The sequence below is a fragment of the Streptomyces sp. NPDC002773 genome, from assembly GCF_040295605.1.
Taxonomy (GTDB): Bacteria; Actinomycetota; Actinomycetes; order Streptomycetales; family Streptomycetaceae; genus Streptomyces.
In genome coordinates, this window is the sequence record NZ_JBEOVO010000020.1 from 56868 (window position 1) to 112791 (window position 55924).

Annotated in this window: 57 protein-coding genes (2 of these 57 only partly in view); 17 read left to right on the forward strand and 40 right to left on the reverse strand. The window is 71.3% G+C overall.

Going from position 1 to position 55924, the window contains the following annotated elements; translation table 11 throughout:
* Positions 1-667, forward strand: partial view of a pyridoxal phosphate-dependent decarboxylase family protein gene (locus tag ABT034_RS23205; RefSeq protein WP_351218148.1) — the end only. The gene continues 680 nt to the left of window position 1, outside the view; the window shows 667 of its 1347 coding nt (coding positions 681-1347); the start codon falls outside the window, past its left edge; the stop codon is at positions 665-667.
* A gap of 31 nt (positions 668-698) precedes the next feature.
* On the opposite strand, the gene ABT034_RS23210 is transcribed toward ABT034_RS23205, so the two are convergent.
* From ABT034_RS23210 to ABT034_RS23305, 20 genes are all read right to left on the reverse strand, one after another.
* Positions 699-1268 (reverse strand): adenine phosphoribosyltransferase, encoded by a 570-nt coding sequence (locus tag ABT034_RS23210; protein ID WP_351218150.1) that lies wholly within the window; start codon positions 1266-1268, stop codon positions 699-701.
* Between the two features lie 56 nt (positions 1269-1324).
* Positions 1325-2359, reverse strand: a complete 1035-nt coding sequence (locus ABT034_RS23215) for a leucine-rich repeat domain-containing protein (RefSeq protein WP_502973026.1) — start codon at positions 2357-2359, stop codon at positions 1325-1327.
* Complete coding sequence (locus tag ABT034_RS23220; protein ID WP_351218154.1) at positions 2325-3689, reverse strand: MFS transporter; 1365 nt, start codon at positions 3687-3689, stop codon at positions 2325-2327. Before ABT034_RS23220 ends, ABT034_RS23215 begins: the two co-directional genes overlap by 35 nt.
* Before the next feature lie 77 nt (positions 3690-3766).
* Positions 3767-4597: a hypothetical protein gene (locus ABT034_RS23225; RefSeq protein ID WP_351218156.1), complete on the reverse strand. Its 831-nt coding sequence runs from the start codon at positions 4595-4597 to the stop codon at positions 3767-3769.
* A 36-nt stretch (positions 4598-4633) separates the two neighbouring features.
* Positions 4634-5398 carry a hypothetical protein gene (locus tag ABT034_RS23230; RefSeq protein ID WP_351218158.1) on the reverse strand — a complete coding sequence of 255 codons (765 nt, stop codon included), beginning with the start codon at positions 5396-5398 and terminating at the stop codon, positions 4634-4636.
* Positions 5399-5456: 58 nt separating this feature from the next.
* Positions 5457-6230, reverse strand: coding sequence for an SDR family NAD(P)-dependent oxidoreductase (locus tag ABT034_RS23235; RefSeq protein WP_351218160.1), 774 nt, complete (start codon positions 6228-6230; stop codon positions 5457-5459).
* A 1-nt stretch (position 6231) separates the two neighbouring features.
* Entirely contained in the window at positions 6232-6810 is a 579-nt protein-coding gene (locus tag ABT034_RS23240) for a cupin domain-containing protein (protein ID WP_351218162.1), read from the reverse strand.
* 37 nt (positions 6811-6847) lie between these two features.
* Positions 6848-7450, reverse strand: a complete 603-nt coding sequence (locus ABT034_RS23245) for a histidine phosphatase family protein (protein WP_351218164.1) — start codon at positions 7448-7450, stop codon at positions 6848-6850.
* A gap of 41 nt (positions 7451-7491) precedes the next feature.
* On the reverse strand, positions 7492-8319 hold the full coding sequence (locus ABT034_RS23250; RefSeq protein ID WP_351218166.1) for a hypothetical protein: 828 nt from the start codon (positions 8317-8319) through the stop codon (positions 7492-7494).
* 74 nt (positions 8320-8393) lie between these two features.
* Positions 8394-9233: an S-methyl-5'-thioadenosine phosphorylase gene (locus ABT034_RS23255; protein ID WP_351218168.1), complete on the reverse strand. Its 840-nt coding sequence runs from the start codon at positions 9231-9233 to the stop codon at positions 8394-8396.
* Positions 9234-9251: 18 nt separating this feature from the next.
* Positions 9252-10622 carry a cation:proton antiporter gene (locus ABT034_RS23260; RefSeq protein WP_351218170.1) on the reverse strand — a complete coding sequence of 457 codons (1371 nt, stop codon included), beginning with the start codon at positions 10620-10622 and terminating at the stop codon, positions 9252-9254.
* The gene (locus ABT034_RS23265; RefSeq protein WP_351218172.1) at positions 10612-11580 is read right to left on the reverse strand and encodes a Gfo/Idh/MocA family protein; all 969 of its coding nucleotides are present in this window, start codon (positions 11578-11580) and stop codon (positions 10612-10614) included. Before ABT034_RS23265 ends, ABT034_RS23260 begins: the two co-directional genes overlap by 11 nt.
* Positions 11571-12425, reverse strand: a complete 855-nt coding sequence (locus ABT034_RS23270) for an HAD family hydrolase (RefSeq protein WP_351218174.1) — start codon at positions 12423-12425, stop codon at positions 11571-11573. The genes ABT034_RS23265 and ABT034_RS23270 overlap by 10 nt, the downstream gene beginning before the upstream one ends.
* Positions 12426-12433: 8 nt before the next feature.
* Positions 12434-13648: an MFS transporter gene (locus ABT034_RS23275; protein ID WP_351218296.1), complete on the reverse strand. Its 1215-nt coding sequence runs from the start codon at positions 13646-13648 to the stop codon at positions 12434-12436.
* 2 nt (positions 13649-13650) lie between these two features.
* Positions 13651-14067, reverse strand: coding sequence for a hypothetical protein (locus tag ABT034_RS23280; RefSeq protein WP_351218176.1), 417 nt, complete (start codon positions 14065-14067; stop codon positions 13651-13653).
* Complete coding sequence (locus tag ABT034_RS23285; RefSeq protein WP_351218178.1) at positions 14064-15227, reverse strand: Rossmann-fold NAD(P)-binding domain-containing protein; 1164 nt, start codon at positions 15225-15227, stop codon at positions 14064-14066. The genes ABT034_RS23280 and ABT034_RS23285 overlap by 4 nt, the downstream gene beginning before the upstream one ends.
* Positions 15228-15358: 131 nt before the next feature.
* Positions 15359-16069: an SDR family oxidoreductase gene (locus ABT034_RS23290; protein ID WP_351218180.1), complete on the reverse strand. Its 711-nt coding sequence runs from the start codon at positions 16067-16069 to the stop codon at positions 15359-15361.
* Positions 16056-16814 carry a phosphoribosylaminoimidazolesuccinocarboxamide synthase gene (locus ABT034_RS23295; protein ID WP_351218182.1) on the reverse strand — a complete coding sequence of 253 codons (759 nt, stop codon included), beginning with the start codon at positions 16812-16814 and terminating at the stop codon, positions 16056-16058. The genes ABT034_RS23290 and ABT034_RS23295 overlap by 14 nt, the downstream gene beginning before the upstream one ends.
* 74 nt (positions 16815-16888) lie before the next feature.
* Positions 16889-17494, reverse strand: coding sequence for an NUDIX domain-containing protein (locus ABT034_RS23300; protein WP_351218184.1), 606 nt, complete (start codon positions 17492-17494; stop codon positions 16889-16891).
* The gene (locus tag ABT034_RS23305) at positions 17487-18155 is read right to left on the reverse strand and encodes a hypothetical protein (RefSeq protein ID WP_351218186.1); all 669 of its coding nucleotides are present in this window, start codon (positions 18153-18155) and stop codon (positions 17487-17489) included. Before ABT034_RS23305 ends, ABT034_RS23300 begins: the two co-directional genes overlap by 8 nt.
* A 456-nt stretch (positions 18156-18611) precedes the next feature.
* On the opposite strand from ABT034_RS23305, the gene ABT034_RS23310 reads away from it, so the two are divergent.
* Positions 18612-19076, forward strand: coding sequence for a CYTH domain-containing protein (locus tag ABT034_RS23310; RefSeq protein WP_351218188.1), 465 nt, complete (start codon positions 18612-18614; stop codon positions 19074-19076).
* A complete protein-coding gene (locus ABT034_RS23315; RefSeq protein WP_351218190.1) occupies positions 19073-19954 on the forward strand; it encodes an NAD(P)-dependent oxidoreductase in 882 nt (293 codons plus the stop codon). Before ABT034_RS23310 ends, ABT034_RS23315 begins: the two co-directional genes overlap by 4 nt.
* Before the next feature lie 8 nt (positions 19955-19962).
* Here the strand turns inward: ABT034_RS23315 and ABT034_RS23320 are convergent, their stop codons facing one another.
* Positions 19963-20685: a helix-turn-helix transcriptional regulator gene (locus ABT034_RS23320; protein ID WP_351218192.1), complete on the reverse strand. Its 723-nt coding sequence runs from the start codon at positions 20683-20685 to the stop codon at positions 19963-19965.
* 128 nt (positions 20686-20813) lie between these two features.
* Between ABT034_RS23320 and ABT034_RS23325 the strand changes: the two genes are divergently transcribed.
* Positions 20814-21335, forward strand: a complete 522-nt coding sequence (locus ABT034_RS23325) for a nucleoside-diphosphate kinase (protein ID WP_351218194.1) — start codon at positions 20814-20816, stop codon at positions 21333-21335.
* A gap of 148 nt (positions 21336-21483) precedes the next feature.
* Here the strand turns inward: ABT034_RS23325 and ABT034_RS23330 are convergent, their stop codons facing one another.
* The 5 genes from ABT034_RS23330 to ABT034_RS23350 all read right to left on the reverse strand — a co-directional run bounded on the left by ABT034_RS23330 (position 21484) and on the right by ABT034_RS23350 (position 24928).
* On the reverse strand, positions 21484-21837 hold the full coding sequence (locus ABT034_RS23330; RefSeq protein ID WP_351218196.1) for a VOC family protein: 354 nt from the start codon (positions 21835-21837) through the stop codon (positions 21484-21486).
* 122 nt (positions 21838-21959) lie between these two features.
* Entirely contained in the window at positions 21960-22601 is a 642-nt protein-coding gene (locus ABT034_RS23335) for a hypothetical protein (RefSeq protein ID WP_351218198.1), read from the reverse strand.
* Positions 22598-23593 (reverse strand): hypothetical protein, encoded by a 996-nt coding sequence (locus ABT034_RS23340; RefSeq protein WP_351218200.1) that lies wholly within the window; start codon positions 23591-23593, stop codon positions 22598-22600. The genes ABT034_RS23335 and ABT034_RS23340 overlap by 4 nt, the downstream gene beginning before the upstream one ends.
* The gene (locus ABT034_RS23345; RefSeq protein WP_351218202.1) at positions 23590-24309 is read right to left on the reverse strand and encodes a DUF4386 domain-containing protein; all 720 of its coding nucleotides are present in this window, start codon (positions 24307-24309) and stop codon (positions 23590-23592) included. The genes ABT034_RS23340 and ABT034_RS23345 overlap by 4 nt, the downstream gene beginning before the upstream one ends.
* A gap of 181 nt (positions 24310-24490) precedes the next feature.
* Positions 24491-24928 carry a DUF4345 domain-containing protein gene (locus ABT034_RS23350; protein WP_351218204.1) on the reverse strand — a complete coding sequence of 146 codons (438 nt, stop codon included), beginning with the start codon at positions 24926-24928 and terminating at the stop codon, positions 24491-24493.
* An 87-nt stretch (positions 24929-25015) separates the two neighbouring features.
* On the opposite strand from ABT034_RS23350, the gene ABT034_RS23355 reads away from it, so the two are divergent.
* The 6 genes from ABT034_RS23355 (at position 25016) to ABT034_RS23385 (ending at position 35372) form a co-directional block, all read left to right on the forward strand.
* Positions 25016-25636, forward strand: a complete 621-nt coding sequence (locus ABT034_RS23355; protein WP_351218206.1) for a TetR/AcrR family transcriptional regulator — start codon at positions 25016-25018, stop codon at positions 25634-25636.
* Between the two features lie 93 nt (positions 25637-25729).
* Complete coding sequence (locus tag ABT034_RS23360) at positions 25730-26968, forward strand: sensor histidine kinase (protein WP_351218208.1); 1239 nt, start codon at positions 25730-25732, stop codon at positions 26966-26968.
* Positions 26965-27630, forward strand: a complete 666-nt coding sequence (locus tag ABT034_RS23365) for a response regulator (protein WP_351218210.1) — start codon at positions 26965-26967, stop codon at positions 27628-27630. The genes ABT034_RS23360 and ABT034_RS23365 overlap by 4 nt, the downstream gene beginning before the upstream one ends.
* Before the next feature lie 641 nt (positions 27631-28271).
* A complete protein-coding gene (locus ABT034_RS23375; protein WP_351218212.1) occupies positions 28272-29717 on the forward strand; it encodes an MFS transporter in 1446 nt (481 codons plus the stop codon).
* A 184-nt stretch (positions 29718-29901) separates the two neighbouring features.
* Positions 29902-31392, forward strand: coding sequence for an MFS transporter (locus ABT034_RS23380; RefSeq protein WP_351218214.1), 1491 nt, complete (start codon positions 29902-29904; stop codon positions 31390-31392).
* A 359-nt stretch (positions 31393-31751) separates the two neighbouring features.
* On the forward strand, positions 31752-35372 hold the full coding sequence (locus ABT034_RS23385; protein ID WP_351218216.1) for a S8 family serine peptidase: 3621 nt from the start codon (positions 31752-31754) through the stop codon (positions 35370-35372).
* A 100-nt stretch (positions 35373-35472) separates the two neighbouring features.
* Here the strand turns inward: ABT034_RS23385 and ABT034_RS23390 are convergent, their stop codons facing one another.
* Positions 35473-36213: a class I SAM-dependent methyltransferase gene (locus ABT034_RS23390; RefSeq protein ID WP_351218218.1), complete on the reverse strand. Its 741-nt coding sequence runs from the start codon at positions 36211-36213 to the stop codon at positions 35473-35475.
* Positions 36214-36332: 119 nt separating this feature from the next.
* Here ABT034_RS23390 and ABT034_RS23395 point away from each other — a divergent pair, with 119 nt between their 5' ends.
* Entirely contained in the window at positions 36333-36719 is a 387-nt protein-coding gene (locus tag ABT034_RS23395; protein WP_351218220.1) for a VOC family protein, read from the forward strand.
* 24 nt (positions 36720-36743) lie between these two features.
* Entirely contained in the window at positions 36744-37154 is a 411-nt protein-coding gene (locus ABT034_RS23400) for a hypothetical protein (protein WP_351218222.1), read from the forward strand.
* 53 nt (positions 37155-37207) lie between these two features.
* Here the strand turns inward: ABT034_RS23400 and rpsR are convergent, their stop codons facing one another.
* The 3 genes from rpsR to ABT034_RS23415 are packed head-to-tail and all read right to left on the reverse strand — an operon-like array spanning position 37208 to position 38902.
* Positions 37208-37444 carry a 30S ribosomal protein S18 gene (gene rpsR / locus ABT034_RS23405; RefSeq protein ID WP_351218224.1) on the reverse strand — a complete coding sequence of 79 codons (237 nt, stop codon included), beginning with the start codon at positions 37442-37444 and terminating at the stop codon, positions 37208-37210.
* A gap of 49 nt (positions 37445-37493) precedes the next feature.
* The gene (locus ABT034_RS23410; RefSeq protein ID WP_351218226.1) at positions 37494-38657 is read right to left on the reverse strand and encodes a CobW family GTP-binding protein; all 1164 of its coding nucleotides are present in this window, start codon (positions 38655-38657) and stop codon (positions 37494-37496) included.
* Positions 38657-38902, reverse strand: a complete 246-nt coding sequence (locus ABT034_RS23415; protein ID WP_351218228.1) for a type B 50S ribosomal protein L31 — start codon at positions 38900-38902, stop codon at positions 38657-38659. Before ABT034_RS23415 ends, ABT034_RS23410 begins: the two co-directional genes overlap by 1 nt.
* A 130-nt stretch (positions 38903-39032) precedes the next feature.
* On the opposite strand from ABT034_RS23415, the gene rpmF reads away from it, so the two are divergent.
* Both rpmF and ABT034_RS23425 read left to right on the forward strand, forming a co-directional pair.
* Positions 39033-39203, forward strand: a complete 171-nt coding sequence (gene rpmF / locus ABT034_RS23420) for a 50S ribosomal protein L32 (RefSeq protein ID WP_351218230.1) — start codon at positions 39033-39035, stop codon at positions 39201-39203.
* A 6-nt stretch (positions 39204-39209) separates the two neighbouring features.
* A complete protein-coding gene (locus ABT034_RS23425; protein WP_351218232.1) occupies positions 39210-40400 on the forward strand; it encodes a GTP-binding protein in 1191 nt (396 codons plus the stop codon).
* A gap of 82 nt (positions 40401-40482) precedes the next feature.
* Here ABT034_RS23425 and ABT034_RS23430 read toward each other — a convergent pair whose 3' ends face one another.
* The 10 genes from ABT034_RS23430 to ABT034_RS23475 are packed head-to-tail and all read right to left on the reverse strand — an operon-like array spanning position 40483 to position 51915.
* Positions 40483-42009 (reverse strand): ABC transporter ATP-binding protein, encoded by a 1527-nt coding sequence (locus ABT034_RS23430; protein ID WP_351218234.1) that lies wholly within the window; start codon positions 42007-42009, stop codon positions 40483-40485.
* A complete protein-coding gene (locus tag ABT034_RS23435; protein ID WP_351218236.1) occupies positions 42006-42896 on the reverse strand; it encodes an ABC transporter permease in 891 nt (296 codons plus the stop codon). Before ABT034_RS23435 ends, ABT034_RS23430 begins: the two co-directional genes overlap by 4 nt.
* Positions 42893-43858: an ABC transporter permease gene (locus tag ABT034_RS23440; protein WP_502973031.1), complete on the reverse strand. Its 966-nt coding sequence runs from the start codon at positions 43856-43858 to the stop codon at positions 42893-42895. The genes ABT034_RS23435 and ABT034_RS23440 overlap by 4 nt, the downstream gene beginning before the upstream one ends.
* The gene (locus tag ABT034_RS23445; protein ID WP_351218240.1) at positions 43846-45435 is read right to left on the reverse strand and encodes an ABC transporter substrate-binding protein; all 1590 of its coding nucleotides are present in this window, start codon (positions 45433-45435) and stop codon (positions 43846-43848) included. Before ABT034_RS23445 ends, ABT034_RS23440 begins: the two co-directional genes overlap by 13 nt.
* Positions 45432-46262: a class I SAM-dependent methyltransferase gene (locus tag ABT034_RS23450; protein WP_351218242.1), complete on the reverse strand. Its 831-nt coding sequence runs from the start codon at positions 46260-46262 to the stop codon at positions 45432-45434. The genes ABT034_RS23445 and ABT034_RS23450 overlap by 4 nt, the downstream gene beginning before the upstream one ends.
* Positions 46259-47536, reverse strand: a complete 1278-nt coding sequence (locus ABT034_RS23455; protein WP_351218244.1) for an MFS transporter — start codon at positions 47534-47536, stop codon at positions 46259-46261. The genes ABT034_RS23450 and ABT034_RS23455 overlap by 4 nt, the downstream gene beginning before the upstream one ends.
* The gene (locus ABT034_RS23460) at positions 47533-48642 is read right to left on the reverse strand and encodes an enolase C-terminal domain-like protein (RefSeq protein ID WP_351218246.1); all 1110 of its coding nucleotides are present in this window, start codon (positions 48640-48642) and stop codon (positions 47533-47535) included. Before ABT034_RS23460 ends, ABT034_RS23455 begins: the two co-directional genes overlap by 4 nt.
* Positions 48639-49769, reverse strand: coding sequence for a PLP-dependent cysteine synthase family protein (locus tag ABT034_RS23465; RefSeq protein ID WP_351218248.1), 1131 nt, complete (start codon positions 49767-49769; stop codon positions 48639-48641). Before ABT034_RS23465 ends, ABT034_RS23460 begins: the two co-directional genes overlap by 4 nt.
* Entirely contained in the window at positions 49766-50647 is an 882-nt protein-coding gene (locus ABT034_RS23470; RefSeq protein ID WP_351218250.1) for a Rossmann-like domain-containing protein, read from the reverse strand. Before ABT034_RS23470 ends, ABT034_RS23465 begins: the two co-directional genes overlap by 4 nt.
* Complete coding sequence (locus ABT034_RS23475; protein WP_351218252.1) at positions 50644-51915, reverse strand: ATP-grasp domain-containing protein; 1272 nt, start codon at positions 51913-51915, stop codon at positions 50644-50646. The genes ABT034_RS23470 and ABT034_RS23475 overlap by 4 nt, the downstream gene beginning before the upstream one ends.
* 123 nt (positions 51916-52038) lie before the next feature.
* Here ABT034_RS23475 and ABT034_RS23480 point away from each other — a divergent pair, with 123 nt between their 5' ends.
* From ABT034_RS23480 to helR, 3 genes are all read left to right on the forward strand, one after another.
* Positions 52039-52626 (forward strand): GNAT family N-acetyltransferase, encoded by a 588-nt coding sequence (locus ABT034_RS23480; protein WP_351218254.1) that lies wholly within the window; start codon positions 52039-52041, stop codon positions 52624-52626.
* 145 nt (positions 52627-52771) lie between these two features.
* Positions 52772-53971 carry a serine hydrolase domain-containing protein gene (locus ABT034_RS23485; RefSeq protein ID WP_351218256.1) on the forward strand — a complete coding sequence of 400 codons (1200 nt, stop codon included), beginning with the start codon at positions 52772-52774 and terminating at the stop codon, positions 53969-53971.
* A gap of 171 nt (positions 53972-54142) precedes the next feature.
* Positions 54143-55924, forward strand: the 5' portion of a protein-coding gene (helR, locus tag ABT034_RS23490; RefSeq protein WP_351218258.1) for an RNA polymerase recycling motor ATPase HelR. Its footprint extends 387 nt past the window's final position; 1782 of the gene's 2169 nt are visible here — the first part of the coding sequence; its start codon is at positions 54143-54145; its stop codon lies off the right edge, out of view.

Consider the following 55924-nt stretch of genomic DNA (forward strand, 5'->3'; position numbering starts at 1 on the left):
CGGAATCATCGACGACCTGGCCGGTACGGCCTCCGTGGCGCGGGACTTCGACCTGTGGCTCCACGTCGACGGCGCGTACGGCGGCGCCGGCCTCCTGGCGCCGAGCGTCCGGGACCGCTACCGGGGCATCGAGCACGCCGACTCCCTCGTCATCGACCCCCACAAATGGCTCTTCGCCCCCTTCGACTGCGCCGCCCTCCTCTACCGCGACCCGCGCCTGGCCAGGGCGGCCCACACCCAGGACGCCTCCTACCTCGACGCCCTGCACACCGACGACGACAACCAGTGGAACCCGAGCGACTACGCCCACCACCTCAGCCGCCGCGCCCGCGGCCTCCCCCTGTGGTTCTCCCTCGCCGTCCACGGAACCCGCGCCTACGGCGAGGCCATCGAACAGGCCATCACCCTGGCCCGCGACACCGCCACGCTCATCCGGAACACCCCCTACCTCGAACTCGTCAGGGAACCCGAGCTGTCCGCCGTGCTGTTCCGCCGGATCAACTGGACCGCCGAGGACTACACGGAATGGTCCGCCCGCCTCCTCGCCGGCGGGACCGCCTTCGTCGCACCCACCGGCTGGGAGGACGAGACCGTCGCCCGCTTCGCCTTCCTGCACCCGGAGACGACTCCGGAGCTGGTCGAGGAGATCGTGAGAACCATGGCCTGAGACCGCCCGACGACGCTGCCCGCCACCCAGCTCAGACCGCGACAACCGCTTCGAGCGGCGTTTCGTCGAGCAGCGGCTGGAGGCTTTTGCGGCCTTCCAGGAAGCCCAGTTCCATCAGGACGCCGACGGCGACGACTTCCGCGCCGGCGTCGCGGATCAGTCGGATCGATGCCGCCAAGGTACCGCCCGTGGCCAGAACGTCGTCGATGACGAGGACCCGGCTGCCGGGTGCGAAGGCGTCACACTGCACCTCGACCACGGCGTTGCCGTATTCCAGTTCGTACGACTGCGCCAACGTCGGTCCCGGAAGTTTTCCCGCCTTGCGTACCGGAACGAATCCCACTCCGGCCCTCAGGGCGACCGGTGCGGCCAGGATGAATCCCCGGGCTTCCAGACCAGCCACCACGGTGGCCCCGTGGAGTACGGCGAGATCCGCGAGCTTGTCGACAAGGCGCGAGAAGGTTTCGGCATTGGCTAGCAGCGGGGTAATGTCCTTGAACGTCACGCCCTGTCGGGGGAAGTCGGGAACATCGCGTATGAGGCCGAGAAGTTGTTCTCGCAGGGAGAGCGTCTCTTCAGCCGTCGTGCCGGGCGATTCCACGAACGGATTCCTTTCTTGCCGGGATGCGATAACAGCGAACTCGGTAGACACGCCGGTCACGTCAGGACCGCGCATCCCCTCTGCTCGAGGGTGGAGATCCATTCGGGCAGTGGATCGATGAGGTTCCACCGCAGATCGAGCTTCTCCAGGCTGGGCAGGTCGGCCAAAGCGGCCGGAAGTTCTTCCAGACCGTTGTTCCGCAGATCCAGGTGGGTCAGCCGGTCGAGGTTCCCGATCGAATCCGGCAGCCTGCGTACCTCGTTGTTCCGCAGATCGAGGATCCGCAGTCGGGACAGCCGGCCGATCGACTCGGGCAGCGCCGTCACCCGGTTGTCCATCAGGCGCAGCTCGCGCAGATCACCGATGTCGCCCACCTCGTCCGGGAGGCTGGTCAGTTCGTTGCCCATGAGGTGCGCCTCCCTCAGGTCGCGGAGACCGCCGATCGACCGGGGCAGCTCGGCCAAACGGTTGTTGTAGAGGCGCAGTTCGCGCAGGGAGACGAGGTCTCCGAACCGTTCCGGGAGCGAGGTCAGGAGGTTGTCGGTGATGTTCAGGTAGCGAAGACGGGTCAGACGGCACAGCGAGTCCGGGACCGACGCGAGTCTGTTGTTGCTCAGGTAGAGGTACTGCGTGAGGCCTGCCAGGTCGCCCAGGGACTGGGGGAGCTCGGTCAGTTCGTTGTGGCCCAGGTCGAGTGTGTGCAGGTGGCGCAGTTCGCCGAGCTCGGGAGGGACCGCTGAGAGACGGTTGTCGGCGAGGTTGAGAACGCGCATCTCGCGGAGCTTCCCGAGCTCGGAGGGCACATCCGAGAGGGCGTTCTTGTACAGGCTCAGCACCTCGAGCCCCGTGCAGGCGAGGACGGCGTCCGGGAATCTGCTGAACCTGTTCCCGTCCAGACGCAGCTCGGCGAGCCGGTGGAGGCTCCCCAGATCCGCGGGCAGCTCGTCGAAGTGATTGAAGGAGAGGTCGAGCCTTGAGAGGCTTTCCATGTCCGTCAGCACTTCGGGAATCGAATTGATCTTTTTCCCGCACAGGGAAAGAGATAAGACATCACTGTCATGGGCCACGAAGACCACCCTTCGGATGGGCATTCGAAGTTCCGATCCGGGGCAGGAGTGCGTAACCAGCCGCAGCCGCGAATGCCGCCAGGCAACCGAGTAGAAGGAAACCCTTCACGAATTGCTGATCCGGCAACGACGAACGCAGAACGAGAACAAGGATTGCAAGGCCGACGCTGCCACCGAAATACTGTACCATCGTGATCAAACCCGATCCCACGCCCTGTTGTTGCTCGGGAATCGATCCGGTGCCCAGCGCGAAGGTCGCGGTGTACGCGATTCCCTGTCCCATACCGCTCACGAGCAGGGCCGGCAGGATCGCCCACGCGTAGGGGATGTCCGCGGGCGCCGCCATCAGTACGAACAGCCCCACCCCTCCCCCGGCGAACCCGACGGCAAGGGTGTGCCGCTCGCCCAGGCGTTTGATCAGGCGCCCCGTGACCGCACTGCCGACGGGAGCCGCGACAGCCAGCGGAACGAAGGCCAGGCCCGCGGCGAACGGCGTGTAGCTCTTGTCCTCCTGAAGCAACAAGGTCAGCAGGTAGAACTCCGCCCCGAAGCTCCCCATGAACAGGGCCGCCAGGAGGGCGGCGGTCGAGAAACGGCGGTTGCGGAGCAGGTTCGGCGGGATCAGCTTCACGTCGGCGCGCCGTTCGCGGTGCACCAGGAACGCGATGCACACCCCTGCGAGCAGGAGCGGCACGACGAAGCCGGCATCCAGTGGGCCGCCCTCGGAGGCACGGGTCATGCCGGTGGCGAGGAACAGGACACCGAGCGTCACCAGGACCGCCCCGGCCCAGCCGACCGGTCCCCGCGCCACCGCCGCGGCGCGGTCGCCCCGGAGGGCGAAGTGGGCCAGCACCAGCGCGAACAGGGCCAGGGGGACGACGGCCCAGAACACCCAGCGCCAGGAGGCGGCATCGGTGACGACTCCCCCGCCGAGGACTCCCACCGTGAGTCCCGAGGCCCCGGTGGTGCTCCAGACCGTGAGTGCTCGCGTCCGCCCCCGCCCTGGTGGGAAGGTGCTGGTCAGCAGGGCCAGGGTCGACGGGGCGAGCGCCGCCGCCCCCAGGCCTTGCACTCCTCGCGCCGCGAGAAGCTGGGCGGCGTTGCCGGCCAGTCCTGCCCCGAGCGAAGACACCGCGATCACCCACAGCGCGCCGATCAGCATGCGCCGCGCTCCGAACAGGTCCACGAGACGGCCGCACACGAGGAGGAACCCCGCGAAGGGGACCGCGTAGGCACTGACGACCCAGGCCAACGTGGCGGAACCGAAGCCGAGTTCCTCGTCTATGGAGGGCAGCGCCACGTACACGACGGAGTAGTCCAGGGCGATGAGCAGCTGCGCGGTTCCCAGGACCACGAGAGCACCCGCCCCAGCGGACGCCGTGGCGCCCGCCGGGGCCGATGGTGGTCCCAGGTGCTCGGTTCTGCTCACCATCAGCCCTTCGGGATGCCCAACGTGTCCGCGCCACGCTGGTACTTGGATTCCAGGACGGACTCGATGCCGAAGCGCTCCCGGAGCGAAGCGGTCAGCGTCTCGATGAGCTGGATGAGTCGCGGATCACGCGCGACCTCGTCCTCGAGGTGCGGGTAGACCGGCAGTTCGATCTCACTGTACGTCTTTCGCACCCGCTGGTCCTCGGGCAGTCGCAGGTCGTAGACCGTGACCCTGTCCATCGAGCAGCGCAGGGCGTCCCGCTTGTCCAGCCAGACGAAGAAGGGGTGGCGGTACTGCTCCAGACCGATGGCCGGGGCCAGGTCGTCACCCGTCACGCCGAACTTCTCGCGCAGATGGACACCGGGGTGCTCGATGTCCGTGCGGGCGAGCAGCCGCTTGACGGCCGCCACGGCCTCCGGGGACGAGGGGGCCCGCTGGATGTTGGCCTTGTCCTCGCCCTCGAAGACGTACCGGTGGTCCCGCCGTACGGCGTTCTCGTCCTCGGACAGCTTGAACGCGCAGAAGGCATGGGTCTTGATGTTGCACGTGGTGCGCAGGACGGCGCCGGCCTTCAGCAGGCGGTAGTCCTCGGTGTCGTAGTAGATGCCGGTGTTGAGCCTGGGCTCGGTGCGGGCGTAGCTCTTCTCCGCGATCTCCGCACCCGGTACCAGGTCACCGATCCGGACGTGCATGTCGTCGAGCCAGGCGTAGTAGTCCTCGTCGGAGGTGTCGTCCGAGAAGGCGAGCTTGACACCCAGTTGGTTGAAGACCGCGAAGTCTCCGGTCCGGCTGTAGATGGGCTCTTCCGTGGGGATCTGGGGCGTGGGCATGGGACTCCTGCCGGTAGGGGGGAACAGGGGGATGGCTCAGCAGTGGTCGAGGACGATGCGGAGCTTGTCGGCCAGCTCCTCGGTGGAGAACATCTGGTTCTCCGTGGGGTCGTACTTGACGGAGTTGCTGAAGACGCTCGCGTAGTTCTTCTGCCTGGGTCCGCGCAGCACCAGGGTGCAGGTCAGGTCCTCGCGCGGCATGATCACCCGGTGGATCTGGTCGAACGTGAGGTCGTAGGACGTGCCGGCCTCGACGCGGGGACGATCCGTGGCGAGGAGCGGCGAGTCGCCCACGTTGACGTAGAAGTTCCCCACGGTGGCGACGCTGTTGAGCTTCTCGGGGATGTACTGGTACTCCCCGAAGAGGGTTCCGGTCGCGTCCCGTACGAAGTTCTGCGAGGTCAGGGTGCCGGCGACGACATGGGACCAGAAGCTGAAGCGGTGGTCGTGGATCTGTTCGTCCTCAGCCTCGGCGTCGGAGTAGGGCGGGTTCCACAGATGGAGGGTCAGCCGGTAGCCGAGCTGGGTGCCGGAGTCCACCAGGACGATCTTGTCGAAGTGGTTGGTGTGCGGGTACGAGCGCTGCGCGATGGAGGTGAGCAGCTTCTCGTCGGCGAGTACTTCGCCCAGCAGGGCGGAGATGTTCTCGCGCGAACCCAGGGCGTGGACGAGTTCGAGGTTGGAGCGCACGGTGGTCTCGCTGCGGTCGACCGGCAGGGACGCGAGCTGTCGGCAGACCTCTTCGTAGGTGGGCGGCGGCCCCGTCCGTACCGAGGATCCGGGCATGCTGAGCGTGGTCATGTGATGCGGCTCCTTGCTGCTAGTTACGGGAAAGCCGGTGGCGGCAGGGTGCTTCCGGCTACCAGGTGGGCGCGGAGGAGACTCCGCCGTCCACGACGAGGTCGTGGCCGGTGATCCAGGACGCGAGCGGGGAGGCGAGGAAGACACAGGCGTCGGCGACGTCCTGCGCCGTGCCGAGCCGTCCCAGCGGTGCGGCGCTCTTCCACCGCTGGACCCCTTCGGGCCATTCCTCCTGGAGCCCCGGCCGGTCGATCAGTCCGGGTGAGACGGTGTTCACGCGGATCCCCAGGCGCCCGTACTCGAGCGCCGCGGAACGGGCGTGCATGATGAGGGCGGCCTTGGAGGCGCAGTAGTGCGCGTGGCCGAGGGCCGGTTGGCGTCCCTCGATGGAGGCGATGTGGGTGATGGTGCCGCCTCCGCGGGCGGCCAGAGCGGGAACCGCCGCCTGGGTGCAGGTGAAGGCGCCCGCGAGATTGGTGTCCAACACCCGCCGCCACTCGGCGGTGGTCATCTCGGCCAGTTCCCGCACCGGCTGGACGCCGGCGCAGTTGACGAGTCCGGTGAGGCCTCCGGACCACGCGGCGCCGTCCGTCATCAGACGGTGACAGGCGGCTTCGTCGGTGAGGTCCGCGGACAGGGCGAGGGCCCGGCCACCCTGGGCCGTCAGCTCGGCGGCGAGCTGTTCGGCCCGGTCCTTTCCGTCGTGTCCGTGGACGACCACGGCCGCGCCGGTCTGTGCGAAGCGCCGGGCGATGGCGCTGCCGATGCCGCCGCTGGCGCCGGTGACGAGGACGGTGTGCCCCGTCAGGTCGGGCAGGCCCGAGCCGTCCACCTCAGGTCGCCGGGGACGTTGTCGCGGACGTGGGGGCGGGCCGGTCGATCCCGCCTTCGGTCCCGGCCGGGTGGCGCAGGGGGACTCCGGGTCGGCAGAGCGCCTCGATGAGACCGGCCGCCTCGGGGTAGCGGGCGCTGAGTTCCCGGGTGTCGCCGCCCTCGTAGTCCTCGGAGCTGAACCCGGGTGCCATGGTGCAGCCGAAGAGCGCCCACTGGCCTCCGGACACGACCCGTCCGCCCATCCACGTACCGGCGGGGACCGTGTACTGGACGTGCTGGCCCCCCAGTACGTCCGGACCGAGCACGACGACGCGGCTGCCGCCGTCCGGTTCGAGCAGCACCAGTTCGACCGGGTCGCCCAGGTAGAAGTGCCAGACCTCGTCGGTGGGGAGCCGGTGCATCGCCGAGAACTGGTTGTCCTCGGGCGAGAGGAGAACGATGATCGACGAGCCGGTGGGACGTCCGTCGGGACGCGGCGGACCTGCCCAGGTGCGGGTGAACAGGCCCCCCTCCAGCGGCATGGGCCGAAGGCCGTAGAGGGCGGTGAGGTCCTCGACCGTGGGCCGGGGTGCGTGCATGGCTTCCTTTCCGGGTGCCGGACGGCGGGTGCGGGCGTCAGGTGGTGCGGAGCTCGGGCGGCAGATGGTCCCAGAGGTTCACGTGCACCACCCTCCATCGGCCGTTGGTCCACTCGATCGCGTTGATGCCGCAGTTGTAGAGCTTGAGGCAGAAGGCGTCGGACTCCGCGATCGTGCGGATGACCGTCTTGATCAGCCCGCCGTGGGTCACCGCGAGCACCGGCTGCCCCGTCTCCTCGGCCCGTCGGGTCAGTTCTCCCAGAGCGGTCCGAGCCTGGGCACGGAAGTCGAGGTAGCGCTCGGAGAGCGGGTCCTCGGGCCACGGGGCGAACGGCGCTTGGGCCTTGGGGAGTTCGGACACGACGTGGAACGTGGCCTCCGTCAGCGACGGCTGCGTGTCCACGGGCAGGCCGAGGGCCTCGCCGAGGTACCCGGCCGTCTCACGGGCCCGCTGCAGCGGGCTGGTCACCACGCTGCCGACCGTCAGCCGGGTGGTGCCGTCGAGGACGGCTCCTGAGGTGAACCACTTCCCCAGGTGCTTGGCCTGGTCGTGCCCGAGCGGGCTGAGACGGGTGTCCCAGTCCTGGTTGGGGCTGACCTGCCACTGCGACTGGCCGTGGCGTACGAGATAGATCTTCACGGGCTGTCCTCCACGGCCGGCTTCCACTCTTCCTTCCGGATTCAGCGGCCGCCCATGCCCAGGGCCGTCGCCGAACGCTGGTACTTGATGTCAGAGGTGACCTTGGTGTCGAATCGCGCGCACAGGTCCTCCGAGAGCACGTTGAACAGCTCGACCACGCGGGGGTCCTGGGCGATCTCCGGCTCGATGCGCGGGTAGATGGCCAGTTCGACCTCCGAGACGGGCTTCTCCTCCCGCTCGGCCTCGGGCAGCCGCAGGTTGGACACGGTGGCCCGGTCGATGCTGCAGCGCAGCGCGTCCCGCTTGTCCAGCCAGACGAAGAAGGTGTAGCGCAGATCGTCGAGCTTGACCGTCGGGATCAGCTCGGTGCGCGGGATCCCGTACGTCTCCTCGAGGTGCCGGCCCGGGTGCTGGATGTCCGTACGGGCGAGGAGCCGCTGGACGACCGCGACCGCTTCCGGGGAGTCCGGGGCGGCCTGGATGGTCGCCTTCTCCTCGCCGTCGAAGACGTAGCGGTGGTCACGGCGTACGTGGTTCTCGTCCTGGGCCGCCTTGAAGGCGCAGAAGGCGTGCGTGATCTTGTTGCAGGAGGTGCGCAGCAGCGCACCGGTGTGCAGGATCCGGTAGTCCTCGGTGTCGTAGTAGATCGCCGTGTTCAGGGGAGGCGCCTGGCGGGCGTTCTCCTTCTCCACGATCTGTGCGCCCGGGACGCGGTCGCCGATGGTGGCGATCATGTCGTCGAGCCACTTGTAGTAGTCCTCGTTGCTGACCGTGTCCATCTCGATCTTCAGGGCGAGCTGGTTGAAGACCACGGAGTCGCCGCTGCGGCTGTAGACGGTCTCGTTCTGGGGCATCTTGGGGCTGATCATGCGGATGTGTGTCCTTTCGGCAGGGTGGCCGGCCGCGGCCGGGGGTTCGGTGGTCAGGGCGTGGAAGCGGGGTGTCAGGGCAGTTCGATCCCGGTGTCGACGCCGTCGAGGACGCGGCTGCACAGGCAGTCCCGCTCGACGGGCAGCGCCTTGAGGGCGTTGGCGAGGACGGGGCGCAGACGGTCGATGTTCTGGCCGAACACCTTGAGGACGTCCTCGTGGGTGACGCCCTCGCCGACTTCGACGCCCGCGTCATGGTCGGTGACGAGCGCGACGGACGTGTAGCAGAGGCCGATCTCCCTCGCGAGCGCCGCCTCCGGGAACCCGGTCATGCCGACGACCGACCATCCCTGGGCGGAGTACCAGCGGGACTCGGCGCGGGTCGAGAACCGGGGCCCCTGGATGACGACCAGGGTTCCACCGTCCTGAGCCCCCTCCCAGCCCGCCTCGCCGGCGGCGCCCAGCACGGCGGCGCGGCCCGTGGGGCAGTACGGGTCGGCCGTGGGGGTGTGCACGACCAGCGGGATCTGTCCGTCCGGGCGCTGGTGCCCGTCGAAGAAGGTCTGGTCACGGCCGTAGGTCCGGTCCACGAACTGGTCCGGCACGACGAGCGTGCCGGGGCCCAGCTCCCGGCGGAGACTGCCGACCGCGCAGGGGGCGATGATCTGGCGGACGCCGACCGATCGCAGGGCCCACAGGTTGGCGCGGTAGTTGATCCCGTGCGGCGGCGTCGAGTGCTGTCGGCCGTGGCGCGGCAGGAATGCCACCTTCCGTCCGGCGAGCTCTCCGACCATGAGGGAGTCGCTGGGCTCTCCGTACGGGGTGTCGACGGTCACCTCGGTGATGTCGTCGAGGAAGGAGTAGAAGCCGGATCCGCCGATCACACCGATCTCGACGTCGGACAGCTGGGTCATGTGGTGCCTTTCTCGTGGCTACTGGCTCGTGCTGCGAGCGGTCGCGTGGGGTGATTCGTGAGGCTCGTGTTCGTGCTCGTCCACCGGCTGCCCGGGGGCGGGGGGCATGAGCGGCTTGCCGTGCGCGACGATCCGGCCCAGCCAGTAGCCGGCCATCTGCGAGGAGATGATCGACAGCAGGACCAGTGAGGTGAAGAAGCTCTCGTTGATGACGTGGGCGCCGAAGGCGACCGACGCGAGCACGATGCCGGGACCGCCGCGTGCGTTCATCGCGACGGCGAGATTGGTCGCCGCCGGGTGGGACTCCCCCGCCGCCCGGGCTCCGAGCCATACGCTGAAGGACTTGACCAGGCAGGCGAGTACGAAGAACCAGAGGAAGAACAGCGGGTCGAAGTGCCGGACCAGGTCGAGCTTGACGCCGACGATGGCGAAGTAGATGGGGACGAACAGGCCCATCGAGACGTGGCGCAGTGTCTCCTGGGACGCTACGACCTTGTCCCCCGTGGCGCCTGCGGTGCACATGCCGGCGACCAGGGCACCGAAGATCGGATCGATGCCGAGGCCGGTGCAGGCGGCGCACAGCAGGAACACCACGACCAGCCGGAACGCCAGCGGGCTGCGCTGCTCCAGGACGTTGATCCGGGACCTCGTCAGTCCGCTGAAGGACCGCGGGCCGAGCCACAGCAGCAGACCGAGGAAGATCAGCGGTACGGCGGTGAAGTAGACGACGGCCAGCGGCAGGGAGTCCACGGCGAGCAGCGCCCACAGTCCGAAGCCGTCGCCGTCGTCGGCCTGGGCCACGCCCAGGACGATGGCCAGGATGACGTAGAGGAGGACGTCCTCGATCACGGCCACGGCGAGTACGATCCGCGCGAACAGCGACTGGAGGATGCCCAGGTCCATCATGATGCGGGAGATGACGGGCACGCTGGTGACCGCCACGGCCATGCCGAAGATGAGGGCGAGGGTCGTGGGCGAGCCGTTCGGGCCGATGAGCTCGTCCGTGTCCGCGGCGGAGGCGATGGCCAGGCCGAATCCGAAGGGCAGGACGAGTCCGGAGACGGTGACGAACCCGATGGTGCGCTGCCCCTTGTTGTGGCGGCGCGCCCGCAGTTCGGTGCCTGTCAGGTAGACGAGCAGCAGCAGACCGATCTGGTAGAAGGCACCCAGCACGTGTCCGGTGGCCCCGTCGGTCGGGAGCAGCCAGCGCTGGGCGTCCGGGGCGAGCTCGCCCAGGACGGTCGGGCCGAGCAGGAGCCCTCCCAGGATCTCCCCGATGACCTGGGGCTGGCGCATGCGTGCGAACAGGTATCCACCCAGGTGCGCCGCGACGAGGAGGACGCTGAGCGCGAGCAGGACGTGGGCGACCTCGGCGGTCTCAAGAGACACGGCCTTCCCACCTTTCCGTTCCGCCGGCTTTCAGCGCCGCGTCCACCAGCGCCAGGGCGGCGAGTCCGTCGTCGAAGCCGGGCTCCGGGCGAATGCCGGTGTCCAGATGATCGACGAGGCGGCGGTACGGGTTCATGGAGTGCGCCCCGAAGAGCTGCTGCGCGTCGCGCGCCCCCGTGGAGAGGGTGAACAGTCCGGATCCGTCCGCGGTGTCCACCCTGACGCGGATGACGCCGAGGGATCCGTGAGCGGTGACGAAGAGTTGCGGCCGGGTCCCGCCCGTCCGCGACACCATGACCCGGGCCCGGGTCGGATGGCCGATGGTGCGCAGTTCGGCCTGGGCGAAGTCGTCGACGGCTCCGGGCTCCGCGTCATGGCCGGGCATCCAGGCGGACGACACCTCCCAGAGGCCCGTCCTGGTCAGCCATGGCACCAGGTCGAAGGCGTGCGTGCCCAGTTCGGTGAGGACGTCGTCGCCGGCGGACCGCGTGTGGACGTCGTCGTGGAGATCGATGTCGAGGGCGAGGAGCCGGCCGATGGCGCCGTCGGCGAGGGCCTGCCTGGTGTGCCGCAGGGCGGGGTTCTCCCGCAGGTGGAAGGACACGACGGTACGGGCGTCCCGGGCGTACGCCAGTTCGGCCAGTTCCAGTGCGGATTGCCGGCTGGCGGCCAGCGGAGCTTCGCACATGACGAGGAGTCCTCGGTCCAGCGCCTCGGACACGAGTTCGTGGCGGCTGTGCGTCGGGGTGGTGATGGCCACGGCGTCGATCCGGCCGTGGCGTATCAGGGACAGGGCGTCCGTCGTCACTTCGGCGTGCGGGTGGTACGTACGGACCACTTCGGTGGCCGCCTCGGTGTCCTGGGAGCAGGCCACCGCCGTGACGGAGAACTCGGGGCACTGGGCGATCCACCGCGCGTGAACACTGCCCCGCTTGGTACCGACAATTGCTATTTCCACGGGGTTTCCTCTTCTCGGCGTGCCAGCGGCCGGGGGGCGCCTGTGCGCGTCGGTAGGACGGGGTTCCGCTGTTCCAGCAGGCGCTCCAGCCAACGGGCGACACCGTCCTCGTCGTTGGAGAAGGTCGTCTCGTTCGCCGCGGCACGTACGTCCGGATGGGCGTTGGACATGGCCACGGACCAGCCCGCCCAATGGAGCATGGGCAGGTCGTTCGGCATGTCGCCGAAAGCGACGACCTGTTCGGCGGACATGCCCAGCTGGGTGGACAGCAGGTCCAGGGTCATGGCTTTGGTGACGCCGCTGCGGGTGATCTCGCAGAAGGCAGGAGTGGACACCGTCACCGTGCACCGGCCGTGCAGGGCGTCGGCCGCGGCCAGGTAGTAGTCGTAGGCCGATCCTCCGGTCTGGACGATGAGCTTCCCCAGGCCGCGCTCGTCGAGTTCCTCCTCCAGCGACCGGACGCGGCGGGCTTCCTTGCTGAGAGCGGGATCGAGGTCGAATCCGTCTTCCAGGAGCAGGTCCGGCCACCGCTCGCAGCCCAGCAGCACACCGGGGAACCGGTGCCGGAGCGCCGCGATCACCTCGGCGGCGGCGGCCTGCGGCATGGGGTGGTAGTTCACGACGGTTTCGCTGGCGTAGTCGTAGGAGATGGCCCCGTTGCTGCACACCGCGATGGCCATGTGTCCGAGGGCGTTCGCGATGGGCCGTACGTCACGGACGGGTCGTGCGCTGGCCATCACGAAGGTGTGGCCCGCCTTCTGCACCGCCTGTACCGCGGCCCGGGTGCGCACGGAGATCCCGCCTGTGGAGTCGAGCAGCGTGCCGTCGAGGTCGGACACGATCATCAGGGGCTTCACAGTGATGTCGTCTCCCTGCTCTGGGGCACACGGCCGAGGGGGCCTCCCGCGCCGCGCCGGAACAGCACGGCCGTCGCGTACGCCAGGGATCCGGCCGCGCCGATGGCCAGGAAGGAGGCCCAGATCCCGATGTGCTGTTCCGCCGCACCGGCGGCCGAGGTTCCCAGGGCGTTGCCCGTGAGGACGGCGGTCACCATCCAGGCGAACGCCTCGGTGGCGGTGCCCGGGGGCGCGACCTCACCGATGATCGAGAACCCGCACGTCAGCACCGGGGCCAGGAAGAGGCCGGCACAGAAGACGAGCACGCCGACGATGACCGGATGCGGGACCAGGAACAGCGGCAGGTAGGACAGGAACATGCCGAGCAGCAGGAGAGTCAGCTGGCGTGACGAGTCGGCCCGCCACTGGCGTGCTCCGTAGTAGAGGCCGCCGATGAGTGCGCCGGCCGCGTTGACGCCCAGCAGGATGCCGGACAGGCCTTCGCTGCCGACGTGCTCCTGGTAGGCGACGGTCGCGATGTTGAGCGCTCCCAGGCTCACGCCGACGAACGCGAGGCTCACCAGCAGTTGCCGCAGCCGGGCGGAGCGCAGGGGGCCGGCCCAGTCCGGTGTGCGGGGTTCGGCCCTCCAGCGCCGCACGGGCGGGGGAACGATGTAGGCGAGGGTGCCGGCGATCATCGCGACGGTGGTGACGACGAGCGCGACGGACGGATCGGCGACGGAGGTCAGCAGGACCACCAGGAGGGGCCCGGTGACGAAGACGACTTCCTGCAGCGAGGCGTCGAGCGCGTAGGCGGCGCCGATGGCCCGCTGGTCCTTGAGGACACTGGGCCACATCGTTCGCAGGCAGGGTTCCAGAGGGGGTGAGAACAGTCCGGCGACGACGACGGCTGCCGCGGCGGTGCTCACGCTGCTGTCGCCGAACCGCACCAACGCCAGGAAGCCCGCACCCGAGACGAGCGCGCTGACGGACAGGACGCCGACCTGACCGAAGCGGTCCACACCCCGGCCCAGGAGCGGGCCGCCCGCGGCCATGGACAGGCCGTAGAGCGCGGTGACGGTTCCGACCGTGCCGAAGCCCAGGCCCTGGGAGCGCAGGAACAGCGCGATGGCCAAGGGGGCCATGCCGTTGGGGAGACGGCCGAGGAGGTTGGAGGCGAACAGGTACTTGGCGTGCTGTGAGCCGAGGCAGTCCCGGTAGGCGGACAACATGGTCAACGACGGTCTCCGGGCCTAGGTGCGGTCTTGGGATGCAGGGTGAGGTCGACCTCGACGACGTCGGGGCCGGCGAAGGCGATGCGGACGTGCGCCGCCCCGCTGAGTCGCTGCGCGGGGACACCGTCCGCCAGATGGAGCCACAGCCAGGCGGCGTCGGCGTCGAGGGCGATGCCGTTCTTCGGCGGCTTCCTGACCGAGACGGCGTACGAGGACAGGGCGTCGGCCACTCGCTCCGGTAGCGCCATGATGTCCACGTCGATGACGCTGCCGTGTACGTCGAGGACCACGGTGGCGGGTACGGCGACCTCTTCGTGGCACGGAAGGTGCGCGCCGGATCCGTAGTCGACCAGCAGGTGGTGTCGTGCCGCGTCCCAGTCGGTCCTGGGGCCGGTGGTATGGCCTGAGTCGGTCATGCCGGCCGCCCGTACGTGTCGCACCAGATCCAGGCGATCTCCTCGCACTGTCCCGGGGAGAGCTGGTGGACGCCCGACGCGTGCGGTCGGCGGGCCAGTTCCCGGATGCACAGGTACAGCTCGCAGCAGAGGAGGTCGTGCAGTCGGCCCACGATCCGCTCGTCGACATGGCTCGGGGCGAGCCCGGTCATCAGGTACAGCGGTTTGTCCTCGAACCGGCAGACGGTCGTGCCTTCGTACTGCTCCACGTGCGTGAGCGCCCCCAAGCCGCTGCCCGGGCCCCGGTCCGGCGGATGGAAACCTTCGGTGAGCACCACCGTCTCGGGCTTGAGCAGGCCCAGGGTCGCCGGGTCCGTCGGCAGGTCCCCGGACAGGTCGATCACCACGTCCGCTCCACCGAGCAGAGTGGTGCGGTCCGCGACCCGGTAGCCGGCCAGAACGGCGGCACACGCGGATATGGGGTCCGGATCGCACACACCCACGTCGGCGCCGAGCACGCGCAGGGCGGCTGCCACGGCGGTGTGACGCTCACCGAATCCCAGGACCGCCACCGCGCAGTCGGACAGCGAGCGGGACAGGTCCCGGCGGAGGCGGGCCTCCAAGGTCTGCGCGATGGCGTATCCCGCGGGAGTGTGGACCAGGGAGTCCAACGCGCTGCCGGTGGTGGTGAAGACCGGCAGGCGCGGCTCGACCGGCTTCACAGCCGGTCGGCCGACGCCGCACTGCGCGCTCCACACCGCGCCGCGTGCTCCCTGCTCGGCGAGCAGTCCGGAGCCGTCCTCGGTGAGGAGGTGGCCCGGCCCCTGGATCACGACGGGCGCCGCGGCCCGGCGCGTCAGCCTGCCCGTGTACTCGGCGGCGGTGCGCACCAGGTCCCGGGGGTGGTCGGGCGTGAGCACCAGGACATTCCCCAGGTACGCCGTGGAGGCCGTCGACCAGCCGTGATCGGAGGTGGTGATCACGGCGCTGACGTCGAGGACGTCGGCGAGCACCCGGAGGTAGGCCGCCGTGCCGGGGCCCACCTCGCCCGTGACGACCAGACACGCCTCGTCGGCCGGGAACGCCTCGACGACCTTGCTCAGGGCGGGGAGCCGCGGCTGGCGCGTGGCCGCACCGGGAATCGCGGAGGAGCGGGTGCCGGTCGGGTGTGCCCGGGCCATCTGCGAAGGCTCCCCGGAGGTGGCGGGTCGTCCCAGGTAGAGGGCTATGTGAGAGGCCGGACTTTGAATCACTGTGGTGTCCTTCGTCCTGCGTCCGGTTTCCCGGTGCATGGTTCGCCGTGGCGCGGAACTCACACGTGCTGGAGGCGGTCTATGCCGGAGATCTCGGGATCCCGCAGCTGTGCCGGGCGGATCTCGATGTCGCCGATGACCAGATCGGAAGGCTGGTCCTGCACGAGGGCGCCGACACAGCGGGCGACCGACTCGGTGGCCATCTTGTACGGCGAGTCGTCGCCGTCCTCGTTGGCGATGGCACCGGGGCTGACCAGCGTGGCCCGTACCCCGTGGGCCCGTTCCTCCAGCAGCAGCGTCTCCGTCAGGGCCTTGAGGGCTCCCTTGGTGGCGCTGTAGGAGGCACCGCCCTCGAAGAAGTGGGTGCCGGCGTGGCTCCCGACGATCACGTAGCTTCCCCGTGCGGCACGGACCGCCGGGAGCGAGGCCCGTACGATGCGGAAGACCGAGGTGAGGTTGACCGCCACGGCCCGGTCCCAGTCCGCCGGATCCATCTCGGCGAGGGGAGCGAACGTGCGGTCCACCGCGTTGGTCACGCAGACGTCGAGCCGTCCGAAGCGGGTGAGCACCTGGCTGACCGCCGTGTCCACGGCGGCCGGCTCGGTGAGGTCGCACGGGACCTCGTACAGCCAGTCCTCGCCGAGGAGGGTGCGGTTGAGACCGGCCACCCGGTAGCCGCGGTGGTGCAGTTCCCGGGCGATGGCCAGTCCCGTGCCCCGGTTCGCCCCGCTGATCAGGGCGACCGGGGCGGCGGGGTCAGCCGACCTCATGGAGCAGCCTCTTCCACGCGGTGACCAGTTCCTGCGGAGAGGCGCCGTGGCGGAAGAGGTCCTTGTCCAGGGAGGAGCCGTCGGGGTGGCGCAGCCGCATGCAGTCGGGCGACACCTCGGAGATCAGCACCGGCTCGCCCTGCGGGTCGAGCCCGAGGATGAGGCAGAAGTCCCAGACCTCGAGTGGGGCGAGCCAGGTGACCAGGGTGTCGTTGACCGCGAGGGCCATCCGTCGGAACTCGTCGACGGGGAGGTCCAGGGCGCGCAGGTAGTCCTCGCCGATCGGCTGGTCCTCGGGGTCGATCCGGTAGTCGAACTTCACCACCGGCTTCGGAAGTACGGAGTTGGCCGTGAAGAGCCCGGGGTACTTGACCAGAGTGGATCCGATCGCCCGGTTCTTGACGATCACCTCGAAGGGCGGGGCCTCGTGGAACTCGGACAGGTAGACCGTCGGGGCCAGCCTGCGGACGAAGCCGGTCCGGATGCCGTCCTTGGCCAGCCGCGCGGCGGCGCGCTCGTAGAAGTCGAGGCGCAGCGGGCCGGTGTCCTCGATGAGTTCGTCGCGGCTGTAGGTGAAGCTGCGGAGGCTGGGGATCATTTCCACCACGCACAGACCGCCGGGGAGCAGCCACATGCGCTTGCTGCGCCCTTCGATGTCCGGGGTGCCCGCGTCGCGGACCGCGAGCAGCTTCTCGTCGTCCAGGGCGAGGGTCGCGACACGGTCTGCCGACGATGAGTCTTCCACTGACAACGCCTTTCGTGATGAGGGGTCCCGGGGGGGGCGCCCGGGGTTCGTCCGGTCGCCCCCTGCCCGGGGAGTCATGGGGTACAGAGCCCTAGGTTCTGGGCGTGCAGGAGGAGCAGCAGGGTTTTGGCATCGGCGGCCTCCTCGCGCTGGACCTGCTCAAGTGCCTCGCGCAGGGGAAGTTCGAGGACCTCGATGTCCTCCCCTTCGCCGGGTACACCGCCACCCGGGCCCGAGCGGACCCCCGGGTCGTACACGCCGGTGAAGAGGTGGGTCCGCTCGGAGCTCAGCTGCGGGGACAGGTAGGTCGTGAACGCCTTGCGCAGCTCGGCGACCCGGAATCCGGTCTCCTCCTCGGCCTCGCGCCGAACCGCTTCCTCCGCGCCGGCCTCGTCGAGCAGTCCTCCCGGTGCTTCGATCAGCTGGCCGTGCGGATCTCCCTGGAGGAAGACCGGAAGGCGGAACTGACGGGTGAGGACCACGGTGCCGACGACCGGTGAGTACAGGAGGACCGCTGCCCGGTCGCCGCGGCGAAGGTCCGCCCGGGAGAGGCGCTGCGTCGTGCCGTCGGTCCGGGTGACGTCGAGGCTGTACCGGCGCAGCGTGTACCAGCCTTCGCTCAACGTCTCGGTGGCGTGCAGCCGGGCCGACGGCCGGCGGGACGATCCGCTCTCAGGCACCGTTGACGTTCGCCAGGATGCCGTTCAGCTTCCCGGTGAGCTCTTCCCGGGTGAACATCACGTTGCCGGACGTGGTGTCGGTGCTGGGGTAGGCGGTGTTGTAGACGTTGGAGAAGTTGCGCTCCCGCGGGCCGCGCAGCACCAGCGTGCAGGTCATCGACTCCAGCGGGAGCACGACACGGTGGATGCGGTGGTACTTGAGGTGATAAGCGTTGCCCTGCTCCTCGATGCTGTCCCCCGTCACCTCCAGTTCCGTCTCACCGATGAACTCGTAGAAGTTCGAGGTGGTGGAGACGCCCTGCTTCTCCGGGCTGTACCGGTACTGCTGGAATCCGACGCGCGGATGGGCGGAGGGTGCGTCGGCGTCCTCGGGCCGGGAGAAGTTCTGCGACACCAGGCGTCCGGTGAGGATGGTGGACCAGAAGCTGAACCGGTGGTCGTGGATCAGCTCGTCGTTGAGCTCCTTCTCGGTGTACGGCGGGCACCACGCGTGCAGTGTCAGCCGGTAGCCGAGCTGGGCTCCCGTGTCGACCAGGACGATCTTGTCGAAGTGGTTGACATGGCGGTACGAACGGCCGGCGATTTCGTCCAGGAGGGTTTCGTCCTCAAGGAAACGAGCGAGAAGACCGGATATGCAAGGACCTTCCCCCAGACGCCTCACCAGGTTCAGGTTGTATTCACTCTGACGTTCGTTCACATCGTGCGGAAGACCGTTGATCAGGGTTAACAGGTCTTTGGGTCCAATGCCCGTCAGGCTGTCGCTCGTCGCTGCAAGAGCAGTCACAAATTCCCCCAGGTTTCTGTTCTCTTCGACTCGTTGGCATCTTGCGTGAAGCTTCACCCACAGCCAGGTGGTGTCGCCTTCCCTGTCTAATCGAGCTCCCTCGAACGGAGCAAGTACCCTAAAGTGCGCCCGATGAGAGGTAGCCGATCGAGCACCTCCGTAGGGGCGCACCGAAGTTCACCTTTCTTGGCACGTTGCCCCACGGAAGGGTTGACCAGGGAAGAACCGTCGATGACCACCCGTTCGCGGCGCCGCAACGCGTCCTGCACGTGAACGCGGAACAGGCGGGCCGGCAGTGGTCCGAACGGACTGACGACACAGGGAGCGCACATCGTGGCTACCGAGATCGAGCGAAAATTCGTCGTGGAGAACCTCGGTGAAGTTCTGCGGATTCCGGCAATGCCGGTGCACCAGGGGTACCTGGCACGCAACTCCGACGAGGAGGTGCGGATCCGCCGGCTGGGTGACGAGTACACCGTCACGACGAAGAAGGGTGCGGGACTTCAGAGGTTGGAGTTCGAGACCCCGATCAGCGCCGCGCAATTCGATGCGCTCTGGCCCGCGACGGAAGGAAGTCGCATCGCCAAGTCCCGCCGCGAGGTGAAGCTTCCGGAAGGCCGGATCGCCTACGTCGATGTCTTCGAAGGGCACCTCGAAGGACTCGCCACCGTGGAGGTGGAGTTCGACGACACCGACACCGCCCTGGCCTTCGTGCCACCGGACTGGTTCGGGCACGAGGTCACCGAGGACAGGCGGTACTCGAACAAGGTGCTCAGCTCGGAAGGGAAGCCGGAATGACCTGCGTCGCGGTACTGGGCCTCGGCAGCATCGGCCGGGCCGTCGTCGCGCGGTTGCTGCTCGCAGGGCACGAGGTGCTGGTGTGGAACCGCGACCCCTCGGCCTGTGAGCGTCTGCCGGACGGGAAGGCCGTCGTGGTCCGGACCCCGGCCGAGGCGGCTCGCCGGGCCGAGGCCGCGGTTCTGGTGGTCACCGACGAGGTCGCCGTGAAGGAGGTCGTCTCGGGGCCGGACGGTGTCGCGGCCGGCGCCGAGTCCTCACCCGTGACCCTGATCCAGATGTCCACGGTGGCACCCCACACCCTGGACTGGGTCGCCGGTGCCCTGCCGGACGGCTCCGCCGTGCTGGACGCCCCCGTCATGGCGGGTCCCGGAAAGCTCGCCGCCGGCAAGGGAACGGTGTACGTCGGCGGGTCCGACGAGCTGGTCCGGCAGTGGACGCCTCTCCTGCGGGACATCGGACACGTCTCGCATGTCGGCGAGCTGGGGGCGGCCTCCGCGGCGAAGCTCGTCGCCAACTCGGCGCTCTTCGGCATCGTGGCCCTCCTCGGGGAATCCATCGCCCTCGCCGAGGGCCTCGGCCTGGACCGACGTACGGCGTTCGACGTGCTCGCGTCCACACCGCTCGCCGCCCAGGCCGAGCGCCGGCGCGCCTCGCTGGAGACGGACGAGTTCCCCACCCGGTTCTCGCTGAGGCTCGCCGCCAAGGACGCCGGGCTCATCCGCGAGGCCGCTGCGGATCACGACGTCGACCTGCGCCTGGGCGCCGCCACGCGTTCCTGGATCACCGAGGCCCAGGCCGCGGGCCACTCGGAGGAGGACTACACGGTCATCCTCCGCGCGGCGACCGCGAAGGAACACCCACCGGAGAGTTCCTGAGTGTGATGTCAGGGCCGATAGACGGGGAGCAGGCCGAGCTGGGTGACCTTCAGGGCGACCTCGGTGCGGTTCGTGCTGTCGAGCTTGATCAGCAGATTCGAGACGTGCCGCTTGACTCCGTGGATGGAGATGCCGAGCGCCCGCGCTATCTGCTGATTGCTCTGCCCCTGCGCCAGCAGCGACAGCACCGCACGCTCCCGATGGGTCACCCTGTCCAGGCCCCGCTCCACCACCGTGCCCGGGGCATGCGGCGACGGCTCCCCCGTGTCCGGATACATGCTCACGGCGGTCAGCTGGTCGAAGACCCGCTGGAGCACCTGGGAGTCGATGCGCTGTTCCTGAAGCCAGGCATCCGGCCCTCGCACTCCCTCGGCCGGCTGCCCGAACGACGGCCGTCGGGCATGCGGGCTGGTGATCACCAGCTGGGCGCCGGCCTGCCCCACGCACGAAGCCACGGAGGTCGTGTACGACTGCGACGGCACCACGCAGATGTCGAACTGCTCCTCCTGGAGCAGTCTGTGGAACACCTCCACGGTCCGGCAGAGCCGGTAGCGGCGTACAGGGGAGAGGTGGTCCAGGAGGACGGGAAGCCCGTGGAAGGACACCTCGTCGTGCGCGAGCCACAGGACGCTCCCTCCCGCGCGCTCCTCCCCCGCCCCGTCCTCCGCCTTCCCCGATTTCCCTAACGCGCCATCGGATGCAAGAACGGCTGCCGCCCCGTAGACGCTCACAGTTCCCCCTGTCAGCTCGCCCCGCTGGTGTGCGGGAAGTTTTTCACCGGTGCAATCAGCGTACGGCCGTACAGGGGAGTTGCCCCCGACCGTTCAAGCCAAGATCCCACCCGAACCAGGAGCCCCACGTGATCCACATTCCGACCGAGGAGGCCGCTGCCCCGGTGGAGCGAACTCTCGTGCTCATGAAGCCGGACGCCCTGCTGCGTGGCCTCGTTGGCCGCGTGTTGTCACGTTTCGAGGAGGCCGCCCTCAAGATCGTGGGGGTGAAGATGCGGACGATGGACGACGCGTTCATCCGGAAGCACTACTTCGACCTGGAGGAAAGGCGCGGTTCGGTCGTCTACGCTCGGTCCGCCGCTTTCATGAAGCAAAGTCCGATAATCGCTCTGGTGTTGGAGGGCTACGGCGCCGTGGGCACTGTCCGAAAATTGATCGGCTCCGCCTGCCCCGACGAGTCGGCGCCGGGCACCATACGTGGCGACTTCTCCCACTTCAGCAGCGAAGCAAGCGACGCCACCAGTAAGGGCATGGCCAACATCGTCCACGCGTCGGCGAACCGGCAGGAAGCCGAGTACGAAGTAGAGCTGTGGTTCCCACAGGAGGAACTCCACACGTACCGGTCCCTCGCGGAGCTGCTGACGTACTGAGCCCTGCTCGACTTGACCTTGGGGCGGTGGCGTTGGCCGGGGTGGAACGCGTGCACGGGATCGTTGAAGGACCCGTCCGGGTACCGCTTCGGGGCCGGCGCGGCCGTCCTCGTCCTTCACCTGGCATCAACGTGAGGTGGGAAAACGGTCAGTAGTACTGGACCAGGCAGAATTCGTTCTCCTCGGGGTCGGCCATCACGACGACCACGCCTTCGTCGTAGTCGTGCCGTTCGCCGGTGAACCGACCGCCGAGGGCGATGACCTGGGCGATGCCCTGGTCGATGTCGTCGACCCTGACGTCCAGGTGCAGGCGTGCCTTGCCGTGCTTCGGCTCGGTCACGGGCTGGAAGTTGAGGCGAGGCTGCGGGTCTCCGGCATGCTTGAGGTAGACCCAGCCGGGCCGAGAAGGTACTCGCGGGCAGTCCAGCAGTGCGCTCCAGAAGCTCGCGACCTGTTCCACGTCGACGCAGTCGATGGTCACTCCGGACCAGCGGTTCGTCATGTCGTCAGCTCTCCTGTGCAGTCGGGTGGAATGTCGGCGGCTCGGGCTTCGTCAACCCGGCGCCGGTGGCATCATGCTGCCCTTGTCCCACAGGCCGCCGCCACTGCCTGCGGCACACGACATCACACACCTGCTCGAGTTCGCCGCCCCGCAGCCAAGGGCACACGCCGGCGGCCGCGGCGGGTCTTGCCCCAGGGCTTGTAGATCGACAGTGCCGTCGCCGTGACCAGCAGCCCCAGGGCGATGCTCATGACGATCACCAGCTGCACGCTGAGGGATTCAGGAGCCTTGCCCACCTCTGCCTGCTCGCGCAGCCAGTGCTGGAGGAAGAAGTGGCCGTTCAGCATCAGGGCGACGGTGATGACGAGTTTGGTCACGATCCAGCGGTGCTTCAACAGGCCCCACTGCGTCGCCGCCGCGAGGAGCAGGCCGGTCAACAGGGTCGTCCAGGCGGCAACGGCGATCAGTTCGATGCCGAGGATCTCCATGACGACACGGGTTGCGCGGACGACTCCCGCGTCGTCGGTGGTGAGGCCCACAAGCCCGAGGACGAGCTGGGCGATCTCGATTCCCACCCAGCCGACGGCCGCCGTCACGTGGAGGGTGAGGATCGCCTTGCGCCATCGCTGGGGCAGGCGCCGAACCTTGGCGGCGGCGGGCGGTGTCCGGGGGTGGGGTGCCGGGCGGGCTGCGGCCTCCGCGCTGTCCGCGCCGTCCGTGTTCGAGACGGTCCCGGGGTGCTTCCTGGTCGTGGTCCGCGTCATGTGTCGTTCCTCCGGTCGTCGTCCAGGCCGCCGGCGGGGGCGGCGCGGTGCGAGCCATGGGTGTGTTCCCGGTTGCCGGGCCTGCCGGATCCGCGGTTCTCACGTACGCCCGGCACCACGCCGAGCGCCAGGAACGCGCATGCGGGAGCCGTCGTGACGCCCGCGGTCACCACGGCTGTGGTGGCCGGGGTGGCGAAGGTGAGGCCGGCCGCGGCCGCGGCGGTGACCAGTACGACGACCGCCCCGTACGCGGCGACGGTGAGGCGGACCAGGCGTAGTTGCTCCGCCTCCGGTCGCCGGGTGCGGCTCATGAGCCAGGCCAGGGACGGCAGTAGCAGGACGGCGTGCATGGTGACCGCATGTGCGGGGCGCAGGAAGCCCGCCGCCTGGTAAGCCTCGGCCGCGCGGCCCGCTCCCTCCAGCGTCAGCCCGTACGCGATCATCACCGCTCCGGCCGCCATGGAGCCGGTGAGCGCCACCAGTCCGGCGCGGAGCGCGAGCCGCATGCCGGGGGCGGCGCCCGGGTGGGGGCGCAGTGCGGCGACGGTGAGTGCGGCGACGACCGCGATGAGGGTGACGCCGCCGGCCGCGAGGGCGCGCGTGACGAAGGTGTCGAAGGTGGTCTCGGTGTTGAAGTGCGAGGGGACACCGCGCCACGCCTGCAGGGTGATCAGACCGGTCTCGAGCAGGGACGCCGCGGTGAACGCGCCCAGGAGGAGGGTGCGGGTGCGCGCGGCGAGCGGCAGGAGCCGGCAGATCCAGGTGACGGTCAGCACGCTGACACCGAAGGACAGCCCGAAGGTGATCGGCTTCCGCCAGGAGACGGGGCCGTCCCACGGGCCGCCGTCGAGCAGGAGGACGACCGTGTGGAAGGCGGCGGACGCGAGCAGGAGAAGGGCCGCGCCGATGGGGATCTGCCAGGGCGAGCGCGTGCGGGCAAGCGAGGTGGCGGTGAGACGCTCGTCCGCTGCCATGCCTTCGTAAGCCGTCATGCGTTCGTCCTCGGTGCGGTCGGGCGCGCGCGGAACAGTGCGAACGCGGCCCACACCAACCACGCCGTGCCACCGAAGCGGACGACGGGCAGCAGGTAGCCGAAGTCGATGGTGAGGAGCGTGAGGGTGGCAACCAGTCCGGCGGCGGCGATGACCAGCCCGGTGGTGGCGCAGGCGCGCGGCAGGAGCCCGTTCTCGCGGGCCGCCAGGCAGGTGCCTGCCGCCAGGAGGGCGAAGGACACGGCGTATCCGACCCCGCCGGTAAGGAAGGACAGGTCCGCCACGGCACGGGCCAGGGCCGCGGGCGCGTCTTCCGAAAGCCGGCCGAGGGTCCAGGTGAGCGCGGCGCTGGAGGCCAGTGCGCCGCCGGCCAGCAGTCCGCCGGCGAGGACTGTCGCCGCCGCCGAACTCTGGTCGCGCCCGTCCCCCCGCCGTACCAGCCGGGCCAGGGTGGCGGCCACGGGCACCAGGAGAACGGCGGCGACGAGCAGCAGGAAGGCGCCCAGCTCGATCGCCGTGCCGTGTTCGCGTACGTACTGGCTCAGGATGTCGCGGCCGGAGGCGTCGGGCTGCGGGGTGGCGCGGTTGGTGACGACGTACGCCGCGGTGAGTACGGCGTAGGAGAGCGAGACGGTGAGCAGTGCAGCGGCGCTGCGCGGGCGCGGGGACGCGCCCCGGAGCGAGGTCGCATGGGACTCGTGTGCTGATGTGAGCATGACATCTCCTGGATCATCGGTGAGCGGTGAACAGTGAGCGGGGGGCGTACAAGGCGTGAACCCCGGTGCGTGACAGCCAGAATGCCGCCGCAGGGGCGCCATCGTCGTCCCGCCGCGGAAGGCGGTGCGGCTACTCCGCGGGGAGTAGCCGCAACAGGGTGCCTCCACAACGCGGCGCGGGTCAGGAAGGATTCCGAGGAGTCGGCCTCGTGGCAGGCGTACCCGCGGGCCGCCGCTCCCGCGCCGCCCGCTCGTCCGCATCCGCCAGCCAGAACCAGACCGGCGGGAAGACCAGCTCGATCACGGCCAGTGCCACCTGGAACCCGTCCGGCCACCCGTGCACCGCCAGGGACAGCAACCGCCCCACGCCGCCCAGCAGGAACACCGCCGCGAGCCACCGCACCACCTTCGCCGGTACGGGGTCCTGCCGGGCCGCCCACAGCCAGGCCAGCCCGTACCCGGCGAAGATCGCGCCGAAGAACCGGCCCAGGCTGTCCAGAGTGGGGCCGGCGTCGGCCTCGCCCGGAATCGCGGCGTTGCCGCCGACCACGTGGAACAGCCCGATCGCCGTGCAGGCGAGGCCCATCACCCACGCGAACACCCGGAGTGCCTTGGCCATGACTCCATCCCCCTTAGTTGACGTGTGTCTACTTAGCTTCAGGTTAGCCGTCTTTAGTAGACGCATGTCAAGTAGTAATCTGGGTGCGTGCCTCCCCGCCGACGCCTGACTCCCGCCGACCGCCGTGCCCAGCTGCTCGCGGTCGGCGCCCAGCTCTTCTCCGCCGCCCCCTACGACGACGTGTTGATGGAGGACGTCGCCCGGCAGGCCGGCGTGTCCCGCGCCCTGCTCTACCAGCACTTCCCGAGCAAGCACGCCCTCTTCGCGGCGGTCTACCAGCAGGCGACCGACCGGCTCCTCGAGGCGACCGTGTTCGACCCCGGTGCCACGCTCGTCGAGCAGCTCACCCAGGGCCTTGACGCCCACCTCGACTACTTCATCGCCAACCGCCACGCCGTCCTGGCCGCGAACCGGGTACTGGCGGGCGACCCCGTCATCCAGACGATCATGACGGACGAACTCGACGCGCTGCGCTCACGTCTGCTCGGTGTTCTCCCGCTCGCCGACGAACGCACGCACGCCGCCGTCTCCGCGGCGCTGAAGGCCTGGCTCGTGTTCGTCCAGGTGCTGTGCGTGGACTGGCTCACGCGCGAGACCTGCACCCGCACCGAGCTGCGGGACTCCTTCATCGGCGCGGCGGTCGGCGCCCTGCGCCCCCTGCTGCCCGAGGACCCCGCCCCGAACTGGCCGCCCGCCCGGCCCGCCTGAACCGCGGGCACCGGCCCGTACTCCGCGGGGAGTAGCCGTGATCACGCCGCCCGGTGGACGCCACCGGCGCCGCGCCCCGTCTAGCGTGGCCGTATGACAGCACGGCAGGAACGGCGGTACGGCGGTGAGGCCCGGCAGCGGGGCGGGCCGCCGCCCTGGCAGCGCTGGGTGGACCGGGAGACCGATCGCCGGATCCCGTGGGTCTCGACCCTGCTGGTGATCGCGCTCGTACAGATCGGATCGGGCTTCGCGGGCCGGCAGCAGGCCGACCCCTACGTCCCGCTCGACGCCTTCGCCCGGCTGCTGCTGTTCGGCGGCGCGGCCCTGCTCCTGCTGCGCCACCGCTTCCCGAGCACCGTCGCGTTCGGTACCTCCGTCGCCGCCCTGGTCTATCTCGGCGCGGGTTATCCGTACGGACCCGTCTTCATCCCCGTCGCCATGGGCTGCTTCGCAGCTGTGGTCGCGGGCCGTCGGCGCCCCGCGTGGGGCGCGGTCGCGATGCTGTGGGTGGGGCACGCGCTGATCGCGCACTGGCTCTACCGGTGGCTGCCGCCCGGTGGCGACGGCCCGGAGTCCTGGGGGCGGGAGCTGCTGGTGGCGGCCTGGGTGGCCGCGGTCGTCGCCGCGGCGGAACTCCTGCGCGTACGCCGGGAGCAGTGGGCGCGCGAGCGGCTCGAGCGGCAGGCGGCGGAGCAGCGCCGCGCCGACGAGGAACGGCTGCGCATCGCCCGCGAGTTGCACGACGTCCTCGCGCACAGCATCTCGGTCATCAACGTCCAGGCGGGCGTGGGTCTGGCCCTGCTCGACTCGGATCCCGAGCAGGCGCGTACGGCCCTCACCACCATCAAGGCCGCGAGCAAGGAGGCGCTCGGCGAGGTCCGCCAGGTCCTCGACACCCTCCGGGCGCCGGGCGACGCGCCACGCTCCCCGGCGCCCGGCCTGGACCGGCTGCCGGAGCTCGTGGAGCAGGCGGCGGCCACGGGTCTGAGCGTGGCGTTGGAGACCACAGGGGTACGGAAGGACCTGCCGCCCGGCGCCGGCCTCGCCGCCTTCCGCATCGTGCAGGAGGCCCTGACCAACGTGGTCCGCCACTCCGGCTCCCGCACCGCCCGGGTCACCCTCGCCTACGCGCCGCGCCGCCTCGGCCTGCGGATCGACGACGACGGCCCGGCCACCGGGGACGAGGCCGGCGGCAGCGGCAACGGCCTGGCCGGGATGCGTGAGCGGGCGGCCGCGCTCGGTGGGACCATTGCCGCCGGCCCTCGCCCGGACGGCGGCTTCCGGGTGGACGCCACGCTGCCGTTCTCCGCCCCGCCGAAGGAGCATCCGTGATCCGTGTCCTGCTCGCCGATGACCAGTCGCTGGTACGGGCGGGCTTCCGCGCCCTGCTCGCCGCGCAGCCGGACATCGAGGTCGCGGGGGAAGCGGCCGACGGAGGGGAGGCGGTGCGGCTGGTACGCGAACTGCGGCCCGACGTCGTCCTGATGGACATCCGCATGCCGGTGCTCGACGGCCTCGCGGCGACCCGCGCGATCACCGGCGACCCCGGGCTCGACGGCGTGAGGGTGATCATGCTGACCACCTTCGAGCTCGACGAGTACGTCTTCGAGGCCGTCCGCGGTGGTGCCTCGGGGTTCCTCGTCAAGGACACCGAACCGGAGGAACTGCTGCGCGCCGTCCGGGCGGTGGTGGAGGGGGACGCGCTGCTTTCGCCCGGTGTGACGCGACGGCTGATCTCGGAGTTCGCCGCCCGGTCCAAGGAGCCCCACCGGGACGAGGCGCTCGGGCGGCTCACCGAACGCGAGCAGGAAGTGATGGCCCTTGTGGGCATCGGGCTGTCCAACGAGGAGATCGCCCGCCGCCTCGTCGTCAGCCCCCTCACCGCGAAGACCCACGTCAGCCGGACGATGGTGAAGCTGGGGGCCCGCGACCGGGCCCAACTGGTCGTGCTGGCATACGAGTCGGGGCTCGTGAGGCCGGGCTGGCTCGGCTGACCGCGGGTACGCCACCCGGCCGCACGAAGCGGCTCAGACCGGCTGGCGTACGGCCGTGACGCGGGCCCCATGAAGACGTACGAGGCCCCCGGTTCGACCCCAGGGCCATCAGGAGTCCGGTGAGCCCGAGCGCGAGCCCGAGCCAGCCGGCGGCGGAGACCACATGGACAACGAGGGTGACCCGGCGTGCGGGACGCTTGAGGTTCATGCGGAACACCATGTCGTGAGGGTGCTGCCGCGGGCGTCCGCCGGGGAGAGTCATCGCGTGTACTGGCCTCGGAGTACATGGCGCGGCCTCGACCCCGGACACCGTGGCGTGAAGCAGCGTGCGTTTATCGCGTTGCGGGGATGTCCGGGCACGTCTTAGCCTCGTGTGGTCCGTCGGTGCCCGTTCCGGGGTCCGACGCTGTGTTTCGAGGTGATGACGTATCTCCCAGGCCAAGTAAGTAGCCGCTCGTTCAAGAGGCTCTTTCCGGTTGTCCGCGATGGCGGGCTTCCGACGTGTGCCTCGACGGCGGTGCTTCCCGATGGCCTGGGTTCGTCGCATCCCTGCTTCCCCCTGTCGCGCTGTAGGCGCGCGGAGGCATGCCCAGGCCTGCCCCCGCCCCCTCTCCCTTCCGTACGCGAACAGGAAATTCCTCGTGTCGACCGACACCCATACCCACGACCGGCCACGCCCCGCAGGGGCCGGCCGTGCCGCCACGATCATCCTGGTCGTGGTGCTGATCGCCGAGCTGATGAACGCGCTCGACGGCTCGATCGTCCACACCGCCCTCCCCTCCATCCAGGCGGACACCGGTGCGTCCAGCGCCGCCGTGCAGTGGATCCCCGCCGCCTACACCCTCACCTTCGCCCTCGCCCTGATCACGGGCGGGCGCCTCGGTGACCTCTTCGGGCGCAAGCGGGTCTTCATCGCCGGCACCGTGCTGTTCACGCTGGCGTCACTGCTCTGCGGAATCGCGACCGGCCCCGAGTTCCTGGTGGCCGCGCGGGCCCTCCAGGGCGCCGGGGCGGCGGCGATGGTGCCGCAGGTCATGGCCACCATCGCGTTCACCTTCCAGGGCGAGTCGCAGGCCAAGGCGTTCGGCATGTACGGCATGATCATGTCGCTCGGCGGCGTCCTCGGGCCCGTCCTGGGCGCCGTCCTGACCTCCGCCGACATCGCCGGCCTCGGCTGGCGGGCGATCTTCCTGATCAACCTGCCCATCGGCCTGGCCACCGTGCTGTTCGCCCTCCGGTTCATCCCGGAATCGCGGGAGCGGCGGGCCAGGCGTCTGGATCCGCTGGGCATGCTGCTCTCCAGCGCGGGTCTGCTGTTGATCGCCTACCCCCTCACCGTGGGCGGTGAGAAGCACTGGCCGGCGTGGAGCTTCGTCATGCTCGTCGCGGGCGCCCTGGTGCTCGCGGCCTTCGTGGCCCAGCAACGGGCGAAGACCCGCAAGGACGGCTCCGCCCTGGTCGCGCTGTCCCTCTTCGAGAGCAAGGCGTTCGCCGGCGGGCTCGCCGCCCAGCTGGTCTTCGGCCTCGTGTCCGGCGTGTTCCTGCTGACGTGGGTGCTGTTCATGCAGTCCGGCCTCGGGCTCTCGCCCGGACAGTTCGCTCCGGCTTCCGTCGCCATCTCCATCGGCGGCCTGGCCGGCGCGATGCTCGCCTCCAGGTGGGCGGGACGCCACCTGCGGCGCGTGCCGCAGGCCGGGGCGGTGCTGATCGCCTGCACCCTGGTCGCGTACCAACTGCTGGTCTCCGCCCAGCAGACCGGGATGCCGATCGTGGCCGCCGTCGCCCCGATGATCCTCGTCGGGGCCGGTTTCGGCATGGTCGGCGCGGGTCTGGCCGGTCTCACCCTCGGCCAGGTCGGCCACGAGGACGCCGGATCCGCGGCGGGGCTGTTCAACACCGCCATGCAGCTCGGTACCGCACTCGGTATCGCGACGGCCTCCGTGGTGTTCTTCGACCGCGCCCCCGCGGGCAGCCAAGGAACCACCGTGACCGAGGCGTTCGCCGGCAGCGTCTGGTACGTCGTGGCCGCTCTCGCGGTGATGTGGGCGTTGATGTTCCGGCTGCCCCAGCCGGTCAAGGCCGCCTGAACCACGGTCGGCGGCCGACCGCGCACGGGGCCGGCCGCCGACCGCCGTAGGGCCTGAGTACGTGTCCGGCCCGGTCCTTCCCCCCTCCCCCCCAAGGCGGACGAGTTCCGCCGTCCGTCGACGCGTACGCGGCCCCGGCCTGCCCGTATCACCGACTCCCACCGGAAGTAGGAGCTCTCCTCCCGTGTCCCACGACACCGACCGAACCACGCGCACCGCCCGGACCGCCCGAACCACCCCGACCGCCACCAGCGTCCGGCCGCGCGCCGGAGCCCCGGGCCGTGCCCGCGCCGTCACCCTCGCCGTCGTCCTGACCGCCGAGCTGATGAACGCGCTCGACGGCTCCGTCGTCTACACCGCTCTGCCCTCCATCGCCGCCGACACCGGCGCCTCCACCGCGGCCCTCCAGTGGATCGACGCCGCCTACGTCCTGACCTTCGCGCTCGGTCTGATCACCGGCGGCCGGCTCGGCGACCTCTACGGCCGCAGGCGGATCTTCCTGGGCGGTACGGCCGTCTTCACGCTGGCGTCACTGCTGTGCGGGATCGCGAGCGGTCCTGACCTGCTGATCGCCGCCCGGGTACTCCAGGGCGCGGCGGCCGCGGTGATGGTGCCGCAGGTCCTCGCGACCCTGCACGTCACCTTCGACGAGGGTTCCCGGGCGAAGGCGTTCGGGCTGTACGGGACCGTCATGTCGCTCGGCAGCGTCATCGGCCCGGTCCTGGGCGGTGTCCTGACCGAGGCCGACCTGTTCGGCCTCGGCTGGCGGCCCGTCTTCCTGATCAACCTGCCCATCGGGATCGCCGCCGTCGTCCTCGGCCGGCGCTTCCTTCCCGAGTCCCACGACCGCACAGCCGGGGGCCTGGACCCGCTCGGCATGTTCCTGTCCGCGCTCGGCCTGCTGCTGATCACGCTCCCGCTGACGATGGGCGGCGAACACGGCTGGCCGGTCTGGACGTTCGCGGCGATGGCCGTCGGCCTGCTCGTCCTGGCGGGGTTCCTGATGCAGCAGAGGACCAAGATGCGGAAGGACGGCTCCCCCCTGGTCGTGCTCTCGCTCTTCACCGGCCGCGCCTTCAGTGCCGGGCTCGCCACGCAGCTGGCCTTCGGCCTGCTGTCCGGCGTCTTCTTCCTGTCCTGGGTCCTGTTCCTGCAGAACGGCCTCGGCCTCACCCCGGGCCAGACCGCGATCGGCTTCGTCGCCGCCTCGCTCGGCGAGATGGGCGGCGCCTGGCTCGCCATGAGCCTCGTCGCGCGCTACGGCCGAGCCGTGCCGCAGGCCGGGGCGCTGCTCGCCGCCGCCGCCCTGTGCGGCTACCACCACCTCATCGCCACCGAGGGCGCCGGCATGGGAACCGTGCCGGCCGCCGCCCCGATGCTCGCCGTGGGCCTCGGCCTCGGCATGATCGGCGCCCCGCTCGCCGACCTGACCCTCGGCAAGGTCTCCCACCGATACGCCGGGTCGGCCTCCGGCCTGTTCAACACCGGAACGCAGCTCGGCATCGCACTGGGGACCGCGCTGACCACACTGGTCTTCTTCACCCACATCACCGCCGGCACCCGCGGCCCGGCCGTGGGCACCGCTTTCGCCGACAGCCTCTGGTACGTCATCGGCACACTCCTCGCGATGTGGGCACTGATGCTCCTCCTCCCCCGACGGACCCGCACCGACTGACGGGCGGCGAGGGATCGATCGTGCTCGCCCATCCATCCCCACGAACAGAACTCATCATCGAACCGCACAGAGTTCTGCAACTTCACGCAACCCAATCCCCCCAAGTAAACGATGTGTTGCGCAAACATTGCGCCCACGTCTCTTGTGTTCGTTTCTGTGTGAAGTTCCCGCTACGGGGGTCTCCTTGTCCGTCAGTGTCTTTTCCGGGTGGCCGTCTTCTGCGATGTTGATCTCGCTCCCGCCAGGTTCCGCTTCGTCAGGCACGGTCGTCTGCAGGGCTTTTGGGGATCCGGCGGGAGCTTGTCCTATCCGCCCGCACGCTCCTGGGGCGCACGTCCCCGGAGCCAATGAGGAGACTCATGTTCCCCACGACATGGAGACGGCGAAGAGTCGCCGCCGCACTGACAGCGCTCGCCGCCCTGGCCGTCCCCCTGGCCGCCGGCGGCGGCACCGCCCTCGCAGGACCCGCCGTCGACAGCCGAGCCTCGGCCGTGGAGCGCAAGACCGAGGCGGCGGTTCTCGCCGACCTCGACGAGGGCGGTGTCGGCACCTTCTGGGTACGCCTCGACAGCGCCGCCGACCTCGCAGGTGCCACCACCGAGGCGAAGACGAAGCGGAAGAAGGGTGAGGCGGTCCTCCGCGCCAAGACGCAGCACGCCGAGAAGTCCCAGGCGCGGCTGCGCAAGCTGCTGAAGGCGGCGGGCGCGGCTCACACCCCCTTCTGGATCTCCAATACCGTCCAAGTCACCGGTGACGCGCGCCTGTTGCAGGACATCGCCGCGCTTCCCGAGGTCACCGCCGTGGAGGCGGAAAAGGCCCTGCGTCTGCCGGAGTTGACGCAGGACGACACCAACCCCGCCGTGAACTCCGTGAACGCCGTCGACTGGAACGTCGCCGAGATCCGCGCCGACGACGTCTGGAACGACTTCAAGGTGCGCGGCGAAGGCATCGTCGTCGCCAACATCGACGGCGGCGTGCAGTTCGACCACCCCGCCCTCGCCTCCCAGTACCGCGGCCGTTCCGCCGACGGCACGGTCAGCCACGACTACAACTGGTTCGACCCGACCCGCACGTGCGCACCCGCCACCCCCTGCGACCACACCGGTCACGGCACCCACACGATCGGCACGATCGTCGGGGACGACGGCGCGGGCACCTCCATAGGCGTCGCCCCGGGCGCGAAGTGGATCGCCGCCCGTGGCTGCGAGTCCAGCAGCTGCTCGCGTGCGTCGCTGCTCGCCGCCGGCCAGTGGATCGTCGCCCCCACCGACAGCAACGGCGCCAACCCCCGGCCCGATCTCGCCCCCGACGTCGTCAACAACTCCTGGGGCGGAGCCGTTTACGACCCCTGGTACGCCGACATCGTCAACGCCTGGAGCGCCGCCGGAATCTTCCCGGCCTTCTCCAACGGCAACAGCGGCCCGTCGTGCAACACCACCACCACCCCGGGCATCTACCCGAACGTCTACAGCTCGGGGGCGTACGGCTACAACGGCGTCATCACCTCCTTCTCGTCCCGCGGCAGCGGCCGCGAGGGCGACGTGAAGCCGAACATCACCGCCCCGGGCGCCGGTATCCGCTCCGCCATCCCCGGCGGCGGCTACCGCGCCCTGTCGGGCACCTCGATGGCCGCTCCGCACACCGCCGGCGTCGTGGCGCTGATGTGGTCGGCCGCGCCCGCACTGCTCCGTGACATTCCGGCCACCACGGCCCTCCTCGACGCCTCGGCGCGGGACATGAACGACACGACCTGCGGCGGCACGGCCGACGACAACAACGTGTACGGCGAGGGCAAGCTCGACGCCTACGGCGCCGTCCAGGCCGCTCCCCGCGCCGGACTCGCCACCCTCTCGGGCACGGTGACGGCCGACGGGAAGCCGCTCGGCGGCGCCCAGGTCAGCGTGGACGGCCCGCTGGACCGGACCGTCGCCACCGCCGCCGACGGCACCTACACGCTGCCGCGGCTGCTGGTCGGCGACTACGCGGTCAAGGTCAGCCGCTTCGGACACGTCACCACCGGCCGCACGGTCACGGTGACCGCGGACGCCACCACGCAGGCCGACTTCGTCGCGCCCGCGGCTCCGGGCGCGACCGTCTCCGGCACCGTCTCCGACGTCTCCGGGCCCGTCGCCGGCACCACCGTCGTCGCCGTCGGCACCCCGGCCAGGACCGTCGTCGCCGCCGACGGCCGCTACACGCTGCCGCTGCCGTACGGCTCCTACCAGCTCAGGGTCACGCCCACCCATGGCTGCGCCGGCCCCGTCGTGCGCTCCCTCGAGGTCTCCGGCGACTCCACGGTCGATCTGACGCTGCCGGTCCGCACCGACGCGTACGGCTACGCCTGCACCCGCCGCACGGGAAGCCACATCGCCGGTACGACCCTGATCCCCTCGCTGACGGGCAAGGACATCTCGCGCGCGTTCAGCATGCCGTTCAACGTGCCGCTGTACGGCTCCACCGCCCCCTCGAACAGGATCTTCATCGGCACCAACGGCCTGCTCGCCTACGCCCCCTTCGTGGAGTTCGGCCACAACACGGACATTCCGGCCACGGGCCAGCCGAACTACGCGCTGTACCCCTTCTGGGACCGCGTACAGGTCGACGCGCAGGCAGGCGTCTACACCGGCGTCCTCGGCACCGCACCGAACCGCCGCTTCGTCGTCGAATGGCGGAACGTGACCTTCAGCGACGGCCGGAAGGACCGCCTGTCCTTCTCCGCCGTGCTCGGCGAGGACGGCTCGATCACCTACACGTACGACGGCGTCCCGCCGGGCGGCGAGCACATCGCCTCCAGCGCCACCATCGGCATGGAGAACGCCGAAGGCACCGACGGTTTCCCGTACGCGTACGACACCCCCTCCGTCCACTCGGGTCTCAACGTCACCTTCCGCGGCACCCGTAACGGCCAGGTGCGGGGCCTCGTCACCGACGGCAACGCCGGTGACGCCGTGTCCGGCGCGACCGTGACCCTGACCCCGGACACCCCCGGCGGCGCCTCGGTGACCACGACCACCCGCGCCGACGGAAGCTACAACGTGGCGCTGCCTCCCGGCACGTACCGGGTGGCGTACCAGAAGACGTCGTACGCCACGGTGACCAGGACCCTCGCGGTGCCGGCCGGCAGCCCCGTGGTGGCCTCCGCGGCGCTGCCCACCGGCCTGGTCCGGGTGGACGTCCCCGCCGAGGGCCTGAAGGCGGTCGTTCCCGAGGAGCAGCGGCGCACCCGCGCTCTGACGGTCACCAACCACGGCGGGGCGGCCACGGCCGTCCGGGTCTCCGAGGCCGTCGCCGGCAAGGAGTCCGACGTGAGCTGGCTCGACGCCTCGCTCGGCGCCGCCGAGCTGGCGCCGGGCGCCGGGACCGCGCTTTCGGTCCGGGTCGACACCGCCGGCGCCACGCCCGGCTCGGTGCTCACCGCGCAGCTCGTGGTCCACTCGGACGGCGCACGGACGCGGACGGTGACCGTGCCGGTCACGGTCGTCGTGCCGCGGTACCAGGTCGCCCTGGACGCGGGCGGGAAGCAGCCCGCCGCGCGGGCCGACAGCGCGGGCGACTCCTGGGCGCCGGACCGGATGTACACCGCCGGTTCGTACGGCTTCCAGGGTGAGGCCGGTCCGCACTCCACCAAGGACGCCGTCAGCGGCACCGAGGATCCGTGGCTGTACTCCACCGCCCGCGAGGGCATGGGAGCGTACCGCTTCGACGGGGTGCCGAACGGCACGTACACGGTCGAGCTCGGCTTCACCGAGACCAAGTCCCATGCCAAGGAGGGCAACCGGGTGTTCGGTGTGCTGATCGAGGGCGCCGAGGTCCTGCCCTCGCTCGACATCGTCCGTGAGGCCGGAAAGGGCGTGGCGCTGAAGCGCTCGTACACCGTCGCGGTCACCGACGGCACCCTCGACATCGAGTTCGCCGCAGGTCAGGGCAAGCCGCTGGTGAGCGCCGTCCGGGTCACCGACCGTCCGGACCTGGCCGGCTGACGCCGTAAAGGTGTTCACCGTCCCGGCAATATGACGGAAAGATAACGGGTCTGGGCCGAGCTTCGTGATCTGAAGCTCGGCCCAGGGCCTGAGCCGGCCGTCAGGCGCGGCAGCGGAGCATTTCCAGCGGGGGGTTGGCGTGGAAGTCGGCCCAGAAGTCCGCGCCGAACTCGCGTACGCCGGCCTCCGACGCCGTCAGCGGGACCCAGGTCAGCCCGGTGAAGCCGGCCGCCCCCAGGGACTTCTCGTAGACCTCGCGACGCGGGCGGTTGGCGACGAGGGAGACCGGCGGGTCGAGCAGGGCCGTGGTCCGGACCCGCGGGCCGGTCTCGGCCTCCTCACCGGTGAGTTCCGTGCGGAAGCCGTACTTCTCCGGGGTCGGCCCGTCGAAGCGGTAGTCGGGCGACTGGTTGAGCAGGAACAGCTCACCGCCGGGCTTCATGCTCCGGTGGATGTTGCGGCACATCCGCTCCGTGGTCGCGTAGTCCTCCGCGTAGTTGAGCAGCTGGACCGCGAGCACGATGTCGAAGGGCTCGTCGAACGGGCGCAGTTCGGCGACGTCACCCACCTCGTAGCGGACACCCAGCGGCGCGGCCTCTTCCAACTGCCGTGCCACGGAGACCATTTCCTCGGAGATGTCGATGCCGAGGACATCCGTGGCGCCGCGCCGCCTGAACTCCCTGCTGTAGAAGCCGGTGCCGGAGGCCAGGTCGAGGAGCGACTTGCCGCGCACGTCACCGACCATGGCCAGGAAGCCGGGCACCACCGCGTACTGCTCGAGGACAAGGGACTTGAAGCCCTCGTACGCCTCACCGATCTCGTCGTACTGTTGCACACCCACCGTGTCGTCTCCTGTGCTTCGTCGTGGACGGATCTGTGACGGGCAGTCTTTCTCCGCCCGTGCAGGCCGTCGTACTCACAGAAGCCACGAAGATGAATGAGAAAACCGGAGAATCCACCATGCGCGTCAAAGCCTTCGACCACCTCGTGCTCAACGTGAGCGACGTCGACAGGGCTCTCGAGTTCTACACCGGCCCCCTGGGCCTCGCGCCCGAGCGGGTCGAGGAGTGGCGGGCCGGCAAGGTGCCCTTCCCGTCGGTCCGCATCGACGGGAGCACCGTCATCGACCTCTTCTCCCGCCCTCGGGGCGAGTCCAACGTCGACCACATCTGCCTGGTCGTCGACCCCCTCGACTGGCAGGAGGTCATCGACTCCGGGACGTTCGAGGTGGTCGAGGGCCCCGTCCCGCGCTGGGGCGCGCGCGGCTCGGCGCAGTCGGTCTACGTCAAGGACCCGGACGGCAACACGGTCGAGCTGCGCTGGTACCCGCAGGACGCGGGCAGCTGAGCCACCTCGTGTTATGAAGGCCCGATGACCCCGATGACATGGACAGAGGGCCGACGGGTGAGCCTCGCGGCCGACCTCAGGGTGGGCGGCGCGGTCACCCTCGCCGGGAGCGTCCCCGCGGAGACGGACACCTCCGTCTCCGCGGGGACGCTGTACCTGGCGGCGGGGACCGGGGGCACCGTCGAACGGATCGACCGCCCGGAGAAGGCCCCGGGCCCCGACGTACGCGAGTACGAGCGGCTCCGGTCGCTCCTCGCCGACTTCGGCCACCAGATGCCCCCGGGGAGCAGGCAGCAGCTCGTGGAGCAGGTGGCGTCCCTGGAACCGGCGTGGACCGCGTACCAGGAGGAGGAACCGCGGACGACGATCCGCGTCCGCCTCGACAACGGCTTCGTCCTGGCCGACGCGCACGAGGACCTGTTCGTCCCGGAGTGACGCGAGTGACTGGAGTGAGCCGCCGCGCCGCTGAGCCCCCTCCACCGGGCGGGTCAGCGGCTCGCGTACGGCAGGAGGGCCATCTCGCGGGCGTTCTTGACGGCGGCGGCGAGGGCGCGTTGCTGCTGGGCCGTGACCCGGGTGACGCGTCGGCTGCGGATCTTCCCCCGGTCGGAGAGGAACTTCCGCAGCAGGTCGGTGTCCTTGTAGTCGATGTACGTGATCCCGGCCGCGTCGAGCGGGTTGGGCCGGGGCGCGGCGGGCTTGCGGGGGTCGTGGCGTCGGGCCATGGGGATGTCGCTCCTTGCGAGGGGGGTGGTCGGGTGGTGCGGGGGCGGCTCAGGCTGCGTCGAGGAGGGTGTCGAAGGCGGCCGGCAGGTGCTTCCACGCCTCGCGTCCCGACCCGTACTCCGCGTCCGTCAGCAGGCAGGAGTCGAGGAGCCGTTCGAGCCCGTCCCGGTCCAGGCCGGGTGACGTGAAGACGAGGTGCTGGCAGCAGTCGCCGTGGTCGGGGTGCCAGTCGAGGGCGGCCGCCGCCCTGCGTACGGGAGGGACCATGTCCCAGGCCGCGTCCGGCAGCGACGCCAGCCAGGGGCCGACGCTCTCGACACACAGCGCGCCCCCCGCCGCGTCCCACGCGAGCAGCGTGTCGGGCCGGTCGGCGAGCCAGAAGCGGCCGCGGCTGCGAGCGGCGGCGCAGCACAGGTCCTCGAGGGCCTCGTAGAGACGCTCGGGATGGAACGGCCGCCGGCGGCGCCAGACGAACGTGGAGACGCCGGCCTCGTCGGCGTCCTGGGGCAGCAGCGCGCACGCGGGGTGCTGCGCCGCCGCGGCGGCCTCGACGTCGACGCCCGCGAACGCGGCGCGGGCGAGTTCGGCGGAACCGGCCGGTATCTGGCGTGCGGTGGGGTGGAGTTGGGCGAGGAGGGCGCGGTCCTCCTCGTCGGCGTCCTCGCTGTCGACGACGGCGAGGACGGGGGCGTACTCCAGCTGGCGGGCCCAGGTGTCCCCGACGGTCCGCCGGTCGGTGGGGGCGGCCGCGAGGCCGGCCTCGGCGAGGTCGTCGCCGTTGCCGAGGTAGGGCAGGACGAGTGCGGGGTCCACGGCGGTGATCACGCCGGTCAGGGCCAGCCGGTCGCCGCCGTGCCCGGCGACCACCTCCGCCATGGCCTTCGGTTCGACCGAGTCCCACAGCTCGACCACGGCGAGGCGGGTGAGGCCGCTGTCGGCCATCCGCCACAGCTCCGGGACGAGGTCCTCGCGCAGGGCGCAGCACGCGCAGTCGTTGACCAGGGGCGTCTCGCCCCGGGAGAGGGTGCCGGAGGCGTCGCGGATCAGGCGGAGGACGGTGCCGCCGGGTGCTTCGGACAGGTCGTGGTGGAGGGCCACGCTTCCCGGCACGGTGGACAGGAGTCGTTCGACGACCTGGGTCCGGGCCTCGGCGTGGAGGCCGGCGACGATCACCACGGGGAGCTTGTGATCGTGGTCCGTGGTCCGGTCCATCAGCGGGCTCCGTAACGGCGCTCGAAGCGCTCGACGCGGCCGGCGGTGTCGAGGACGCGTGCGGTGCCGGTGTAGAAGGGGTGGCTCGCGGAGGAGATCTCCACGTCGACGAGGGGGTACGTCTGGCCGTCCTCCCACTCGACGGTCTTGTCGCTGGTGATCGTGGACCGCGTGAGGAACGCGGTGCCGGAGGCGGAGTCGCGGAAGACGACGGGGCCGTAGGCGGGGTGGATGCCGGGCTTCATGGCAGGGCCTTTCGGTTCGGGGGGGCCGGTGCGGGACGGGCAACACTATATGGCAATGGTTTTCATTATCGACAAGTGCTAGCCTCCGTGTACCACCCCGCCCCACCCCCGAGCTCCCGAGGAGATCCCCATGGCCGTCCCCAAGCGCAAGATGTCCCGCAGCAACACCCGCCACCGCCGCGCCCAGTGGAAGGCGAGCACCGCCCAGCTCGTGCCCTTCACGGTGGACGGCTCGGTGTACCTGGTGCCGCAGCGCCTGGTGAAGGCGTACGAGCGCGGCCTGCTCCGCCCGGAGGGCTGAGCCCCCATGGCACCCACCGACCGGCAGCCCGTGCCCGTCCCGCCCGTTCCTGCCCTGCCCGTGACCGTGCTGTCCGGCTTCCTCGGCGCGGGCAAGACCACCCTGCTCAACCACGTCCTCACCAACCGCCAGGGGCTGCGGGTCGCCGTCGTCGTCAACGACATGAGCGAGGTCAACATCGACGCCGCGCTCGTACGGGGCGGCGAGGCGGCGCTGTCCCGTACCGAGGAGCGACTGGTCGAGATGACCAACGGGTGCATCTGCTGCACCCTGCGCGACGACCTTCTCGAAGAAGTCGACCGGCTGGCCCGCGAGGGCCGCTTCGACCATCTCCTCATCGAGTCCAGCGGCATCTCGGAGCCCATGCCCGTGGCCGCCACGTTCTCCTTCCCCCGCGACGACGGGGCGACCCTCGGTGACATCGCCCGCCTGGACACGATGGTGACCGTCGTGGACGCGGCGGGCTTCCTGCCGGAACTCGACGGCGGCGACGAACTCGCCGAGCGGGGCCTCGCCCCGTACGAGGACGACGAGCGCACGGTCAGCGACCTCCTCATCGACCAGGTCGAGTTCGCCGACGTCATCGTCCTCAACAAGCTCGACCTCGTCGGGCCCGAGGAGGCCCGCCGGCTGCGGGCCACCCTCTCCCGGCTCAACCCGGAGGCGCGTGTCGTCCCGGCCGTACGCGGCCAGGTCCCCCTCGAACTGGTCGTGGGCACCGGCCTGTTCGACGTCGAGCGGGCCCAGCAGGCCCCCGGCTGGGTCAAGGAGCTCAACGGCGACCACGTGCCGGAGACCGAGGAGTACGACATCTCCTCGCTGGTCTTCCGCTCCGACCTGCCGTTCCATCCCGGGCGGCTGTGGACCTTCGTCACCAAGGGCATGGACAGCGGCACCTTCGGGCGCGTGCTGCGCTCCAAGGGGTTCTTCCGGCTCGCAAGCCGACCCCGGGTGACCGGGCTGTGGTCACAGGCCGGCGCCGTCGCCCGGTTCGAGCCGTCCGGCGCCCACGGCCCGGGGACCGCACAGGGCCAGGAACTGGTCTTCATCGGCACCGGGTTGCGCACCGAGGCCCTGCGCGCGGCCCTCGACGCCTGCCTGCTCGCGCCGGGCGAACCCGTACCCGCCGAGGACGACTTCCCCGTGTGGGAGACGTACGGCATCGACGACGCCTGCGAGCACGAGCCGGCGGCCTGACACCCCGCCCCCGCACTCCGGGCCGGACGGTGGTCGCAGCCACGGCACCGTCCGGCCCGGTCATGTCCGGCGCCCCCGGCCCTCACCCCGGTCGGGGCGCCAACTGCCCTTCGGGGTACGGCTCCGCCGCCGCGAGCAGGGCCCTCGTCACCGCGTGGCGCGGCGCCTCGAACAGCTCCCGCGCCGCCCCCTCCTCCACCACCCGGCCGCCGTCCAGGACCGCGATCCGGTCGGCGAGGGCCCCCGCGGCCGCCAGGTCGTGCGTGATGAACACCAGCGAGAGGCCCTCGCGCCGCCGCAGACCGGCGAGGAGGTCGAGGATGCCGTCCCGGGTGCTCGCGTCGAGACCCGACGTGATCTCGTCGCAGACCAGCACCTTCGGCTCCGCGAGCAGGGCGCGGGCCAGTGCCGCCCGCTGGAGTTCGCCGCCGGAGAGCCCGCCGGGGCGTCGCGCGGCGGTCTCCTCGGGGAGCCCGAGGCCGGCCAGGACCCGCGCCGCCGTCCGCCGCGCCTCCTCCGTCGCCGTGCCGCGCAGCCGTACGGCGGTACGGGCGACCTGGTCGAGGACCGGGCGGTACTCGTCGAAGGCCGACTTCGCGTCCTGGAAGACGTACTGGACAGCGGCCAGTTCGGCACGCCGACGCGAGCGCAGGCTGCGGGCGAGCGCGGTCCCTTCGAGCACCACCTCGCCCCGGTACGTGGCGTGCAGCCCCGCCAGGCAGCGGCCCAGGGTGGTCTTGCCGCTGCCGGAGCGGCCGACGACGGCCAGGCACTCCCCCGCCGCGACCGAGAGCCCCACGTCGTCGAGCACGGTGAGCGGGCCGTGCGCGGTGCGATGGCGGGCGGTCAGGCCGCGTGTCTCCAGGCGGACGGCGCCCCTCGGACGGGCGCCCGGATCGGCGGGAGGCGCCTGGTGCGGCAGCACCGAGAGGACCGAGGCCGGTGTGCCCCGGTCCACCACTCGGCCTTCGCGCAGCAGCACGACCTCGTCGGCGAGGAGCCGTACCGCGTCGAGGTCATGGCTGAGCAGCACCACCGCGATCCCGTCCCGCGCGACCGCCGCCAGCTGCGCCACGACGCCCTGCCGGGTGACCGCGTCCTGCCCCGTGGTGGGCTCGTCGGCGACGAGGACGCTCGCGCCGAGCAGGAACGCCTGCGCGAGGACCACGCGCTGCTGCTGCCCGCCGGACAGCTGGTGCGGGTAGCGGCGCAACACCTCGTCCAGATCCGCGAGTTGGGCGCGCCGCAGTGCTTCGCGGACCCGCTCCAGGGACTCCGCCCGGCTTCCGCCGCGCAGCCGCGCGATGTCACGGAGCAGCGCACCGACCCGGCGGGCCGGGTTCAGGGCGGTGGCCGGGTGCTGCGGCACGTATCCCACGGCCTGCCCCGCGGTGCGGACGCTGCCGGACACCCGGGCGCCCTCGGGGTACTCGCCGAGGAGAGCGCGCCCGGTGGTGGTCTTGCCGCTGCCCGAGGGCCCGACCAGGGCCGTCACCCTCCCGGGGCGGACGGTGAGGCTGATCCCGTCGACGACCGGGCGGCCGTCGACCTCGACGCGCAGTTCCCGTAGCTCCGCCACGGGCGCCGCCTCGGCACGCGGGTTCGTCACGTCGTTCCCTTCCGGCGGCCGCCGCGCTGGAGGGCCGCGTCGAACAGCAGATTGGTGCCCATGGACAGGGCTGCGATGAGCAGGGCGGGCACCACGACCCCCCACGGCTGGAGGAACAGGCCGGTCCGGTTGCGGTCGACCATGACGGCCCAGTCGGCGGCGTCCGGCTGGACGCCGACGCCGAGGAACGCGGCCGTGGAGACCAGGTAGAGGGCGCCGGTCAGCCGGATGCCGGCGTCGGCGGCGAGGGTACGGCGCAGGGCGCGGGCGACGTAGCCGAAGGCCGTACGCCACCAGGATTCGCCCTGCATGCGGAGCGCTTCGACGGCGGGCCGGGCGGAGACCTCCACGGCCGCCGCGTGGACGACCCGGGCCGCGTCGGGCACGGCGGCGAGCCCCACCAGGACGGTGAGCCCGACCGGGCCGGGGGTGAGGGTGGCCGCGACGAGCAGCACGAGCAGCAGGGACGGTACGGCGATCAGCACGTCCAGGGGCCGCATGAGCGCCTCTTCGAGCCGACCGCCGCGGGTCAGCGCGGCGGTGAGGCCGAGGGGGACGGCCACGGCGTACGCGAGGAGGGTGGCGGCGACGGCCACGAGCACCACGGGCCGGCCCCCGAGCAGGACCTGGTGCCAGACGTCCCGCCCGGTGAAGTCGGTGCCGAGCCAGTGCCCGCCGCCGGTCGCGTACGACACGGAGCGGGGGCCGGGAGGTCCGGCGAACAGCGGGCCGAGGAGGGCGAGCAGCAGCGGCAGCGCGATCAGACCGAGGGCGAGCGCGTACCGGGAGCGGGATCGGGGCCGGGGGCGGGAGCCCGAGGCGGTCAGATGGGGATCTCCGAGGGGGGTGCCGGTCGTACGGTCGCCTTCGGGACGGGTACGGGTCATGCCGCCACCTCCGAGCGTGGGGCGAGTCTGCGGGCCAGCAGGTCGGCGGCGATGTTGACCAGCACGGTCACCACCCCGAAGACCACGGCCATGCCCTGGATCACGGGGACGTCCCGGGCGGCGACGGCCTCGATGAGGACCGTGCCGAGTCCGGGGATCACGAACAGGGCCTCGACGACGATGACTCCGCTGAGCAGCCAGTCGCAGGTGCGGGCCAGCTGCTGGGCCGCCGGGGCGAGGGCGTTCGGCAGGGCGTGGGCCCAGCGGACGCGGGCGCCGGACAGTCCGTACCTGCGGGCCTGGGCGACGTACGGCGAGGCCATGGCGTCGATCATCCCGGCGCGGACGAGCCTGCTGATGGTGCACACCGGCCTGGCCAGGAGGACGACGACGGGCAGGACGAGCACCGCGGGCGCGGCGGCGAGGGCCGCGGGGTCGGTGCCGACGGCGGTGGGCGGCAGCCAGCCGAGCCACAGGCCGAAGACGGTGGCGAGGAGCACGCCGAGGGCGAACTCCGGTACGGCGTGCACCGCGAGGGTGAGGCCGCTGACGGTACGGTCGACCGCGCCGCCCTCGCGGCGGGCGGCGAGGACGCCGAGCCCTACGGAGAGCGGGACGAGCAGGGCGAGGGTGGCGCCGGCGAGGATCAGGGTGGGGCCGAGCCCGGCGGCCAGATAGCCGGTCACGGGCCGCCCGGACACCAGGGAGGTGCCCAGGTCGCCGTGGAGCAGGCCGCCCGCCCACTGGAGGAACCGTTCGACGGCGGGCCGGTCGAGGCCCATGGTCTCGCGGATGCGGGCGATGCGTTCCGGGTCGGGCTGGTCGCCTGCGAGGGCGACGGCCGCGTCACCGGGCAGCGCCTCGGTGAGGACGAAGAGGAACAGCACGAGGGCCGCCGTCTGCCCCAGGCCGAGGAGCAGGCGGCGGCCGACCCAGTTCAGGTGCGGGGTCACGCGAGCCAGAGCTTGTCGAAGCGGGCCCAGTCGAGGGTGTTGGCGGGGGCCTTGCCGGACACCCCGCGTACGGCGGGCGCGGTGGCGACGATCCAGTCGGCGAAGCCCCAGATCAGGAAGCCGCCCTCGTCGTGCAGACGGCGCTGCATACGGGCGTAGAGGGCGGCGCGCTGCTTGTCGTCGCGGGTGGCCTGGGCCTGCTGGTAGAGGGCGTCGAAGTCCTTGTGCTGCCACTTGGTGGCGTTGGTGGTGGACCCGGTGAGCAGGCGCTGGGAGACGTGGGACTCGATGGGCATGGCGCCGGACCGGTAGGAGGCGAAGCTGCCGTTGCTCAGGATGTCCTTCCAGTACGTGTCCTTGTTGCCGACCCGGACCTCGACGGTGACGCCGGCCTTCGCGGCCTGTTCCTTGAAGATGCCCGCCGCCTCGATGAAGCCGGTGCCGGCGGGGGCGGTGTCCAGGGTGACCTTGAGGCCTTCGGCGCCGGCCTCCTTCAGCAGGGCGCGGGCCTTGGCCAGGTCCTGGGTGCGCTGCGGGAGGTCGGAGGCGTAGTACTGGTAGCCCTTGCCGAAGAGGTCGTTGCCGATCTCGCCGGCGCCGGAGAGCGCGCCGTCGACGAGTTCCTGGCGGTCGGCGATGAGGAAGAACGCCTGGCGGACCCGCTTGTCGTCGAAGGGGGGCCGGTCGGTCTTCATCACGAAGCCCTGCATGCCGCTGCCGGGCAGGCGGATGATCTCGATCCTGCCCCTGCCCTCGTGGGTGCGGGCGCTTGCGGGGGTGAGTTCGTGGGCGTACTGGACCTGGCCGCCGAGCAGGGCGCTGACGCGGGCCGACTCCTCGGTGGCGATGACGAACTCGACCTGGTCGAGGTGGGGGGCGCCGTCCCAGTAGGTGTCGTTGCGCTTGACGAGGAGCGAGCTGCCGGGCTTGAAGGAGACGAAGCGGAACGGGCCGGAGCCGACGGGCCGGTCGAAGTCGGTGCTGCCCTTGGGGACGATGTACGCGCCGAACGCGGCGAGCACGTTGGGGAATTCGGCGTACGGGCGCTTGAGCCGGAACTCGACGGTGGACGGGTCGAGGGCGCGGCTCGCCGCGAGGTCGATGGGTTCGAGGGAGGCCTTGGCCCGGAAGGTGCCCTGGGGGTCGGCGATGCGGCGGTAGCTGTGGAGGACGTCTTCGGCGGTGACGGGCCGGCCGTCGTGGAAGACGGCCTCGCGCAGGGTGATCTTCCAGGTGTCGAGCCTGGCGTTGGGCTCCCAGCGTGCGGCGAGCCGGGGTACGGGGGCGAGGTCGGCGCCGAAGTCGGCGAGCTTGTCGAAGAGGGCCTTGGCGCGGGCGGCGTCGACGAACAGGTTGGCGGCGTGCGGGTCGAGGGTCTCGCCCGCCCCGCCGCCCGCGAAGGCGGCGCGCAGGGTGCCGCCGCGCTGGGGGGTGCCGTTCCGGGGACCGGCGGCGGGATCGGCGGCGGTGCCGGTTCCGGTTCCGGTCGAGCAGCCGGCGGTGAGGGCGAGGGCGCCCGCGGTGGCGCCGGTGGCGATGAGGAAGCCTCTGCGGGCGAGGGCGGGGCGGGGGCGGGGATCGTTCACGGTGTGCTGTCTCCGTTGTCGGTGGGAGGAGCGGTGAGGCGGGCGACGAGGTGGAGGCGGTCGGAGCGGGCGGTCCCGTACGGGGCGGCCCCTTCGCTCCAGGGCGGTTCGGTACGGGGTCCGGGGCCGTCGTGGAGGGCGAGCACCTCGAACCCGGCGGTGGTGAGGAAGTGCCGGAGCTCCTGGGGGAAGAGCAGCCGCCAGGCGGAGTGCTGCTCCTCGGGCGCCGAGCCGTCGTCGGCGGTCCAGGTGCGGCGGCGGCGCAGGAGTTGTGCGCCGTGGTCGATCCACAGGGTGGTGTGGGACGTGTAGGTGGTGCCCTGCCAGTCGAAGGAGGCGGTCCGCGATCCGTCGAGCAGTTCGGTGTTTCCGAGGAAGAAGGCGCCGTTGCGCATCTCGGCGACGAGCAGCCCGCCGGGTGCGAGGTGGGCGCGGCAGCGGGTGAGGAACGCCGTCAGGTCGTCGTTGGTGTGGCAGTACAGCAGGGCGCTGTCCAGGCAGACCACGGCGTCGAAGACGGTCCCGAGGTCGAAGTCCCGCATGTCGGCGCACCGGTGGGCCGGGCCCGGGTGGTGGGCGCGGGCGTGCGCGAGCATGGCCTCGGACGTGTCGATGCCGGTGACGTCCCGGCCCGCGGTGCCGTGCAGCCAGGCCGCGTCGCGGCCGGTGCCGCAGCCGACGTCCAGGACGCGGGGCCCGGAGCCGTACCGGGTCAGCGTCTCCTCGGTCCAGCGGGCCGCGAGGCGGTCGGGGTCGGGGAACCGCTGTTCGTAGAGTTCCGGGTGGTCGGTGAGCAGGTTGGCGCCACTGGTCGCGTGCGCGGTCACGTGGTCTCGCTTCGGGGTCGTACGCCGGTGGGCGCGGGCGGGGGCGGCTCTGCGGGGTCGCCTTCGGGCAGGGCCCCGCGCCGCCGCAGCCGGGCGACTGCGACCGCGGAGCCCACGCCGAGGGCGGTGCAGCAGGCGTAGGGCAGCCAGCTCAGGCCGGTGGTTCCCGCGGTGTCCATGGACCAGCCGACGCCGGCGCTGCCCGCCGCCGCGGCGACGCCGGAGACCAGGTAGAACAGTCCGTAGTAGGTGCCGGTGAGGCTCTCCCGGCCGAAGGCGGGTATCAGCTCCATCACGAACGGCGAGGCGATCATCACGCCGACGTGCAGCAGCAGCGCCCCGGCGAGCACCGCGAGGAGCCGCAGCGGGTGCGGCTCTGACGCCCCCGCGACGAGGGCCGGGGGGACGAAGCCGAGGCCCATCACGGCGAGGCCGGTGGTGATCCAGCGGGCGCGGTCGCCGCGGGCCTTCAGGGCGCGGGTGATGCGCAGTTGGAACAGCAGGCTCGTGACGGTTCCGGCGAGGAACAGCAGGCCGGTCGCGCCCGCCCAGCCGGACGCGTGGGCGGCGGCGTGCGGCAGCAGCAGGTACAGCTGGTTCTCGAGGCCGTACATGCCGATCATGGCGAGGGAGAACGCCAGGAACCGGCGGTTGCGGAGCGTCTCCCGCCAGTCGCCGAGCAGCGGGGTGTCGGCCGTCGGCACCGGGCGGGCGGGCAGGACGAGCAGCTGGGCGAGGGTCAGTACGGCGAAGACGGCCGCGGCGGCGACGGCCGCGGCACGGAAGTCGACGAGCAGGAGCAGTCCGCCGAGCAGCGGGCCGAGCAGGGCGCCGGTCGTGGCGAACACGTTGAACAGGGCGAACGCCTCGGCCTTGCGGTCCCCCGCCTCCTGGGCGACGTACGTCCGGACGGCGGGGTTGAACAGGGCCCCCGCGAGCCCGCTGAGCACGGACGCGGCCAGGAGCAGGGGCAGAGTGTCGCCGAGGGCGAACAGGCCGAAGCCGACGGTGCGCAGGGCGCAGCCCGCGATGATCACCCCCCGGGCGCCGAGCCGGTCGGAGGCCGAGCCGCCGATGAGGAACAGGCCCTGCTGGCTGAGGTTGCGCAGGCCGAGGACCACGCCGACGACCGCCGCCGAGAGGCCGAGGTCGTCGGACAGGTGGGTGGCGAGGTAGGGGACGAGCAGGTAGAAGCCGGTGTTGACGCCGAGCTGGTTGACGAGGAGCAGGCGTATGGCGAGGGGGAAGGTCCGTATCGCGGCGAGGGTGCTCATGGCGCGGCCGCCTCCGCCGCGCCCTGGGCCCGGAGCCCCGCGGAGGCCGCCGCCCGGGTACGCGGCTCCGCCTCCGTGCGCCGCACGCCCAGGCCGGCCCGGCCCGAGGGCCGTACCGTTCCGTCCCGGCCGCCGATGCCCGACCAGGGGTCGTCGGCGAGCAGCAGGTGCCCGTCGAGGTCCACCCAGCGGGCCCGGTCGGCGAGGTGGACGGCCGGGGCGATGCCGAGGGAGCTGGCGGTGAGGCAGCCGAGCATCAGCTCGGTGCCGCTGCCGCGCAGGGCCTCGTGGATGCGTAGGGCGGCCCGTACTCCCCCGCACTTGGCGAGTTTGACGTTGACGCCCTGGACGAGCCCGGCGAGGGCGGTCGCGTCCTCGTAGGTGACGGCGTCCTCGTCGGCGATCACCGGGATCGGGGACTCCTTCGCCACCCGGGCGAGCGCGGCGTGGTCGCCGGGCGCGATGGGCTGCTCGACCGCGGTGACGCCGAGGGCGGCGAACCGGGGCAGCAGCGCATGGGCCTGGCGTTCGTTCCAGGCTCCGTTGGGGTCGAGGAGGAGGCTCGCCTCGGGGGCTCCGGTGCGGACGGCGTCGACGCGGGCGAGGTCATCGGCGGGGTCGGGGGATCCTGCCTTGATCTTGAGGACGGTGAAGCCGCTCACGGCGAGCCGGGCGGCCTGGGCGGCCGCCGGTACGGGGGCGACGATGCCGATCGTCCGGGCGGTGACCGCGGCCGGCGCGTCGGGCGAGCCGAGCATCAGGTGGGCGGCTCGGCCCGACCGCTTGCCGGTGAGGTCGAGCAGGGCGGCCTCGACGGCGGCGAGGACACCGGCCGGGAGTTCGGGCGTGAGGCCGGCCGCGGCGGGGTCCTCCCAGGCGGTCTCGGGGTCCGGGAGGCGTTCCAGGAGCGGGCGGACGGCGGTGAGGTGGTGGACGATCCTGTCGGTGGGCAGGCCGAGGTAGTCGCTGCTGACGGCTTCGCCCCAGCCGCGCAGGCCGCCCTGTTCCACGCAGATCCAGACGGCGTCGCGGCGGGCCATCACCGAGCGGGAGATCCGCAGCGGTTCGGCCAGTTCGAGTGCGGTGGTGTGCCAAGTGACCTTCATGCGGCGCCTCCGGGCGTGCGCGTCGGGGCCGGGAGACGGCTCGGGGGCGGTGGCGCGGGGGCGAGGACGCGGCGGCAGCGGGCCCAGCCGACGGCTTCCGCGGCGCGCGGGTGCGCGAGTTCCAGCGGGCGGACGCGGAGTTCGGCCGTGTCGAGGCCGTGGGCGTGGCAGAAGTCGTCGTCGTAGACCGTGCCGAGGTAGCGGTGCGGGCCGTCAGGGAACACGGTCGCGACGACCGCGCCCGCTGCCACCCGGGCGGCCCAGGCGGAGACCAGGGCGACGGCCCCGGTGCTCCAGCCGCCGCTGACGAAGTTGGTGCGGGCGAGCCGGCGGCAGGCGTCGACGGCCTCGGCGGGACCCACCCAGTGGACCTCGTCGAAGAGGTGGTGGGCGACGTTGCGGGGGTGGATGCTGCTGCCGAGTCCGCGCATGAGGCGGGGGCGGGCGGGTTGGCCGAAGATGGCCGAGCCGACGGAGTCGACGCCGATCACCTTCAGGCGGGGCCAGCGGCGGCGCAGCGGGCCGACGAGTCCCGCGCTGTGGCCGCCGGTGCCGACGCTGCACACCAGGACGTCGAGGTGGTCGAGCTGGTCGCGGAGTTCGGCGGCCATGGAGGCGTATCCGGCGGCGTTGTCCGGGTTGTTGTACTGGTCGGGCCAGTAGGCGTCCGGTGTCCGGGCGAGCACCTGGTGGAGCCGGGCGATGCGGGCGGCCTGCCAGCCGCCCTCGGGCTCGGGGCGGTCGACGAGTTCGAGCCTGGCGCCGTAGGAGCGCAGCAACTGCCGCATGCTGGGTTCGAGTTCGATGTCGCCGATGAGGACGACGGGGTGGCCGAGGGCCTGTCCCGCGAAGGCGAGTCCGATGCCGAGGGTGCCGGAGGTGGACTCGACGACGGGCGCCCCGGGCCTCAGCTCGCCGCGGCGGCGGGCGCCGCGCAGCATGGAGAGCGCGGCCCTGGCCTTCATGCCGCCCGCGCCGAGGCATTCGAGCTTCGCCCAGAACCCGGGGTGCGGGAGGGGCAGTTCGGTGGTGATCCGGGCGAGCGGGGTGCGGCCGATGAGCGGCAGCAGACCGGGGTTGGCGGCCGCGCCGGCCGGTTGCCGGTGCAGCACGGGAGCGGTGGTCACCGGGGGCCTCCGTCGCGGTGGGTCACGCCGGGGGCGGCGTCGGGGCCGCCGTAGCGGTGGATGACGCCGGGGCCGCCGTCGAGCCAGAAGAAGGGGTACGGCTCCGCGGACACGGCGGTGATCCCGGCGCCGAGCAGACGGGGCAGGACGGCGCTGCCGGTCTGCGCGAACATGACCAGCGGCTTGCCGGTCGCGGCGGCGTGGTCGAGGAGCGGCTGGAAGGTGCCGTTGCCGAGGGTCATGCCGGACGCGAGGACGGCGTCGCAGTGCTCCAACTCCGCCAGGGCGTCGGTGCGGACGGCCTCGCCCCATTCGGTGCTGCCGCCCTTGAGGTCGCAGGGTACGTAACCGGTGCCGCGTTCCCGCAGCCGTTCCAGGAGGGAGTTGACGACGCCGACGACGAGGACCCGGTCGGCCCCGGTCTCCGGCAGGAGGTCGACGACCGCGCGGGCCCGGGCGCGGGACCGCTCCAGGGAGCTGCCGGACGGCAGGGTGACGATGTGGGCGCCGTGTTCGGGGGTGTGCGGGCGGGTGTGCATCAGGTACGCGTCGAGGGCGGCGATCCGTACGGGGAGCAGCGGGTGGTCGAGGAGTTCCGCGACGGTGGCTCCGACGCAGTCGTCGAGGGCGGCCGGGCCGAGCGCCCCCGGCTCGACGGCGCAGGAGCCGACGGCCGCGTGGAGGCGCAGGCTCAGGACCTCGTTGCGGTAGCCGCCGGCGCGGCCGTCGTGCCGGACGGCCTGGGAGGTGGAGAAGGCCAGCGCCACCCGCTGCCCGGCGGGGTCGGGACCGTAGGCGCCGGCGCGCACGGCGTCGACGAGTCCGTCGACGGTACGGACGGCGGGTTCATGGAGCGTCGGTGCGCTCGGGCTGCTCACGCGGACACCGCCGGGCAGCGCTCGTAACAAGGGCGCAGTGTGGCGACGAGGTGTTCGGCCGTGGCGCGGGCGCCGTCCCCCTCGGTATCGACCGTCATGACGTGGCCCAGGTACTCGTTGTTGCTGGCGGCGGGGCGGACGGTGCGGCCGGGTTCGGCGAGGGTCAGTTCCCTTACGTCGGGCCGGTCCTTCAGGGCGTCGGCGCCCTCGATCGCCGTGAGCGTTCCGGCGGTGTCGGGCAGCAGGAAGGCGATGGCGGCGCTCCGTACGCCGGTGGGGTGCGCGGTGAGGTCGGGGGTGCGGCCGAGGGCGACGTCGACGGCGGCGGCCGCGAGGTCGACGCCGGTGACGTGCCGGACGAGTTCGGTGATCCGGTTTCCGGCGGGCCGGGGGTTGACCTCGACCACTCGGGGCCCCTCCGGGGTCAGTTTGATCTCGGTGTGGCACACCACGTCGTCGAGGCCGAGCGCCTTGACGGCCGCCAGGGCGGTGTCGACGGCGGCGGCGGTGTCGGCCGGCGTGAGGGCGGCGGGGAACATGTGCCCGGTCTCGATGAAGGCGGGCGCGCCGCCGATGCTCTTGTCGGTGACGCCGACGACGTGGGTGGCGCCCCGGCGGGACACGGTCTCCACGCTGACCTCGGGTCCGGTGAGCAGCTCTTCGAGGAGGAGGACCGGGGTGCGGTCCTGACCTCTGGCGTTGACCGGGAAGTCCGCCAACGCGCGGCCGGCGTCGGCCAGTTCACGCTCGTTCCTGACTTCGCGGACCAGCATCCCGGCGCAGAGGTCGACGGGTTTGACGACGAGCGGGTAGCCGATCCCGCGGGCGGCGTCCGCGGCCTCGGCCGGGTCGGCGCAGACGGCGTACCGGGGTCCGGGCACGGCCGCGTCGGCCAGGAGCCGCCGGGTGAGGTCCTTCCGGCAGGCTCCTTCGACGGCGTCGGCCGCCGGGCCCGGGAGGCCGAGCCGCTCCGCGACGCGGGCCACCACGGGCAGGTAGTAGTCGCAGGAGGAGAGGACCCCGTCGAAGCCGAGTACCGCGTGCAGCCGCTCCAGGTGGGGCAGCAGCGTGTCCGGGTCGTTGGTGTCGACGGTGATGACGTTGCGCGCGGCGAGCAGGGGGTGCGGCCCGTCGGCGGGGGCCGCCCGCAGGTAGTGGTGCAGGTCCCGGGTGACGAAGGTGAACTCGTGTCCGCCCTCGCGGATCGCCCGGGGCAGCAGCCTGCTCATCGACCCCACCCAGCTCTCGATCACCAGCAGATGTCCCACGCGACTCCCTCTCGGACCGGCCCGTGCGGCCGCTGCGACGGCTCGCTCCCCGCGAGCCGGAGGAGACGCTATCTGAAATCGTTTTCATTTCCAACAGGTGGGTTGTTCGGGTACCGTGCCGCCATGGATCAGCGGGAACAGATCGGAATCGGCCGCTACTTGGTGCGGCACGCACGCCCGGAGGACGTTCCGGGGGCACGCAGCGTCATGCTCGACACGTTCTACGGCGAGTTCGGATACGGGTACGTGCCCGAGTGGCACGAGGACGTCGTGGACCTCCGGCGCAGCTACCTCGACCACCCCCGGCACGCCCTCCTCGTGGCCGTGCTCGACGGCGAGGTCGTCGGCACCACCGCGGTGAACTCCCGGGGGCCAGCCCATCCGCCGCACCCCCGCGCGCTGGCCGACCGGTACCCGTCGGGGCGCACGGCCCAGCTGCTCCGGGTGTACGTGCGTCCGGAGCACCGGCGGCACGGGCTGGCCCGCGTCATGGTCGGGGCGGCCTGCGCGTACGCCGCAGGGGTCCCCGGCTACGAGAGCGTCTACCTGCACACGAACGTCGACATCCCCGGCGCCGAGGCGTTCTGGCGGGGCCTCGCGACGGAGGTCTTCGACGCCCGGACGACGGGCGAGCACGGCGGCTTCGGCACGGTGCACTTCGAGATCCCGCTGCCCGCGCCCGTCGCGCTGACGGCGGCTTCCGCCGGCTGACTCGCGCGGGACCCGGTCACGAGGTCGCGCGGTGGCGCCGAACGAGTGGACTCGCCGGAAGGCACTCCGGGTGGGGAGCGCCCCCGGCCGCGTTCCGGTGCTGATGTAGCCCTCCGTGCCCGTGACCAGGAAGAGGCGTCCCGACATGCGACGTACCCACCACCGCAGACTGCTCGCCGCGACGCTGCTCGCGGCGTCCGTGCTGACCTCGACGGCGGTCGCTCCCGCCGGCCCCGTGCACGCCGCGGACGTCGGCCGGCACGGCGAGGAGGACTGCCGGCCGGGCGGTCTCGGTCAGGGCCTCACGGCGAAGCTGGACAAGACGATCGAGGACGTCCGCAGGCAGGCGGACATCCCCGGTGTCGTGGTCGGGCTGTGGATGCCGGGCAAGGGCTGCTACGTCCGCGCGACCGGCGTCGCCGACACCGCCACCCGGAAGCCGATGCCCGTCGACACCTACGTCCGGATCGGCAGCGAGACCAAGACCTTCACGGTCACCGCGCTGCTCCAGCTCGTCGACGACGGGAAGATCCGCCTCGACGACCCGATCTCCGACTACGTCCGAGGCGTGCCCGACGGGCACAGGATCACCCTGCGCCACCTCGCCGAGATGCGCAGCGGGCTCTTCCCGTACACCTCGGACCCCGACTTCATCCGCGACCTGCAGACCGAGCCGAAGCGCCCGTACAACCCCTGGGAGCTGCTCTCGTACGGCTACCGGCACCCCAACACCTCCGCGCCGGGCACGACGTTCCAGTACTCCAACTCCAACCTGATCCTGCTCGGCCTGGTGATCGAGAAGGTCACCGGGAAGCGCCTCGCCGACGTCATCCACGAGCGGGTGCTCCGGCCCGCGCACCTGCGCCACACGCTCTTCCCGAAGGGCGCGGAGTTCCCCGAGCCGCACGCACGCGGCTACACCGACCAGTCGCTGAGCGGCGCGGTCACCGACGCCACGGACTGGAACCCGAGCTGGGCCTGGGCGGCCGGGGCGATGATCTCGAACGTGCACGACCTGAAGCGCTGGGCGAAGACCGTCGCCACCGGCGAACTGCTCAGCCCCGAGACCCAGGCGCAGCGGCTCAGGACGCTGCCGACCGGCTTCCCGGGCACCACCTACGGCTTGGGGATCCTGGAGACCAACGGCTGGATCGGGCACAACGGATCCATCCCGGGGTACGAGACCGTGACGGTCTACCTGCCGTCGAAGAAGGCCACCCTGGTCGTCATGATCAACACGGACATCCTGCACCAGGGCCAGGAGCCGTCGACGCTGCTCGCCAGGGCGGTCACGGAGGTCGTCACCCCGGACAACGTCTACGCCGGCGCGGTGGTGCCGCACTGATCGCGGCGGAACGGCGGGAGCGGCACGGGGAGTGACATGAGAAAGGGCAAGGGGAACACCGTCCTCTTGCCACTCTCAACTTATAGCGCACAGGGGGGCTTGCGGCAAGGCCCCGGTGATACCGCAGAATCACGGTCTCACCTCGGCCCCTGCAGAAATGAGTCCCACCCCGTGCGTGTGCTTTCGTCGCTGGACCGGTCGTACGACACCAGCGCGTTCGACCTTCCCGACCGTCTCGCCCCCAAGGCCGACCCGGCGCTGATCGCCGGTGACGAGCGGCACTTCGCGGCCGTCGCGGAGAGCCTCCGGGAGTCGATCGCCGAACTGTCCGACCGTCTCGACGCGGCACGGAAGGCGCCCGGCGGCGCCGGCCGGGAGGCGATGGACCGGGACGCCGAGATCCACCGGCTGACCGGCCGGCTGCGCACCCTGCGCCGCTTCGGTCTCGACCTGTGCCTCGGACGCATCGTCGGCGCGGACGGCACCGAGCCCGTGTACGTCGGACGCCTCGGTCTCACCGACAGCACGGGGCGCCGGCTGCTCATCGACTGGCGCTCCCCCGCCGCCGAGCCGTTCTTCGCGGCCACCCACGCCAACCCGATGGGGCTCGCGAGCCGCCGCAGGTACCGCTGGCACAACGGCCGGATCGGCGACTACTGGGACGAGGTGTTCACCGCCGACGGCCTCGACGACCACGCGGCCCTCGACGACCAGTCCGCCTTCATCGCCAGCCTCGGCGGCAGCCGGTCGCCCCGGATGCGGGACGTGCTCGCCACCATCCAGGCCGACCAGGACGCCATCATCCGGGCGGGCTCGCGCGGCACCCTCGTCGTCGACGGCGGCCCCGGCACGGGCAAGACCGTCGTCGCGCTGCACCGCTCCGCGCACCTCCTCTACGCGGACCCGCGCCTCGGTCACCGCAAGGGCGGTGTGCTGTTCGTCGGACCGCACCAGCCCTATCTGGCGTACGTCGCCGATGTCCTGCCCAGCCTCGGCGAGGAGGGGGTGCAGACCTGCACCGTGCGGGACCTGGTCGCCGAGGGCGCGCGGGCGGCGGCCGAGCGCGACCCGGAGGTGGCCCGCCTGAAGTCGTCCGCGGACATGGTGCGGGCGATCGAGACGGCCGTCAGGTTCTACGAGGAGCCGCCCACCCAGGGGATGACGGTCTCGACCGACTGGGCCGACGTCCGGCTCACCGCGGCCGACTGGGCCGAGGCGTTCGAGGCGCCGGAGACCGGCACGCCGCACAACGAGGCCCGGGAGCAGATCTGGGAGGAGCTCGGCACGATCCTGCTCGCCAAGCTCGACGGCGAGGTGCCCGAGGACCAGTTCCGCAGGTCGCTGCGGCAGGACGAGGAACTGGCCGACGCCCTGCACGGCGCCTGGCCGCTCCTTGAGGCGGCCGACCTCGTCGGGGACCTGTGGTCGGTCCCCGCGTACCTGCGGAAGTGCGCTCCCTGGCTGAGCCGTGAGGACGTCCGCACGCTTCAGCGCGAGGAAGCCCAGGCCTGGACGGTCTCCGATCTGCCGCTCCTGGACGCGGCGCGGCAGCGGCTCGGCGATCCGGAGGCCGCCCGGCGCGCGCGTCGCCACCGGGCCACGGTCGCCGCCGAACGCGCGCGCATGGCCGAAGTCATCGACAACGTGCTCGCGGCCGACGTCGACGGCGAAGGCGCGGTGACGATGCTGCGCGGGCAGGACCTCAAGGACAGCCTGGTCGACGAGGCCGCGCTGCCCGGCACCGAGTCCGACCTGCTCGCGGGACCGTTCGCGCACGTCGTCGTGGACGAGGCGCAGGAGCTGACGGACGCGGAGTGGCAGATGCTGCTGCAGCGCTGTCCGTCCCGGAGCTTCACCATCGTCGGAGACCGCGCCCAGGCCAGGAACGGGTTCACCGAGTCGTGGCAGGAGCGCCTCGACCGGGTCGGGCTCGACCGGATCTCCGTGGCGTCC

What these genes read in the sequence shown, in the direction of transcription:
- ABT034_RS23415 (WP_351218228.1), bottom strand. Translation starts at nt 38,902, where the DNA reads ATGAAGCCCGGCATCCACCCCGCCTACGGCCCCGTCGTCTTCCGCGAC.
- ABT034_RS23395 (WP_351218220.1), top strand. Translation starts at nt 36,333, where the DNA reads ATGCGCGTCAAAGCCTTCGACCACCTCGTGCTCAACGTGAGCGACGTC.
- ABT034_RS23315 (WP_351218190.1), top strand. Translation starts at nt 19,073, where the DNA reads ATGACCTGCGTCGCGGTACTGGGCCTCGGCAGCATCGGCCGGGCCGTC.
- ABT034_RS23435 (WP_351218236.1), bottom strand. Translation starts at nt 42,896, where the DNA reads ATGACCCGTACCCGTCCCGAAGGCGACCGTACGACCGGCACCCCCCTC.
- ABT034_RS23425 (WP_351218232.1), top strand. Translation starts at nt 39,210, where the DNA reads ATGGCACCCACCGACCGGCAGCCCGTGCCCGTCCCGCCCGTTCCTGCC.
- ABT034_RS23400 (WP_351218222.1), top strand. Translation starts at nt 36,744, where the DNA reads ATGACCCCGATGACATGGACAGAGGGCCGACGGGTGAGCCTCGCGGCC.
- ABT034_RS23455 (WP_351218244.1), bottom strand. Translation starts at nt 47,536, where the DNA reads ATGAGCACCCTCGCCGCGATACGGACCTTCCCCCTCGCCATACGCCTG.
- ABT034_RS23410 (WP_351218226.1), bottom strand. Translation starts at nt 38,657, where the DNA reads ATGGACCGGACCACGGACCACGATCACAAGCTCCCCGTGGTGATCGTC.
- ABT034_RS23215 (WP_502973026.1), bottom strand. Translation starts at nt 2,359, where the DNA reads ATGCCCATCCGAAGGGTGGTCTTCGTGGCCCATGACAGTGATGTCTTA.
- ABT034_RS23460 (WP_351218246.1), bottom strand. Translation starts at nt 48,642, where the DNA reads ATGAAGGTCACTTGGCACACCACCGCACTCGAACTGGCCGAACCGCTG.
- ABT034_RS23340 (WP_351218200.1), bottom strand. Translation starts at nt 23,593, where the DNA reads ATGACGGCTTACGAAGGCATGGCAGCGGACGAGCGTCTCACCGCCACC.
- ABT034_RS23240 (WP_351218162.1), bottom strand. Translation starts at nt 6,810, where the DNA reads ATGCACGCACCCCGGCCCACGGTCGAGGACCTCACCGCCCTCTACGGC.
- ABT034_RS23345 (WP_351218202.1), bottom strand. Translation starts at nt 24,309, where the DNA reads ATGCTCACATCAGCACACGAGTCCCATGCGACCTCGCTCCGGGGCGCG.
- ABT034_RS23225 (WP_351218156.1), bottom strand. Translation starts at nt 4,597, where the DNA reads ATGCCCACGCCCCAGATCCCCACGGAAGAGCCCATCTACAGCCGGACC.
- ABT034_RS23330 (WP_351218196.1), bottom strand. Translation starts at nt 21,837, where the DNA reads ATGACGAACCGCTGGTCCGGAGTGACCATCGACTGCGTCGACGTGGAA.
- ABT034_RS23270 (WP_351218174.1), bottom strand. Translation starts at nt 12,425, where the DNA reads ATGATCGTGTCCGACCTCGACGGCACGCTGCTCGACTCCACAGGCGGG.
- ABT034_RS23230 (WP_351218158.1), bottom strand. Translation starts at nt 5,398, where the DNA reads ATGACCACGCTCAGCATGCCCGGATCCTCGGTACGGACGGGGCCGCCG.
- ABT034_RS23250 (WP_351218166.1), bottom strand. Translation starts at nt 8,319, where the DNA reads ATGATCAGCCCCAAGATGCCCCAGAACGAGACCGTCTACAGCCGCAGC.
- ABT034_RS23480 (WP_351218254.1), top strand. Translation starts at nt 52,039, where the DNA reads ATGGATCAGCGGGAACAGATCGGAATCGGCCGCTACTTGGTGCGGCAC.
- ABT034_RS23360 (WP_351218208.1), top strand. Translation starts at nt 25,730, where the DNA reads ATGACAGCACGGCAGGAACGGCGGTACGGCGGTGAGGCCCGGCAGCGG.
- ABT034_RS23255 (WP_351218168.1), bottom strand. Translation starts at nt 9,233, where the DNA reads ATGACCCAGCTGTCCGACGTCGAGATCGGTGTGATCGGCGGATCCGGC.
- ABT034_RS23385 (WP_351218216.1), top strand. Translation starts at nt 31,752, where the DNA reads ATGTTCCCCACGACATGGAGACGGCGAAGAGTCGCCGCCGCACTGACA.
- ABT034_RS23275 (WP_351218296.1), bottom strand. Translation starts at nt 13,648, where the DNA reads ATGTTGTCCGCCTACCGGGACTGCCTCGGCTCACAGCACGCCAAGTAC.
- ABT034_RS23285 (WP_351218178.1), bottom strand. Translation starts at nt 15,227, where the DNA reads ATGGCCCGGGCACACCCGACCGGCACCCGCTCCTCCGCGATTCCCGGT.
- rpmF (WP_351218230.1), top strand. Translation starts at nt 39,033, where the DNA reads ATGGCCGTCCCCAAGCGCAAGATGTCCCGCAGCAACACCCGCCACCGC.
- ABT034_RS23290 (WP_351218180.1), bottom strand. Translation starts at nt 16,069, where the DNA reads ATGAGGTCGGCTGACCCCGCCGCCCCGGTCGCCCTGATCAGCGGGGCG.
- ABT034_RS23335 (WP_351218198.1), bottom strand. Translation starts at nt 22,601, where the DNA reads ATGACGCGGACCACGACCAGGAAGCACCCCGGGACCGTCTCGAACACG.
- ABT034_RS23350 (WP_351218204.1), bottom strand. Translation starts at nt 24,928, where the DNA reads ATGGCCAAGGCACTCCGGGTGTTCGCGTGGGTGATGGGCCTCGCCTGC.
- ABT034_RS23485 (WP_351218256.1), top strand. Translation starts at nt 52,772, where the DNA reads ATGCGACGTACCCACCACCGCAGACTGCTCGCCGCGACGCTGCTCGCG.
- ABT034_RS23280 (WP_351218176.1), bottom strand. Translation starts at nt 14,067, where the DNA reads ATGACCGACTCAGGCCATACCACCGGCCCCAGGACCGACTGGGACGCG.
- rpsR (WP_351218224.1), bottom strand. Translation starts at nt 37,444, where the DNA reads ATGGCCCGACGCCACGACCCCCGCAAGCCCGCCGCGCCCCGGCCCAAC.